Source organism: Thalassobacterium sedimentorum, from assembly GCF_031127905.1.
In the GTDB taxonomy this organism is placed as follows: Bacteria; Verrucomicrobiota; Verrucomicrobiia; order Opitutales; family Coraliomargaritaceae; genus Thalassobacterium; species Thalassobacterium sedimentorum.
In genome coordinates this window covers 1-57671 of record NZ_JARXIC010000019.1, presented here as the reverse complement: position 1 = coordinate 57671, position 57671 = coordinate 1, and the positions used below count along the sequence as shown (strand labels likewise).

The 57671-nt window shown below is 52.5% G+C and carries 5 protein-coding genes (1 of these 5 running past the window's edge); all 5 read left to right on the top strand.

Annotation, left to right across the window (positions count from 1 at the left end; translation table 11 throughout):
• Nucleotides 1-21794, top strand: partial view of a LamG-like jellyroll fold domain-containing protein gene (locus QEH59_RS12045; protein ID WP_308985626.1) — the 3' end only. 22642 nt of this gene lie to the left of the window's left edge; 21794 of the gene's 44436 nt are visible here — the last part of the coding sequence; its start codon lies off the left edge, out of view; its stop codon occupies nt 21792-21794.
• Nucleotides 21795-21936: 142 nt separating this feature from the next.
• Nucleotides 21937-41325 carry a beta strand repeat-containing protein gene (locus tag QEH59_RS12040; protein ID WP_308985625.1) on the top strand — a complete coding sequence of 6463 codons (19389 nt, stop codon included), beginning with the start codon at nt 21937-21939 and terminating at the stop codon, nt 41323-41325.
• A 5-nt stretch (nt 41326-41330) separates the two neighbouring features.
• Nucleotides 41331-42725, top strand: coding sequence for a chitobiase/beta-hexosaminidase C-terminal domain-containing protein (locus tag QEH59_RS12035; RefSeq protein WP_308985624.1), 1395 nt, complete (start codon nt 41331-41333; stop codon nt 42723-42725).
• 17 nt (nt 42726-42742) lie between these two features.
• Nucleotides 42743-56344, top strand: a complete 13602-nt coding sequence (locus QEH59_RS12030; protein ID WP_308985623.1) for an LEPR-XLL domain-containing protein — start codon at nt 42743-42745, stop codon at nt 56342-56344.
• 7 nt (nt 56345-56351) lie between these two features.
• Entirely contained in the window at nt 56352-57545 is a 1194-nt protein-coding gene (locus tag QEH59_RS12025; RefSeq protein WP_308985622.1) for a WD40/YVTN/BNR-like repeat-containing protein, read from the top strand.
• Nucleotides 57546-57671 lie beyond the last annotated feature (126 nt).

Genomic DNA, 57671 nt, shown 5'->3' with positions numbered 1-57671 from the left:
CACTCGAAGCCGTGCGTGAAGGTAACCGCATTGTGCTACAAACCCGTGGCACATTGATCGAACTGAATTCAGGTATCGGTGACGCCACCAGCCTCGAGCTCAACTTTGCGCCAAACATGATTGGCCGCGGTGAATTGTCTGCACTGACAGCCGGCCCCAGCGATGGCCAGTTAGATGAGGACGTCAACTTTACGATCCGCCTCAATGGTGGTCGTGCCTACGCGATCACTCTGGCTGCAGCCGACACGGTGGACAATACCAGCCTTGCAGATCTGGTCGGACAGCTGAATGCGCTGTTGGCCACTGTGCGAGACTCGGATGATAGCTTGGTGCGCCTAGAGCAATACGTCAGCTTCGGCCAAAGTGCGAGTGGTCAAATCACCATCACTTCACAGATCAATTCAATTCAGTTTATCTCACAATTCGGTGTCTATGTTGATCCAGAAACTGGTGAACTACATGATAACGATGGCGGCGGCATCTATGAACTCGAAGATACTGGCCTGAATCGTGTCTTGGGCGGCGATAACGACGACCATCTCTACGGTGGCACTGGACTCGACTTCCTCTACGGTGGCACGGGCGATAACACGCTCTGGCGCGCGGATGGCACAACTTTGGAATCTGCTGACGGAGGTCTTTCTGACGATGCATGGAAGGAATATGCCAAGGAAAGTGACAAGGTCTGGTATTACCGCGGAACCAATGCAGACGATGTCATCTCTGTCGATTACGTGACTGAACCTGGTCTGCTTGGTGGTACGCATTTGATCACTCGCCTGACGAATAATAATGGCAACTATACTTTCGATGCACAGGTGAAGCTGAACTTCAGCGCAACTGATTCATCGGGTGAGGCACTTTATAACGATCTACCACTCGGCACCTTGCCACCTGAGGATGATTACCTCGCGATCATTATCGATGCTCTGGATGGCAATGATACGATTAATATCGGGCCCACAGTCCAAGTTTCGATATGGACAGATGCAGGCGCAGGTGACGACGTTGTGAACACCATGTCTGGTAATGCCATCTTGCCTGATCGCACTGAGCAAGGTGGACGTAATGATACTCCAGAGACTGCGTACTCATTAGGTCGCGCTTGGTTGCTGGCTGAGACGGCGCCGGACGTGCTGAATTACCGTCTGACGGATGCGGCTGATGGCAGCGCGCCTCAGTTTGAGTTGCGTGTGAACGGAGAAGATGCAGTTCGCCTTACAATCAGCGGAACCGCTGATAATGTGAGCGTCGAAGATTTGCTAGATGATTTGAATCGCGCTATCAGTGAGCAAGGGCTCTCCAGTCGTTTGGTTGCAGTGATGCTAGGTGGACGCCTTGCGATTGGACCAACTCCTGGCAGTGATGTGGTCTCACTTGAAATCGCAGCTGTCGCTGGTAGTGAGCAGGCCTTGGCAGAACTTGGTTTCCGTGATGGAGCTTTCATTGGTCTTGCTGCGCTGACGGGTCAAGATACTGCGGCCGTTGTTCAGGGCGATGAAACCTTAAATACCGCACAACCTGTCGGCAGCACCATCGGACTGATTCTCAATGGCGCAAACTATACGCTGACTCTAGGCGATGTGTCGGACAACCTGACTCGTAGTGATCTGATTGATGATTTGAATGCGTCGCTTGCGGCTGTATCAGATGGCACTGCAAGCGGGACTTTGGCAGATGCGCTGACTTTCAGTCTGAACGGAGATTTCGTCCGCCTAGCACCGCTGGCGGGGGCTGATGTGCAAACGCTCACTCTAGTCAGCGGTGCAGGCACGCTCGCATCAGCACTTGGATTTACCAGCACCACTTCGGCGTCCTTTATCGAAGGCCTCGCTCCAGTCGATGGTCGCTTGACTTCGGACGCTAGCTTTGACCTGAGTATTAATGGCGGTTCGATCCGCACCATTACAATCAGCGTAGCCGACACTGAGGATAATAACACTGCGCTGGACCTGATTGCCGATATCCAAGCTGCGCTTGAGGACGCTGATGTGGGGAACCAAGTCCGGGCAACACTCTTCGAAGGGCGCGTCCGTCTAGTCACTGTATTCGGTGGTGCGCGCGCCTCGCTAGTTGTGCAGGTAGAAGACGAAAATAGCGCACGCACTGAGCTTCACTTACAAAATAACCAGATCGCACTATCCAGCCTGCTGATTTCATCCAACATCGAGCTCACTGGTTTGACTATTGATAATGCGGATGACTACGACTGGTATAGCTTTACACTCTCAGAAACTCCTGGGCCCGGCTCGATTCTTAAGTTGATCAGTGCCTCGCCATTAGATGGCCTAGGGCTGGCGCTCTTCCCCGCGGGTGGTGATTCTCCGTTTGACTCAGACCAAACTCCGGAAGGCATCAATCCCGATTCAGCGGAAGAAGATGGCGGTAATAACGCAGTCGACGATGCATTCTACCTGACTCAGATCGATAGCTACTCGCGTGTCTTTGGGCTGACCCTTCACAATGGCAGTGATGTTGACTGGTTCAGCTTTACGCTCGATGAAGACGGCACGACTTCCGATCGTCTCAGCGTACTCGCGATTGATGGTGCCAATGTCACACTGGAGCTCTTTGATAGCGATGGGAATGCGATTTTAGATGCCGACGGAGCGCCGATCACATTTATCGGAGCGACAGATACACAGACATTTGTGACCTTCGCGCTCGAGGGCCTTGCTGCAGGTGATTATACCTTCAAGGTCAGTTCCTCTAATGATACACCGGCTCAATACGATATCATCACTGCGATTGGTGAAACGGGATATGTTCAACGCGACCTTTCCGGGCAGTCAGAAAGCAGCATTAGCCTGGATGGACTCGAAGCAGGTGTCGCTTATCTCTTGCGTGTCAGTTCACCAAACTTAGTGCCTACGATCTATTCGCTCGAGTTTGTCTTAGAAGATGGTGCGGATACGATTGTGACTGATATGGCCACGCGTCCGAATCAGGTCCGTAAGGATGTGATTATTGGTGGTGCGGGAGATGACCGTCTACAAGGTGGTAATGGTGAGGACTGGATCTTTGGTATCGCTGGTAATAATGTCATCACTGGTGGCTATGATCAGGGAGCACCCGACCTTCTTTTCGGTGGCACTGGCAATGATACTTTCCAAATCATTCCAGATGCACTGCCAACTCTGGGTGGTTCCGATCAAACTTATGTGCCGACCTTTAATGATATCATCATCGGCGGTGGCGGCGAAAATCGCATCCTCTTCCTCGGCGGTGATTTGGATGATCTAGGCCGGGAAGTTCCAGACTTTGCCTCGGTGCGCTATAATGGCATCTTACAGCGCTGGGAATTCACCACACGTGTCTGGGATACTGCCAACCAAGAGTTCATGACAGAAACCCTCGCAGGTGCTGTGGTCACTGCAGGCGGTGGTAGTGTGACGGCAGGTCGTTTGGATGCAAATCTCACCTTTGCGGTCATCATTGATGGTGTCGAATATCAGATCGAGGTCGCTGCTTCTGAAACAGATGGTCGTCTCATCGCAGATGAAATTCCTACTTTTGCTGATTTAGTCGGAGACTTGAGCTTTACAATCAACTTCGGCGCCGCGGACTCGGCTGAGGTCAACGTGAGCTTCGCATCAACCCCAGATATCGAAACGGTGGTGAATGTGCTGAATGAAGGTATTCGCTCTACACTCATGAGTGGTCGCGTTCAATTCGTTAACGTTGACGGCATATTAGAACTGCAACCCATCGGTATTTTAACTACCAATACCATCACACTTGAAACATCCGTCGCGGGTGGTCTGTCGGCACTTGGCTTCTCCGCCGACTCGGTTGCCGCAGAGGTCAATAATGGTCCTCGCGACCTTGCTGCCGACATTCAGGATGCATTCCGCAATGCAATCAATGTTGCTACAGGTGCGACGGTCGATATCTATGATCGTGTGACAGTCGGCGTGCAAGAAGCTCGCTTTGTCTTCCTCACCACTGATCTCACCGCAGATTCCACCTTGGCCATCAAGGACGGTGAAATGCTAGGTTTCTCTGCTGGAACACAGGATTCGGACCCCGCCCGTGAAATTTACCTGCAGCATTACTACTTCTTCCAAGCCTTCGGTGTTCAAGATTTTGTGATCGATCTGCAACGTGGTGATGACACATTCCGCGGCGACGCAGGCTACAGTTTCCAAAACCAGAGTGCAGAGTGGGGCGTTAAGCCCGGTTCGATGGAGCAAGGTGGTGGCTCACTTGCGATTCTTCAGATTTTTGGTGGCGACGGAAATGATGCGCTTTATGGCGGTGCCAATGGTGATTCCATCTATGGCGGCGCAGGCAATGACTTCCTCGCGGGTGGTCCCGGAGATGATACGCTCGAAGGTGGCGCCGGAAATGACTTGATTGCAGGCAACAGCACGACGCCGTTTGATGGTTATGAGCTCGTTGATAACGGTTCAGTGACTGGACCGAATAATACTGCTGAATTCGCGGCATTATTGCCAGACCTGATCGCTGGTGTGCCCACCGTCATTGACAATCTCTCGCTGCATGAGGGGGATCGCGCGGATTACTACATCATTAAGACGCCAGAAGCCCTATTGCAGTTCTCCGGTTCGGTTGCTTCCTACCTGATGAAGGATTGGATCGAGGTCGTCTTTGATGATCCTTCGAGCGATGCACGCTTCCAGCTCTTTGGTGAAGAATTTGGAAGTAACCTCGCACTCTTTGCAGCCCGTGATTTAGACCCTAGTAGTGTGATGGAAGTCGTGCCGGTTGAACAGTTCGCAGGCGTGCCAGAATATTACATTCTAAAGATTGTCAATGTGGCCGCCTTTACTGTTGCCGCTGAAGAAGGCGTCGTCGACCTCGGTCGCTTGACTGCCGATGCGACGCTGCAAATTTCGATCGAAGGCGCGACTCCAATCGCTGTGACTGTTTCCAAGTCTGAAACCGATGCGAATATGGGGATTGAATACCTCGCTGCTGATCTAGCCGTAGCGATTAAGGCAGCGGGTCTCGATGATCGCTTCATCGTTGAAATTCTGCAAACTGCGGTCGGTCCACGTCTGGCACTCACGGCGTCCTACGACTTCAACTACACCATCAGTTTCTCAGATGCTGAAAACGGTGAAGAGCTCGGATTCCGTAGCGGTCAGAACAATTTAATCCGTGCACCGGAAATGGGCGTGTATCAGTTGAAGTTTAGCAGTGATCTCGGGGCCACAACGATGGTGGGCGGCGATTATTCCGATGCGGTGCTTCTCATTGTAGGCAATGATGACGATGCGACTCTGGCATCCTTCCGTCCAATTTCGATTGGACTCGGCGATATCACTGGCAACGGCATTGATTCTTATATCGCGGGTGTCAGTGACGACCTCGGCAATGGCAATTCAATCTTATTGTTGATGCCAGGCGTAGAAAGCCTCGACGATCTTTCCAATGCCGCCGACAGTGGCCGCAGCTTCCTTCGTTTGCCAGCTCCGCTGCTAGCTCCAGATGCTGAGGGGCGTCAGTCTACAATCCTACAGTCGGGTGATTTCAATGGTGACGGTATCATGGATATCGCAGTCTTGGTGAGCGGTCCGGATTCCGCAGTCTATATTATCGCTGGCGGTGACAATGTCTTTACCGAAGTGACGGATCTGGCGGCTGCGGCTGATGTGATCATCGCAGGCACTGATTCAGATCCTTTCGTCGGGGCCGACGTGATGCTGAATCCGAATTCCAGCGTTAATTCTGGCGACGGTATCGTCATCTGGTCAGGCTCGCAGGTATTTGGATTTACTGGTAGTGATTTGTATTCAGAAGGTTTCGAGAATCCTGCAAAACTGATCGACTTCGAAAACCTTTCAGGGACTGATTTTGCTTCGGTAGACTTAGACATCACTTTCTCTAATCCTAACCTGACAGGCGTCAGCACAGACAATAATCTCTGGAACTTCGTGGATGTGAGTAACCGCCCAGGTCGCGGAGATGGTACAGTTCTTTACTTCGGTGCAGTGGCTACAGATGGCACTGGATGGAATTATAATACTGGCGAGCACGTCGGAGGAGATGTCGTTCTAGATCATTTACTCGTTGGCAGTGAAGGCGCAGTCTTCAGCTTCGACTCTTTCCTTGTCTCCGAAGGACTCCCCAGTGATTTCGATCAGGCATCGGTTTGGATCATGCGCGTTGATGCCAATGGTGATGAGATTGGCACATGGACGCAGGTTGCCACAAATGATTCGAGCGCGAACTTAGTGACATTGACTGATCCAACCACCACGGGTGTGCAGCGTGTTGCAATTGAAATCGCTGGCAGCACAGGCGCCGAAGCCGGTGTTAAGCTTCGTTTCCGTTTCGATTCCATTGATGAACAAGAAAACGGCTTTGAAGGCTGGATGGTCGATAATCTTCGCTTTGAAAGTGTGCTCACTGCCGCGAATGCTACATTCACCCTACAAGCGCCTAATCATGCAGCTGGAGAAGTGATTGCCGCCGCTGCGGGCGTAGGTATCGTGCGTAATACAGATACAAATGGCACTTTGATCGTGACGACAGATGTGCGGACTTACGCGATCGGATTAGCTGGCAGTAGCACCACATTGACTGCCGCCGATCAGTTAGATGTCATCACCGGCGATCGAATTGTCGCACTCGGCGATGTCACAGGAAATGGTTATGCGGATTTCGGTATCAATGGTTCGAATACCAGCTATCTAGTTGGAAATACAGGCTTGCTTGAGGAGTTTGGCCTGAACCTTGGAGGCGGTCGTTTCATCGCTCTGGGCGATGTGAATGGCGATGGAGTGAATGAATTTGCGCGCGTCTTGAGCATCCATAGCGATACACTCATCAATGGTGCCGTCTGGTTGCGTGATGAAGCTACTGGAGATTTGATACTGGATGATGAGGGCAACCCACAAGTCATCTCAGATGCCATTTATCATGATGTGGTGGATGTGTATGTCTCAGAAGATGGCTCGATGGATCTTTCACATCCAACACTACAGTTTGAATTAGATAACCCAGGCTATCGGAGTGATTCCAGCGTTGCGACCACATCGCAATTCTTACTATCTGCCAACCATACCAGTGATCCTGACAGTATCTTCTTCATTATGGCGGAATCGCTTGGAGACCGTCTACACTTCTTCGATGCGACTTCATTCGCGATACCTACAGAGGGCGATGATACTGATTATCTGCGTGAGTTGCCACGTGCCTTCGAATTCCCACTCGCATTCCCTAATTATGAAAATAACGATTCGACAGCTTATACAGGCATCGACATCGGAGATACCGTAACAGGCGTGGACCTTAGCGATGCGATTGCTTTCGAAGGTGATTTGGCGGACATGAACCTGTCACGTGCCCAGCAGTTGGGAGACTTTGATGGCGATGGTTTCGTGGATACCTTAGTCTCGGGCCCTGAATACGCCTTCCTCTTCAACGGCCCCGTTAGTGCGGTTGGATTACAGCAAGCAAGTATCTATGCGGACCATCAGTTCGATCTCGCTTCACTGGGTAGTCCGGTTGATTTGATGGGAGACCTGAACGCTGATGGGCTGACAGATCTTATCTTCCAACTCTTTGACGAAGATAGTAATGAGACGATTATTACAGTCATCTTTGGTGGTCAGGTGCAGCCACGGCTCATCACTGCAGATTCCTTGAACGCAGAATACTCACGTCGCATCATTCTGACTGAGGATGAGTTACGTGCTCGTGATGGTAGCGGAGAGCTACTGGATGTTCAGGTCATGGCGGCGCGTTGGAGTGGTCATTACAGTGCTCAATCTGGTTACTATTACGATGACCTGGTGGTTGTGACTCCACTGCCCAATGTATTGAATAGCTACGGTTATATCTTTGCAGGTGATGTCATTGAGGATGCCGGAGCGGACTTCCCAGTTACAGGGGCCGACGCACTGGTCAATTTGGACTTGTTTTCTGTATCAGTGGAATCGGGTCCGATCGACCGTGCGTTCCCCGTTCGCACCGCCTATGTGAGAACTGAGCTACAGCAACAAATACCTGTTTCTTTTGGAAATGACTCCGGGACGGCTCGGGATGCGACCATTACGCAAACCTCGACTACGGTTGATGTTGGTGGCTTCAATGCACTACCGACTGGTATCAGTCTGACTAGCCAGACGGGGCTCTGGCAAGTCGTGGATACACCATGGGATGACGGCTCGGCCTTGTATTTCGGTCAGACCAGCACATGGGATTTTGCTACAGGCGCGACTGTGAGTGGTGAAGCGATCCTCGGCACCTTTGATCTCGGTGAGGCCAGCCCAGTTCCTTCTACATTGACCTTCAAGTCACACTTGGGCACTGAAACGGGCGGTTGGTTTGACCGTGCTAGCGTGCAGGTGCGTCAGGTCGGTTCCACGAATTGGGTGACTGTCGCATCGAATGGTAGCGAAGGTGTGGCGATTGCAGATTCTCAAGCAGGTTCAACCAGCTCGGTCAGCGTAGACTTGGATGGCTTTAGTGGTGAAATCGAAGTTCGCTTCCACTTTGATTCTCGTGACAGCCTTTATAATGCGTTTGCAGGCTGGGCCATTTGGGATTTCGAAGTGGATGTTAACACTTATACAGTGAACTCTGAGTCCACTGATATCGTGATCGCCACGGGGGCTCCGATCCTTTCGACTGAAACTCTTCTGAGTGCTCAGATTGTCTTTAATGAAATTATTACAGGGAACCTCTCGGGACTTAAGGTTGAACTGCTTTCTCCAGAAGGAACCTCAGTCCTGCTCTTTGAAGGTATTGGTGGTAATCGACAGTCTCTAGAGAACATGACTTTGGATCTGTTCTCAGGCACCAGTCTTTCCACTTCAGAATATGCGAGCCTGGATCATCAACGCTTCAATGCAATGGGTGACCTTGAGACTCTTAAGGGAGATCTGGCGAGTGGTAATTGGAAATTGCGTGTCACTGATTCCACATACGATGGAGTGGATACTACTATCGACGCGACACTGGTGCTGCGCACTGAGACGCCGATTACTTCGACGATTCGCGTGCCCGATGTGGATGCGGGTGTGACGGTTTCTGATGTCGTCCTGAATGTGCAATTACAGCACTTTGATGGCACGGACCTCAAGCTCGAGCTGACTAGTGCAGATGGCACGACTATTGAATTACCAGAACTGAGTGATTGGTCGAACCAGACACTGGATGATGAGGGTAATGGCACCGTTAGCATCCCGTTGAGTGCAGTGATGGATGCGTTCCGTGGAGAGGATCCAGGTGGTCTGTGGACACTGACAATTACAGACGAGGTCGGAGAATATTCTATGACACTACTCAGCTGGTCACTGGACATTGCAGTGACTCCAAATGAGTTCGACATTGTTGTTACAGATCTTCCCGCAGGTGCTGTCGACGTCAGCGTGACCGTCAACCTAAAACCAGATGAAGACAATCCACGTCCATTGAGCCTCGTCGGTGTTGGCTTGGCGCTACGTGGTCCCGATGGAACCATTGTAAATCTCTTTAGCCCAGGTGATTTGACCGGTGAGTATCTTGGCTCAGAACTACTTTCGACGACCTTTAGTAGCACAGCCTTACTCAATTACTCTGCGGGCACCTCTCCCTATAGTGGCAGCTTCCGTCCCAGTGGTAATCTTGGAGTCTTTGGTGCCGCAGGTGCGGCTAAGGATCCAAATGGCACTTGGACCTTGATTATCACTGATTCCAAAGGCGACATTTCAGGGCTGGTTGATTCGTGGTCACTTGACTTTGCTTTTGCACCGGCTTCGGGCGAGTCGTTACGTGCCTCTGTTGTGGGCGATGTGAATGCTGACGGACTCGATGATCTTGGCTTTGTAGTGGATTCATTTGAAGGTGAAGCGGGCAATGCGGCTGCGATTGGCAGAGCTTTCATTCTGGCAGGGCGTGATTTGCCTAATAATAGCGGCAGTGGTGCGGTGATCACTCCAGGTGTCGAGATTCCTGATGATAGCGTTATTTTCGATACCGTAACCTCAGGTGGCTCTGTTGATACGCGCGCGTCTGCGGCTCTCGAAATCAGCGGGGCGAATAACAATCTTCTAGTTCGTGCGCTTCTCAGCTCCGCCGACCAGAATGATTATCGAATCGTTGTTAAGTATGACAGCACTCAAATCGAAGGGGTTGAGGTCGATTCAGAATCTACAGCAGATACATTGTTCATCACGTTACGTGATGCACAGGTCACCGCGACTGCGGTGATTGAACGACTGGCGACTTCAGTCAATGCGACGACTTTCCGCACACTCTTCACCGTGAGCTTGTTCGCGGAAGACCAAGCGCGCCTGTTTACTGATTCGATCTGGCAAACCTACGGCACTGGTATTGGTAGCGAAATCTTCGCTCTCGGTGATATTGATAATGATGGTGCTGACGACTTCGCACTGACTCGTGATCGTGAAGATGCAGGTAATGCTTCGGGCGGTATCTTGATCTTTAAGGGCTCGGCCGACTGGCGTCAGGCGATGGAAGATCCATTTAGTGCGAACGATGGTGCGGATATTCGCATCAACCAAGCTGCGTTGGGTGAGTTTGGCTCCACTTCGATCTTCAGCGATCTTTACGTCACTGCGGGTGACTTGAATGGAGATGGTAATTTCGATCTCATTATTGGTCGCTCTGAGTTCGTTCGCGCTGCGGGCCAAACTGACGATATGAGCCAGGTTTTGACTAGCAGCACTCGTGGCGCGATCTACATCTTCTTCTCGATCTCCAATTACGATTCACCTGCACCGCTTGAGTTGCGCGACGCCAACATCATTATTGAAGGCACGGGTGAAACCGATCGCTTCGGTGTGCTTCCACGCACGGCTGCGATGGATATTAACGACGACGGCATCCATGATCTCTTCATTGGTGCGCCGACTGCGAATAGCTCGCTGGGGGGGGTGCGTGTCAATGCAGGTATCCTTTATCTGATCAATGGAGCCCGCACGATTGAGCAGATGCCAGAAACAGGCTTCGATATTCTCACCAACCGCAGCTTCGCGGGAGCTGGTAGCTTCCTCGTAGATGTCGGTATTGGACGTCCTTCTGCATTCTACGATGTTGATCTGACTGGTGACGGATTCCCTGATAGCAGCCGCTACACCATACTACCGGGTGAGTCGGCTAAGTGGTATCGCTTCACCACTTTGGGTGACGGCAGCTTGGGAGATATGATACGCTTGAGCCCAGTCGCTGGTACGGAGACGGAGACTGTCGTGTCTGGCTTCTCTGGAATCATTCAAACTGATGGCTCAGATAGAACTGTGAACCTCAGCGGTCTCGGTCTGACCTTTACAGACGAGACGGACATTGGAGTGCTTGAGTTTGACCTGACTCCATATCTGGGTGCGCTCGACGACCCTGAGATGTTGAAGCGTGTGACTTTGCGCTTAGCGGGTCTTAGTGGGGCCGATGTCAGCTTGCCTGACAATATCGTTATCGTTGAAGGCGTGAGTGCGACCACACTTTACTTCACTGTCGCTGATGGAAATGGTGGCTTCGAGCTGTGGCTAAGTGATGGCACTCCGTTTGGCACAGAGTTGATTGATACGCTCACGGGCACACCGCTGGAGATTATGGCAGTGGGCTCACGTATCTTTATCACTCAGTTCGATATGGTCACGGCTCGTTACCAGCTATGGGAAATGAATGAGCAACGCTCAGGCTTGCGTCTCATCAAGGATGGAATGACAGACTCCATTGCATCAATGGCCTCGGATGGAACTTCGGTCTATTTTGTCAATCAAGGCAGCGTTTATGTGGTGGCTACAGGTGCCTCTGCTGCCGAATCGATTAGTGCTCTGAGTAATGTGAGCGAAGTCTTGTTCTCAGGGAATACGCTCTATGCAATCGGTAGCAGCGATCTATGGAGTATCGTAGACGGCAACACAGGCAGCACTTGGTCAATTTCCAATGTATCAGTAGTCTCATTACAACGTTCTGGTCCAATCTCGGATGCTAGCCAGCTGACAGTCAGCGGAGATTATGCCTTCTTCATCGCATTTGATGGAGGCCTGAGTAAAGTGTGGTCGGTTCGTTTGGCACCTTCCGCTTCGGCGAGTGCGTCTGCGACACCACTGGTTAATAGTGCGTCATCGACGCTTTACCTGCAATCCATTCAAGAAGCTGTCGAAGTGGACGGAACTATTTACCTCATCGGCCTCGCGTCCAATGGCACCACAGGTCTCTGGAAATTAGCTGCAAATGGCAGTTCATTCTCGGCAGTCACTTTGACTGGTAAGACGAGCCCCAGCATGTTGACTGTGACGCCAGAGAGCAGCAATGCACGCTTGGCATTGGTCGTAGTCAATTCAAGTAATGATCAGCAAATCGCACTGATCGATCCATCTGACTCAGATTCGGTGACTTATATCAGCGTTGGAAGTGGTACTCAGAATATTCGTGCCTTGACCCCATTGATGGACGTCTTCGGTAAGACTGGCCTGAGCTTCGCTTTTGCTGCGGATCAATCCGGCGGTAGCGAAGCTTGGAAGGCAGTTTACACCAGTGGTTCTTGGAGCAGCACTCGCATCGCTAACATCGCGACTGGCGCGGCAAATTCCGATCCAACTAGCTTTACCGCCTTTAATGGTCGTGTCTATTTTGCAGCCACCAGCACAGATACCGGACGTGAGCTCTGGTCAACTAACATTGCAGGCACGAGTGCGTCACTTGTTTCTGATTTCCGCGCGGGCCCTGGTAGTAGCGATCCGAGTGATCTGATCGTATCAGATGGTAAACTGTATTTGGTCGCACATACAGGAAATGGTCGCGAAATCGTTGTGATTGATCCAGCCACGAGTATCGAAATTGCAGTGCCTGGTTCGGAGGACGTTCTCGTTTTCACTCCTCCAAGCTTGGATGGTAATCCCACTGTCATCATCGATTATTCCACGACTGGTTCTATTACGCATGATATCGTCGGTGACATTCTCTACCTTAAAGTCGTTGGCGGCAGTAGCACTGCACAGGACTTGGTGGATTATTTCGATGAGCCGATTGCATTGGCATCGGATTGGACTGTGGATCTTAAATCGAGCACGAGCGGCAACGGCATATTGATTGCAGCTATGGCGACATTTGCCGGAGGTCAGTTGCGTGTGCCTGCTTCTCAGAGTCTGACTTTTGCGGGTGTGACCGGCTCGATTACTTTGTTCGATAGTAGTGAAGGCCTTGCTTTCACTGAAGTGGGTGTGCTGAACTTAAATGGCATGGAGCTAGTGATCAACACCGTGAGTGTTGCTGCCTCTGCTACGTGGACAGATGCCAGTTCGACACTTACCATTAATTATCAACCAGGCGTTTCGACTCTAGGCGATATCGCGACGGCGATTTCTAATGCGACAGGGAATCCGATCTCTGCAGTCGTCGTGGGCAATGCGTCGGAGGTCGTCAATGTGGTTGCCTTTAGTGATGGCACCAATGAGGTGAAGTCGACAGTCACTTGGACATTGGGAAGTGCTAGCATCGTGTTAACCTCCGCATTGACTGGCACCGCAGGTAATGCACTTCAAGTGAGCTTAGTTGGAGCCTTTGAGGATTCCGAAGGTAACCTGCTGAATTCGACCACTCCAGTTCGCATCGTAAAGACGGGCACGAGTTATGTGGCCTACGCCTTACCTGGCACGGCGACACATGCAGACTTGGCGACGGCTCTGGGGGACTATACGGGCGATTTCAGTTCAGTTACGGTCAGTGGCACGAGTGCGACGCTTGATCTTCCGCTGGTGACCTTGGCGAATGGTAGCGTCGTCGTGACACATCAAGGCACACTTACATTAAGCCGCACGGGCGCCAGTGGTTATTCGTATGATTTCGACATCGATTCCGCGACTCACGAAATCACGAGTGCGAGCATCGCTTATGATTTGGATTCAGCGGATGCGATTCATGCCAGTGCCAGCCTCTCCGGAGGTGTCTTGGCTGTGCGTGTTAATTCAGATGATTCCACCACGGTCACTCAAGTGCTCGCAGCATTGCAAGCAGCGCTGGCAGGCGCGACAGTCACAACGAGCGCTACAGGTACTGATATTGTTAACAGCGGCGGTAATGCCGGTGGCTCATACGCGGTCGATCAAGCTCTGGTACCTGCTGTTGCTGCAACAGCTGATTTGAATCTCGCCACTGTGGGCGGTCCCGCGGGCACGCTGACTTTCACTGCGGATGCGACTGGAACTAGCTCAAATGGTATTCGAGTCCTATTGGTCGGAGACGGTGAGACACCTGCAGCGGACTGGGATGCCACTGAGAGAGTTCTGACCGTGAATTTCATCCCAGGTACGACGACATTGGCCGCTATTTTGACGCTCATCAACGATTCGTCCGCTGGACTCACTGCTACGTTCTCTGCAGCCGATACGGTGGCGATGACCAATGCGAGTGCTCAACTTGCCAATGGTGTGAACCCGGTGGCCGCTACAGTGGACGTGCCGTTGACAGGTGCTTCGGGACGCACGCTGACACTTACTTCTACAAATCCTGCTACGCATGCTAGCTTCACTGGTAAGAAGGTTACGATTCAACTTGGTGATGCGTTCGGCATTTCGACGACGGTAGCATTTGATTACATCATTACTTTAGTTGAAGGCACGACTACGTTGAGCGATCTCACTACTGCTCTGGCTACACACGACTTAGTTGCAACGGTGAGTGCAGACAGTGAAGAGGCCCTCTATGTGGCTCGCGGCGCGATCGACTTAGGCACCGCGCCAGTGATGTCCACTGCGACTTTACGTGCTCCCGGGGATGAGAATGATTTCACCATCAGCCTGGATCCGATATATGACGGCTATGCTGTGCGTTTCGCTGATAGCAGTGCTCTAGGCACGTTGAGCGTCTCCATTAGTAGCGTCGATAGTTTGATCACGATCTTCATGCCTTACGGTTCGACTACGGCTGCGCAAATTGTGAACTTCTTGAACGGTCACCTCACACTGTCTGGTGGAGGCGCGAATGCGGCTACAGCCACATACGAAGTCTATGGTAACTCGTTAGAAGTCCGTTATACATCAAGCGACTCCGATACGACTGTAGCTGCGAGTGAGAATGCCGCTGCCAATGGCATCCAAATTCGCCTAGTGGACACAGCTGTTGATAGCACTGTGACTGTTGATTGGGATGCGAGCAGCCGCGTGATGACTGTGGGCTATCGCCTCGGTCTCTCGACTTTGGCAGATATCGTCGCGGCAATCAATGCGGATACCAGTGTCGCCGGTTTGACGGCAGCTGTTGTGCGCGGTAGCTCAACGGCCATTTTAGCTCCATTGGCTGGGGCTCTGGTTGCTGAGGTAGGTGCGAGCGTTGTCCACGACGGTAGTGGCGTGATCCACCCACAACCAGGAAGCCTGGGCGAATTACCCGTCATTACTAACGAGTCTACCTCGATCATCGCACCACACAGTCTCTTCGAAATGGACGGCAATCTTTACTTCATTGCCGGTAGCACGGATGTCCGCCTGTGGCAGGTGACTGCAGATGGATACGCCGCGAATCCGTTGAGCGTTCAACTGCCAAGTAATTCCAGAGTTCAGATCGGTGGTGATCGTTTCTACTTCCTGGATCGCACTAACAGTAATCTGCTTAGCTTCTACGATGGCAGCTCCATCACTGCCTTAGTCAGTGCTCAGAATCCACTCTCTTATGGTGTGCTATCCGATGGGAACATTGCCGCATTAACTGTTAGCAATACGGTCGAGCGCTTTGGTAGCACCACCTTGGCTGCCAGCCGCTTCCAAGCATGGGGCACGATCACTCAGGCAGTGGTTCATGGAGATAAGTTAATGTTGGTAGAGTCGCATAACGGCATTGAGCGCTTGTATGAAATGGACGCAGGCAATGCGACTTTACGAGTCTCTTTGGCGGCCAATGAGACCTTTGCGACGCTATATTCAGCAGACTTCTCTGACGGCGCTGTTTTTTACTATGTAGTCAATGATAGCCAAGATCGTCCGAAATTGTATCAATTGGATGAGAGTCCTGTCTTAGTCGAACTGACTACAGATGGCACGACGGCGATTGATACCGACACCGTCGATGCGATGTTCCACTCATTTACGATGGTCAATGAGCAATTGGTCTTCGTCTACTCTGCGACAGGTGAAAATCGTATCGCTGTAATCCAATCCACAGATCCAGCTGCTGCGCTGCAAGTGCGGAATATGGGCAGTGGTACTCTGAGCTTGGTCACCAGCGTGGCGACTGCTACGAATCAAATTTTCTTCCGCTTTGGTAATGCACGTGGTTCCGCACTTTGGTCCAGTGATCTCACACTTGCGGGCACCACACGAGTTGATCTTCTCAATAGTAGCCCAAGCCTTGCGATCAGTGATCCATCCAATCTGGTCATGCTGGGAGATCGCCTTATTTTCACCGCTGCCAATGATACAGGAGCCAACGTGCTTTGGACAGTGGTCGATACGGCGCAAGGTTTCCGGGGGCTACAGCTCGTCGATAGTGTCGATAGTGTGGTGCCGCCAATGATTGTATATATCGTGAATGATTCCGGCGATGGGCTGGTGGATGCAGCTGATGCGGATCGTTTAACGAATGCGATCGAAGTGCTGCGCACATCTGAAAATTCCAATGAAACAACTGTCGATGTCACTGAGTTGATCCGCCAGCTGCTACTGGATGGTCATACACGGGTGACCTTCCTGCTCAAGCATGACGGCCCGGTCTCCAATGCATCTGGTGTGACGATCGCGCATGCGACGGCTGAGGGCGGCACCCAGCTTGAAGTCGTGACTGGTTCGGCCGAGGCTGTCACAGGTTCACTCTATACAGAAGAAGGACGCTTGCTGCAGTCGGATCAAGCAGTCATCGATCTGAGCCAATTGGATGCTGGCACATACTTCCTGCGTGTGGATGGTCCAACTGATGGTATCTCACTGGTTGAGAGTGGTGCCGCAGTCGTCGTCGATGACGGCACTTCAATCGCAACTGCGAAAGACTACACTTACTTCTTCCGTACCGCAACGAATGGCACTGATCTGGTGCTATGGCGCACGAACGGGATCAATGGCCTCACGGCAGCCGTGCGTTATGCAAATGGTAATCTTGTGAGTGCAGAGAGCCTTCGCTTGGTCGGTGGCGTCGAGGATACACTTTACTTTACCATCAATAACGGTGAGGACACAGAACTGTGGAGCGTCACTGGTCAGTTTGCTGAAAAAGTGGGTGATCTGGATGGCGCAGTGGACGACTTTGTTGGTCTCGCGGGCACCTTGATCTTCCGTGTCGGCGATGCGCTCTTCACGGATGCTGCGGTGGCCAATGCCTTCTACACCAACTCAGGCGCTGAGTTTGGCGACCTGACCGTCGCGGGAGATCGTGTGGTCTTCCTGCTGGATGGCAGCTGGATGGCTACGGATGCGACCGCTTCGGGCACCCATGCGCTGGATGCAGTCAGCGTCGGTGGGCATGAGAGCGGTGATATCATCGCGGTCGAGGATCACTTATTCTACTTAGTGAATACGGGAGGAAGCCTGACACTCTGGCGTGCGACTACGGGTGAAGGTCAAGCCTATGGAGCCGAGCCGCTCAAGGTCGATGCATTAGCTGCGCTCGATGCGATCAGCTACAAACTTCTAGGCGCTTTTGAGGGCCGCGTGCTCTTCACCGTGGAAACTGCATCAGGCAATCAACTTTGGGTCAGTAATGGTCTTGGAGATCCGCTGCTGGGTGGGCAGCAAGCCGGCACGGTCGTGTTGGATGCTGATTTGGGGGGCGAAACCGCTTTTGTTGCGATTGAAGGCGGACGCTTGTATTTCACGGTGACTGATGAAGACACCGGGATCGCCAGCCTTCACTCCACTCGTGGACTTGTGGATAGTAATCGCGTCGATGTGGATGTGCTGCCCGGCGAGGTAGATGAACATGTGCTTTGGAATGGGGAGACTTACTTCATCGCAGGACAGATCAAGGGGGCCTTTGATACACGCATGCTCTGGAAGATGACTGATGCGGGCGTGGAATTGGTTGCCTTCTTGCCACGTGCTGCGGGTAACTTAATTGCTGCTGGAGATCAGCTGGCCTTCACAGGCTTTATTGTAAATGAGGATGCCTCTGCTGGATTTGCACTCTTTGTCAGTGATGGTACCACCGAGGGCACTCGTATGGTGGTGGACCTTTCACCGGTCGTTCCAGGCACTATTTCTGACATGGCCTACACCGCCAACGGTATTGTCTTTATCGTCCGTAACGACGCTGCGCTGGTCGAAGGCTTCGTCGATTACAGTCTCTGGATCTCAAATGGCTACCGTGATGGCACGTATCCGCTGGTCAGTAGTAACGGTGGCACCTTACCATTCGGTACTTCGACAAATAGTCCTTCGCTACTTGGTGTGGTGGGTTCTATTGCGTTCTATGAGTTTGATGGTCAAATTATCAGCACAGATGGTTCGGTCGAAGGCACCCGCACACTGGCAACAGATATCAATGCAGTTGCCACGCTCGTGGGAGATGGCGAATTCATCATCCTATCTGAAAGCAACAGCGGCACGGGGACACTTTACATTACTGATGGCAACTTAGTTGGTCTTCCATTCAAGATCGAGGTCAAGGCACCGAAGCAAGGTTTGACTCATGGCCTTTCCGACCGTGATACCATCATTGGTGGTGAAGGTGATGATACATTGATTGGTAACGGAGACCATGACCGTATCTTCGGTGGCGGCGGCACAAATTTCTTCGTCGCCGAACGTAAGGAGATCCGTGACTTACAGTCCTACGAGAATTATGTCTTACCCTCGACTTCTGAGTTCAGCGTGCAACAGCCACGTCAACCAGACACTGAAGTCTATATTCCTGATCTCGCACTGCGCGCTGCCATCGCCAGGGCGCTTGGTATCGCAGTGACTGAAGGCTTTGACGGTAATCCAGTGATCCATGGTAAGATCATGGCCAGCCAGATGGCGACGTTGATAGAGTTACAAGCTCCGAATGCTGGGATCCAAAGTGTGGTCGGTCTGCACTTCGCTCGTAACCTGACAGTATTGAACCTCAATGGTAATCGTATTAGTGATCTGTCGATTCTCGTTCCGGCAACAGATCCAGTCTCAGGTGCTACCACCGGCCTGTCTAATCTGCGCGTCTTCAGCTTGGATTATAACGGAATGGGCATCCTCACCTTTAATGGGGATGACGGCGATGGCGTTGGCGAATACGTTGACTTTGATGCTGATATCAACGAAATCGAGTCCACCGTTACTTTCTGGTTCCGCACGGATAACCTCGGCCAAGCGATGGGACTGTTCTCGATGGACTCAGGTGTCCGTGGTGCTGCAGGTCTGGATCGTTCCATCTATATTGATGAGCTCGGTAATATCGGTGTCTTCATCTACGACGGCGCTGATAATGGCTACGAAGTGATCCGCAGTGAGAATACGAATTTTGCCGACGACGCATGGCACCATGTCGCCTACGTCTTCAGTGCCGATAGTGCAGGTGTGGCGCAGACGCTATATGTGGACGGTGTGGCTGTCGCGCAGGGCACGGCGACTTCTTCCAGCCTATCGATTCAGAACGGTTTCAACCTAGGCTTTGCGCATGCAATCGCGGCTTCTGCGGGAACGGGCACCGAATTCAACATTGCGGGTGGCATTGGCGACACTCCTGGTTCAGTTGCATACTTCCAAGGTGATATGGACGAACTTCGCATCTGGGATGCCGCCTTTAGCGATGTTCAGGTGAATTCCGACATGGTGCAGCCGTATCCTGCTGAACGCTTTGACCTCGTCGGTTACTGGAGCTTTGATGGCCCAAGCACGGCATACGCCCTGGATCATTCACTCTATGGCCGTAATGGCCTATTAGGCGGTGGTAATGTCGATCGTGCACCCGCTTTCAATCGCATGCAGCCTACAGAGGTCGATCGCTCGGCGCCGGATCAGGACATCCTAGAACTTCCAGCTGAAGCAACTTTCTTCACTACCTATATCCGTGACCTTCAGCGCTTAAATGTTCCAGGGCCGCTGGAGAAACTGAGCCTGGCATACACTCGTATTGAGTTGTTGGATGCATTGAGCGCATTACCAGACTTAGACTACATCAATCTGACAGGCGTCTTGAATGGCGAAGATTGGACTCTCGGTAATCTGGTGGATCACACAGATCCTGATTCTGTCGGCCAGTTGATTGAAGGCAAGGAAGGCACTCGCTTCGCGGTTGAAAATAGTCATTCGTTCATCTTCAGCTCAGGCACATGGGCTTGGCAGCGTTTGACCATCGGAGGCGGTGTGGATGCGGACGAGTCATTCACTGTGGAGCTGATCGTTGAGGATGATGTTCATACCTTGAAAGTGTCTGCCTTTGGTAAAAATCAGGGCTTTGTCATCACTGACCTTTATGACGAACTGACTGGTGATTATGATCTTCAGCTGGTCTTCGAAGGTGGTTACGGCGATGACGCATTCATCATTAAGAGCGACATGCCTATCGATGTCTACGTGATCGGTGGTGCGGGGAATGATTACCTAATGGGAGGCAGTAAGAAGTCCTACCTCTTTGGTGGCAGCGGCAATGATCAGCTTGAAGTCGTTGGCGGTTCCACGGTGCTTAGCGGTGGCTTAGGCGATGATACCTATATCCTGGGTAATGACTGGGGCAGCGCACTGGTGAATGAAAATACCAGCGCTGGTATCGACACCATCGATTTCAGTGGAGTCTCTGATGATTTGGAAATCAACGTGCGCGGCATCTCGCAGACTGTTGGCGGACTCAACACGATTTCTCACTTAGCAAATACTATCGAAGGCTTCATTGGTGGCCAGGGCGACGACATCATGAACTTCCATCGTGATAACGGTGGCGTGCTTGAACTCGGTAATGCTTCCATGGTCTGGGATAATGTTTCCATCACCCACAGTGGTGTCGAGGGCATCGACGTTCGCTTCGTCAACAGCCAGGACGGCCTGCGCACTGGTGTCGTTCGTGTGCTCGCCGAACAGGACTACACTGGACTTGAGCTGCGCCTCGAAGCACGCTCCATCGACATTCGCGCATCCATCAAGGCGGGCGGCTTATCGCTTCGTTCAGATTCCATTATTGGTATCACCCAAGACTTCTCCGCTGAATCAGGTCTTGGTCGTATCATCCTGCTTGAGGCGGATCGCATGCGCATCGAAGCTGCAGGTGGCGTGGGCGATGTGGCTCAAGCAATCTACATCCGCGCCGGTGTAATCGAAGCTGTCACTGCAGGCGCTGCTGGCATCTACTTGGCGCAGCTCAGTGACGCGACTATCGGCGATGTTGAGTTCGCTGTGATCGGTGAGGAGAACATTGGCTCGGATACAGAAGGCCTGAGCACGGGTGCCGGGGGGAATATCCACTTCTTCAACCTTGCGGGCACGCTGACGGTTGATGCCAGTATTGAAGCCTCAGGCGGACGGATTGTGCTCGCTACAGAAGATATTGATATTAATGCGACGCTTAGCAGCCGCCGTGTGGTGGGGGATCAGCTCTATCGGGGCTCACTCATCCTTCAGCCATTGGCAATCGCGACACGTATCGATCTGGCGACTGTGGATACCGGGGCGGCACGCACCTTCCATCTCTCAGCGGAAGAAATCGATTACTTCATGAGTGGCTTTAACGAGTCTGAACCTTCTTCTTATCTAGTGAACGGCGAATTGGTCACTGTGGATAGCAATAATGGCATCACGATTGGTCGTGCTGATGGACGTCACGTCTTCACGTTAGATGCTTTCGTATACACCGAATCCTTTACCTTCCGATCTCCTGTGCCATTTGGTCGTTTTGATGTTATCGGTCAATTGGAACTTCTCACTTCACCGATCGATGGTGATCAGCCTGCCTTAACCTTCCTAGGCTGGGAATTCGCCCTCTAACCACTAATTTTACATAAGAGAAATTCATTAGCGAAATCTTTTTGTCTTCTAATTATAACGTGAATGCTTTTACAATCTGTTTACGTCTGTTTCATTCTAGCTGTAGACTACTTAAGCTTACCAATTTCGTCTCCTTCTTCAGATGAGTTCTTCCAATAAATCTACACCCAATTTTCACCTGGAAGGTCTCGAGTCACGGATCTTACTCTCGGCGGTGCCCGTCTATGGTGATGCGCAGAACATAGATGAACCCATCTTTGCTGATTCTGTGCTGATATTGGACCCAAATTCCAACGTCGATGGGAGCGGGGACAAGAGTGGTACGACCAGTGCGACTCGCGCAAATACTGAAGAATCGGCAGCGGCCGCTGAGACGGGAGATTTATTCTCAGAAACCGCTCCATTAATACCTGTAAATGAGGTATTTTTAAGTGGTCACCTTGAAGCCGGATCCGTCATTCACGCAGATATCATACATATTTCAGATGGCACGCTACTTGAAAATGTTGAGCTCTCGGCGAAGAGTATTTTCATTGGCGCAGCCGAGTGGGTGGGGGATAATACGGTATTGGCGGATGAACTGAGCGTGTTAGCGACGCAATCTGCCAGAGCGGAGGCAAGTCTAGTGCTGGCACCACGTTTGATTGAGGCCACGATGGCGCTTGGCTTTGAAGATGCAGGTTTTTCGCTGAACAGCGGTGAAATGGATTACCTGGCGGCGGCTGGTTTGGAATCTTTAGTCATTGGTTTAGCAAATGGGGCGCACGATGTCACAGTGGATGGCTTGGCCTATCAGGGGAATCTATTGCTACGTTCACCAGAAGATGGTGGAGAGTTTTACATCCTTAGTCAGATCGATCACAGCGGGGGCATCTTGAGTTATGAAGGCTCAGGGCAGACTCAAAACTCCAGCGCGGATACCATTACTTCTGGTAACGAAATCCTGGTGAACGATTCCTTGAATCTCGTTTATGTTGAAAACAGTGGGAACGAATTTGGCGATAACACCATTTATTTTGATACTACCAACGGTGGGGCGAATCCTGAGGGAGGCGATATTCTCATTAGTGGGGATATCTTGGGAACAGAAGTCGGCAATGGCGGCACACTCTACCTGAATGCTGGTAGCACGGGAGATATCTTGATTCAGGGCGGCGTGGGCACCTTGGAGACCTTAGGTCGAATCGTCATTGTGAATGCGCATGACGTGACCTTTGAAGGAAACATCATCCTGGAATCTTTTGAGCAGCTAGAGGGCACTGGCAGCTCATCGTTTGGAGCGACTTCCTCGAATTTGTTACTGACCACAGGCGGTGATTTTATCGTGAACACCACGAACAATGTGTCCTTCGGTGGCGATGTTGAGTCGGCCTTTCAAAACTTCGAAATCACCGTTGATCCATTTGCGACCTCTGGTAAGGTTTGGTTTAAAGGCGACGTGAATCTGGCCAATGGTGACCTGATTATACATTCAGCCAATGATTTTGAGATTACAGGTAGTGCTGAGATTATCGGTGCCTTGCAGCAAACTGTGGGAGCGAGTGAAACGATTTTCCGAGCCTCGCTGCAGGCGAATACCGTCGACCTCGTCACCCAGCAAAGAATTCGCTTTCTAGACACGGTCACCTTGTTGCAGGGGGACATGAATTTGGTGGCCGACGACGTGGATTTTGAAGGTGGCACCAGCAGTATTATTGGTGCTTTAGATACAAATGGAAATGGTATTTCGCAGCTGTTCTTACGTCCTACCGCAGCCTCTGTCTCGATGGATATCGGTAATCCGATCGGTGGCACGGGCACATTTCAACTGACAAGCACTGACATTGCCGCCATCGCGGATGACTTCGCACTGATTACAATTGGCTATCATCAGACCGGCACGACCTCGACCAATGCAGTTCGGATTGGGAATGCTTCATTCTTAGATGCCTTAGCAGTTCACGGTGGTTCTTTCTTGGTCAATGGTAGTTTCAATGCCCAGACTAGTCTGTTGGTCGAAGCTGACAGTGGATTGATCAGTGTCACGGGTACGCAAATACGTGTCAGCAATGAGCAGGTGAACAATGTCTGGCAGTCCAGTTTGTTGACTCTGCTAGCTCATACCGGAGATATTCAGTTTTCTAATGGAGCTTCCTTGTTAATTGATAATGAGGATCCTGCCGATACGAATGAAGGTTCAACGATTCAACTGACGGCGACCGCTGGTTCGATTATTAACCAAGCAAATTCCTACGGCTTTATTGAAGCTCGCGATCTGAACATGGTGGCTGGGCAGTCGATTACCGTTTTGACGGATGTAGAGACTGTGACCGCTCATTCCACCGTCGAGGGGGATATTCAGATTGATGAGCTCGACCAGTTACACGTCATTCGTGGGGTTACCGCGAACGGATTGATCCGTCTCAGTTCGGGTGGAGACACTGTGATCGATCTACTTGAGTCCGAGACCGATGCGACTGATAATACCGTCGCAGTTGAAGTCTTCGGCGGCGATTTAGAGGTCGATCGAATTTTGGCTGGCACTCTAGGTTCGGTACAACTCGATGTGGAAGGTGCGATTACTGGCTTTAGCCAGACGGATCGCGATTCACTATTGGATTTGCCCCGTGTCGTATTGAGTGGCGGTTATGATGGCACTCAAGCATCGGCTGAATGGATTTTGCAGGGGGTGACGATCACACTCAACTCGAGTGCACCGACTGATACTTTCAATGGATCGATCTTCCGAGTGGTTGCTTCTGAAGAGCCCTCAGGCACTCCTGTGCGTAGTGTGTATGCCGATGGTGTTTACACGCTGTATGCTTTGCCAGGCGAGGCCACTCATGCAGACTTAGTTGCAGTCATTGATAGCTTGGCGGATTTTGATGCCTCCATTACAGCGGGCACATCCACTCTTTTAGAACTGCCTGCGATTACTTTGGCGGCGGGTTCGGCATCACCTTTGACAGCGGCGACTGGCTCTTACGATTTCGGGAGCACGCGCTTAGATGTGAGTGCGTTGACTCCTGGAGTGGATGCGAACGCTACACGCATTCTTTTTGCTGCGGATGGTGTTGGTGTGGCTTCCGCTGATTGGGATGCGGCTGCGAACTTACTGACGCTTCATTACGTAGCGGGTGTCACTTCAGTTGGAGCCTTACGTAATTTAATTAACAGTACGACCGATGCAGATCTATCGGCGACGCTTGGCACCGGCACCGGCACGCAAATTCTTGGTCTTGAAAGCGCTAGCATTACCGGTGGTTCGACCCCCGCAAGTGCGGTCGGCGAGTTTGCTTTCGCGGATGGCGTGTTGGAGGTCATTGGAGATTCTGCGAGTAGTGCGCTGAATGATGTGACTGTTTATTTTGTCGGTGATTCGGAGCTAGGAACCAGTGCCGATTGGAATGCGACCGATGGCATTTTGACGATTCGTTACGTTGCCGGTGAGACCACGCTGGCTGATCTGACGACGTCGATCGCAACAGCAGGCGCGGGCATTTCGGCCAACGTGATTCGCGGCAATGCTGCGGCGGTACTAGAGATTGCGACGACTGAGCTGAATGGTGGGCGTGAGGGCGTGCCTGCCGCTGGCTATTTAGACGTGGACGGTGTAAGCCTGCGCGTGAGTGATCACACGGGCACAGTTGCGGATTCGGGACCGACATTCCGTCTGATTGGGGCTCTTGCCGATGGGGATGATGTCGCACTGACGTCGCAGCAACCAGTTCGTATTCTTTCGGATGGCGACGATTATACCATTTATGCCTTGGCGGGAACAGCTACGCACTCAGATGTATTAGCGGCGCTCAATGCCTTGCCTGACTTTACGGCGGCAGTGGTCGATGCACATGTGGTTGGGAATGTCTTGACGCTCAACACACAGTCGGGAATCGGTGAAGCGCTCAATCCTTTCCAACTTAGCGTCAATCAGGTGGATGCGATAAATACCGGCAGCGGTATCGTGCACCTACAGCAAGATGACCAGGTCTCTGAAGTGGGAGTGGCCATCGACAATCAGTCTGATTTTGCTGGGGACTATGTTGCCTTCACCGTATTGGGTGGCGATACCACCATCACTTCAAACGGTATTCAATCCGCTTCCAATGCGGGGGTATTGCTGGATGTTGCAGGTTCGCTTACCGTTGATGGGGCGATGCATAGCGAGGGCGGGCCATTAACTTTTCTTGCAGTGGACACCATTCAGGTGACTGATGGGGTTGAACTTGAGTCAAACGGGGGCGATGTATCTTTTGCATCGCTTGCTGACTTGACGATGGCAGTTGATGCTGCAGTTCTCACCGAAGGTGGCGCAGTCTCGGTGGATGTTGCGGGCGATCTCACGCTTGGTATTTTGAATGCCAGTGTGACGGGCGCATCGGATCGAGATGCCTGGGGCGATGTGGCTCTGCAAGCAGCAGGATTTATTCAAGATCATAGCGATCGCGTATCGGTTAACATAGTGGGCCGTAGCCTACAAATGAATGCAGGCACAACCATTGGGCAATTGCCTGACGCGGGTGCCGAGCGTGCGATTGAGATCAATGTCGTCTCACTTGCAGCGGAATCCGATGCTGGAGTGATCGTGATTGAGAGCGTTGCAGATGTGACAGTGACTGAGGTGGCTGCCTTGACAGCGGATGTGTTGACGGCGGATGGTTCGATTGTCGATGGACCCGTTATCGCAACGCTGACAGGGATTCTGAATAACGGCGGTGGGGATGTGCTATTGACCTCTACGGATAATCTAACAGCAGAGGACTCTATTGTGACCAGTGGTGCGGGGCGCATTGTTTTGATCGCAGATACGTTAACGATCAAAGAGGCCATTACTACTTCGGGGGGCGCGCTTTCTTTGGCCGCCACGAATGATTTCGTATTGGGGGACGCTGCCCATGTGAGCACCAATGGTAACGGCGAGATCTTAGCAATTTCCGATAATACTTCCATTTTGGCCGCTGCGGGGAGCCAGGTGACTGCTGTGAATGGTTCAATTCTTTTTGATGCAGCGCAGGATATTACTCTCGGGGCGGTTGCGACGCAAGCTGCGCTTGGCCTACGGGCAAGCAACGGGTCAATTTTAGCCGCTGCGGGCGGTGTGAATACACGCTTGATCCTAAGTGCGGATACACTGGCGCTCGTCGCTGGTGATTCGGTGGCGGGGGCGAATGGCAGCACGGATGCGCTCTTGATAGATGTCAATGCCATCAGCTTGTCGGCGGGGACAGGCGCGGTATATAACTTGTCCAATGACGGCACGCTACTGGTTGATACCACATCGACTTCTGTGACTCGCTTCAATTCGTTGTTTATAGAAACAGACGTGAGTATTGCCCCGCAAAGTGACCTATCGATTCTGGGCGAAGGCAGTTTGACGCTGACCGTCACCAACGGGGGCGATCTGGATGTTGCAGCGGAGCGTGTCATCACCACGACTGGAGCCGGCGAAATATTGCTAGAGGTCGCGGGTGCGCTGACGATGGGCAGCGCTTCACATATTCATAATGTGAATGGATCCATCACCTTAGACGCAGGGAACAGTATTTCAGTGGCGCACGTTAGCTCGGTTCTGGGCGCGATTACGGCGACCTCTGCGACTGGCTCGATCATTGATGTCGATCCCAGCGAAAGTGAGGTCGATTTTGAGACCGCAGGGCAATTGACTTTAAACGCATCCACTGGCGTCGGCATTGAATCCGGTGAGCGTCAGACACTATCCGTTCTGCTCGGCACTTTAGCGGCGACCACAGATACTGGCGGTATCTATGTTAGTTCAGCTGAGTCCTTTGCGACCAACGGTTTGATTTCGAGTACTGCGGGCACCATTTCTATTCTCTCCGACGACGCGATTACAGTGGGGCCTAACACAGGCGGGGTTGCGATCGACTCCGCAGCGGAACTTGTGCTACGCGCAGGCGCAGCCTTGACTCAATTGACCGATGGCAGCATTGAAGCGGCCGAGGATATTTCACTCTTTGCAGGCACTGAGATTACTCTTTTCTCAGTGACGACTCCAGGCAATGTCGCCCTGGAATCGACTGGTGCGGTGATGGGCTATGCAGAGCCTATGGTCGCTGCGATTACAGCGCATGGCTTGCTGCTTGACGGTATCGGTTCCATGGGGACTCCAGCGCAACGCTTGAGCTTAGATGTTGCGGTGCTGGCAGGCACAGTGGAGCAGGGGACGCTTGCTTTTGATAACGCACAGTCTCTCTTGCTAGACTCCGTGACGGTGAATACCACAGCAGTGGGCCCGCTGGGGGCATTACCTGCAGTGCTGCATGAGCAGAGCGGGGATACCTTGGTTCTCAATAGCATCCTCGACCTTGGTGTTTTGCTTGGAGAAGGACTTTTCGCAACTATCGACGGTGATCTCCATGTCAGCTCGGCGGGCGCATCCGCTGCCGTGGCAGTGACTGAACCACTGCCAGTGCTCTGGCAAGCATCGGCTGGCCAGACTTGGGACGGCATCTTGAATCTTGCTGGCGGCGATGCCACCCTGCGAGCGGACGGTGCAGTTGAATTTACCAGCGTAGCTGACTTTATATCAAATGGCGGTGACCTTTCAGTGTCCGCGGGGGATGATTTCACTCTCAACGCTGGTGCTGCCCTGGATTTGCTCTCGGGCTCACTCTTGGTGGACTCTGACAGTTCTGTGACGATCGCAGGTGAAATCGTCACGACTGCTGCAGTCGCCCTGGTTGCTAAAGATTCGATTCTCGCTGGTATCGCAGGCGGTCCACTGCGTGTGAATGCATCAGATCTCATACTTACAGCAGGCCATGCGGTTGGCACGGAAGCCTCTGTAATGACGACCGCAGTTGCTCAGGTATCTGCCTCTGCGGGGGCCGCAGGGATTTACCTGAACAATACCGGAGACGTGCGTGTCACGAATCTAGGGTTTGCGGTGACTTCTTACGATGCTGATAGCACGCCGAATGTCGCGTTCTCTGGATTTCAGGGCGGGCTACAAACCCAGTTTAGTGGGGCGATTCAGTTTGATAATGATGGCGCGGTCACAGTGGACCCTGTCAAATCAGTGATTCAAGTCTATCCAGGCTCTGAGTTTGAATTTGCACTTTTGATGGATGCGGCGGGCCCTGACGGAAATGATGTCAGCGTCCTATTCGAGATCATTCGTGACAGCGGTGATACTATCGATGCGTCTGAGGACATCAACACACCAGACCTGCGTGACGGCAATCCACCTTCCACTGCCTACAACGCAACCAGTGGTGTGTTACGTGTGTTTGTTCAAAATGAAGTCTCCACTGTTGCCCAAATTATAGATGCAATTAATGCCGATGTCGACTTTGCCGGCACAGCTGTTTCAGTGACAGGACCCAGCGATGGGTCTGCTGTCTTTGCTGTTGGCACTTCCGCTGAGAATGCTTTCTACGCCGGCCACGGCGCGGATGAGGGCATTGTTTCATACAATGCTGGCACGACTGCGATTGGAGCGGATCCGATTGCTGCCTACGCTGAGATCCAGCCTGCCGACGCATTGTATGCGATCCGCGTGACCTCCACGGATCCAGGTGCCGCGGCCAACGATTTCGTGTTCCGACTTTTGGATGATGGCCCCGGTGGACATTTAACCGAAGCGACTGACTCAGCATTTGTTGCGTGGGATGAGTCGACTGGGGCGTTGGATGTGTATATAAATTTTGGATACACGACTGCGGGTGAAATTATTGATGCGATCAACCTCGCTGAAGCTGGTGGCACTCCATTCGTTGCAGAGTTTAGTGGTTCTTTGAACCCGTCGGATGCGGATGACGTGATCGGAGATGCCTCCGTATTGATGGTGTCGAACTTATCCGCGCAGGCGACGATCCGTGCGGTGGGCACGCATAATGATATCACGGTTGTATCAAATGTCGCGGGACCTCTTTATAACGGAATCAACTTCCGCTTTATCGATGACGGTTCAGTTAGTGTCGATGGGGTGAATGCTAGCTTCGACGATGTTACAAATATCATGTCGATCTATATCGACAGTGCGGTGACATCTGCTGCTGAAGTGGTGGCTGCGCTGAATGCTGAAGGCACCTTCACCGCCTCCTTGACTCCCGAATTGACGACCGCAAATAATGGCACAGGCACGATTCAAGCCAGCCATTTCGCTTTGCGAGGTGGTTCTGTGGCAGTGAATGCTTCCGTTACGGTTGCGATGGTCGGCACGAATAATGACTTTATCGTTACAGCCGATGAGCCAGGCGATAATCAGAATGGTATCGAAGTTGTGCTGATCAGTGACGCTGCGATTGTGCCAGGCTCCGCGAGTGCCAGTTACAATGATACGGATGCTATTCTCGAAATCCGTATTAACCCGGACTTTGCGACCGCAGGTGGTATTTTAACGGCAATTAACCTCGGTCCGAATGCTGCTAGCATTCCGTTTACAGCTTCATTGCCAGCCGATACCACAGGATTTGGCGGCATTCAATTAGTCACTTATTCTACGACTACGGGCGGCACGGGGAGTGTGGCACGTGCTGTAGTCGATGCCTATGGAGATGATAATGACTTTGAATTAGTCGCGGACTCCGATTCGACCTTACTCCAGAACATCCGTGTTTATATTGTCGACGATGGTTCGATCGACGATGGTTCGGCCGTTGCTAGTTACATAAGTGCATCGCGTTCGCTCATTTTAAATGTGCAGTCAGGCGTGACCACAGCCAATACCTTGGTCGCCGCAATTAATAGCGCTTCGGTTCCAGTCAGTGCAACGCTTGCGAATGCATCCGATGGTTCCGGCACTTTTGCGAATCAGTTACAGCCCTTTGTGAATGGTGCGGATCCAATTGTCGCGACTTTGTCCACGGTATTACCCAACGGCATCGAAGTGCAACTGGCTTCAACACTTGGCGGTGTGATTAACAACGACATTCAAGTCTCTTACGCTCTCGATGCATCGCTGGATGCGGGGACCGCTGCGGTCAAGCTCTTTGAAGCCGATGGATTACGCTTACTACAGGTGCGCTTTGCGGATGCCACGACCACATTCAGAGCGTTACAGGACTTCCTCGATGCACATTCCGAATTGCCGTTTGAGATTGTCAACATCGCCGCCATTGAATCGGAGACTGCAGGTGATTTGAGCGCAGTTTCAGCCACCGGTAACGAAGGCTCTATCAGTATCACGGCTACCGGCGATATGAGCTTGCTCGCGCGGGTGACCTCTCAAACGGGTGCAGTGACTGTCACAACCACTGACGGTGGTGACCTTCGCTTTGATGCTGCCACATCATACATTCATGCAATTGATGGGATCGACCTCGATCTTGCAGGTGCCTTTATTAATAATGCCTCGCTCGAATCGCCTCTACTTAAGGTGTATGATGCGTCGCTGCTACGAGTGAACACAGGCATGCTTGAAGCTTCTGCCGAGTCGATTCGCTTTGAAACCAATGGTGCTGTCGAGATCGACGGTGCTGGGCTGAGCCTTACAGAAGCTGATTTCGCAGTTGATGCTGCAGATACGGTTTGGGTCAATGGTGCCATCACTGCATCGGGAGCGACGACTGTTTCAATTGATTCCGGGGATACGATTACGCAAACTGCGCTGGCTAGTTTTGCCGCGGAAACGATTCGCCTATTTGCTGGAAATGAAGCTGTTCTTGCGGGGGCTTCGAATGCGAACGTGTTTACACTGACTGCAGATCAGGAAATACGCCAATCGGGCACGGTCGCGACGGTGGATACACTCTCTGTTAGCAGTCTTACAGGTGCGATTCTGATGAGTGGCACGGCGACTACCACCAGCGATACCGGAGACATTACATACACTGCGGCTGCCGCAATTGAAGTCACATCGGTTGTCTCTACGGACGGTGGCGATATTGCTCTAATCAGCGGTGCTGCGATCACTAATGTGCGTAGCATAGCAGGCACCAATGTTGCCACCAGCGGACACGTTACACTGAATGCAGAAACTGGTATCGGCGAGATCGCAGATGCCATTCGTATTCAGTCTGGCACTTTGAGTCTAAACAACGCCGGTGCAACCGGTGACGTCGTGGTCACTGAGACGGAACCGGGCGCGGATCTGGTGATTAACTCATTGACTCAATCAGCCACTGCGGGGCGCTCAGTCTTGATCAGTGAAAATGGAGATGTTCACTTTACAGGAGCGGCTCTACAGACAGGCACGGGCAGCTTCTTAGTGGACTCGGATGCCCGTATTTTGACGGATGCACTGGCAACAATCACTATAGGCGGTGGTGCTTTAACACTGAATGCTGTGTCTGGTGTCACCTTGCAGGCAGACCTTACCAGTGATGGTGGGGATGTATTGATCGATTCGGGCGCCACTCTAGCCATGGCTTCCGAGATCACCTTATCTGCAGGCGGTGGCGATGTTGCACTCCTGGCTTCGGATGACGTCGAAGTGGCGCAAGTGTTGAGCTTGATGGCTGGAGTCTATATCGCCTCTGCAAATGGATCGGTCCTTCGCTCTGCGAATGATGGGCGCACCAATGTGCGCGCTGGGAATTTACAATTCTCTGCGGGGAGTGCGATTGGTGCTTTGAGCACTGTGGAGGACGCCTTGATTATCGAGGTTGATCGTATGACGGCGCATGCACAGGATGGCGTGCTAGCGATTGATTCGCTGAATGATCTGTCGGTGGGTGAAACCACGGTTGCTGTCGATTATGCAAAAGCTGATGGCAGCATCGACTTTGACACGTGGATGAGCGCACAATTCCGCACGGATGCCGGCAATGCAGTCTTGCGCGGGCGTGGTGCACTGACTTTTGAGCCACTCGCGGGGGATCTTACCGTTCAAATTGCTGGCAACGCGCTGATCTCAGCTGTAGGCACCATGCTCTTAGATGGCGATACTCAGGTGAGCACTGGATCGGCTCATTTTACCTCGCTTGATTCGCTCACACTCAATGGTGATTTTACCCTCAGCGATGCCGGCACGGTGCTGATCGAAACGAGTGGGGACTTCAGCCAAGCTTCGACTTCGACTTTGTCGACGAGTAATCAAGATGCGATTCTGAATGCCAGCGGTGCGATCATTCTGCATTCGATCAATGCAGGCTCGGGTGATTTGGCACTAACCGCCGGCGGCGCAATTAGTCGCTTGAGCACAGCGTCTGCGACCCAAGTTGTGGCGGATGCGCTGCGTCTCTCTTCTGGTGCTGCCATTGCTTCGGTAGCCGATCCACTCGGCGTGGATGTGGTCACGCTGACTGCTGCAGCTGTTGATGGGATTCGCTTGAATTCGGTTGGAGCCGTTGAAGTAGATCGCATTTCCGTGACTGTGGATACAGTTTCTAGTATCGGTGAGACGGCTGTGGAAACAGTTCGTACGGTCGCGAATCAGTCGGACATCAGCTCCTCGGCGGGGGGCGATTTACTCTTACAATTCGGTGGTCATCTCATCTTGCAAGATGGGGATGACGACGCACGTGCGATCGGCACCAATGGAACTGGGCGCATCTTCCTAGGAGCGAGCTCCTTAGAGGCCTATGCGGCCATTCGTAGTCTCGATGGTGATATCACTTTGGAAATTGATGGAGGGGCGCACTGGATTTCTGTCGCTGAATCGGCGCCAGAGGCAGATGATGCCACTATTTCAAGTGTGCGCGCTCAGACGGGCGATATTTTTATCCGCACCGGTGCGGATCTGCTGATGGATGAGGGCAGCTTCATTCGTGCGAATTCTGGTAACATCGGTATCGATGTTACAGGCTCGTTGACGCTGGCTTCTATTGATGCCGCTTTGGGCTACGTGCACTTAAAGACCACAGGTGCGATTCTCGATGGTGGCAATGCCGCGGTTGATTTGATTGCCGATCGTCTGCAGCTGGAAGCAGGGACGGGGGCTGGTTTGTTAGGTGCGGCGACTTACAATCCGCTGGAGATTTCCGCGAATCGCCTGTCAGCTCAAATCACAAGCGGGCCGCTTGCATTGTCGGAAGCCAATGCAGTGGAACTCGGCTTGACGACTGGCTGGGTGAACCAATTGGACCTGGATGGCCAAGCCTCGGTGGCCTTGGACGAAACAGACGCGCTCTTCGGTATCAACTCACTTGGAGGTGGCAGTGTGACACTGCTTGCGGCGGGCAGTATTACCGCGATGGCCGCTCTGGAGGAATCTCCTGATCGTGCGACCATTCGTATCAGTGATACTGGCGATCTCTTACTGGAAGCGAATGCTTCAGGTGCTACCGTGACAATCAATGGCGATATTGAAGCCGCGGGTGGTTCACTTACTATACAAGGAACTGCAGGTGTATCGCTGGCATCGGATACAACGGTCGCCACAGAGCTAGCCGGCACATTGACAGTGCTGTCTACGGCGGGCGGTTTGAGCATGGCAACGGGCTCGACTTTGCAAGCGGCGCTTGGAGACATCGTAGTCAATACCACGGGATTGATTGCAGTCGCCGGCATTGAAACTGCGGGGCAGGTCGCTCTGACATCCACGGCTAATTCAATTACAGATAACGAAGCGACTCGCACAAATGTCACTGCGGCGACATTACGTCTGAATGCCTATGGCAATGTGGGTGCTTCCACCAATGCCTTGGATACAGATGTGGCGACGCTTGCGGCGCAAACGACAAACGGTTCGCTCTACTTACTTGAAGTCGATGGTTTGGAGATCGGTGCCACTGAAGCGACGACTGCGTTGGTGAGTGCAGATGGGGAGCTAACTTCTACACCGCTGGCGGAACTCTCCGGCATCGCAACGGGCGGCAGCAATGGCGCGGTAATTATTACTTTAGCCGCTGGCGACCTTTCGGTGCTTAGTGGACATGCTGTTCGTGCTGCGGGCACCGGGCGTATTCTTCTGGATACGCCAGATGAGCTCATTGTTTCTGACGAGGTCTTGAGTGCTGAGGGCGCGATTACTTTGCTGTCTGGTAACGATTTTTCATTGGCCGCCGGCATTGAAATTTCCACCGGCGGCGTCGGGCAAATTCACCTCTCAACTGAGGGAGATTTATTGGCAGCAGCGGATTCTCGCTTTGTCGCTTCGACGGGGAATGTCGTGCTCAATGCGAGCGGAAACCTTCTTCTTGGCGGTGTGATGACTGAAGGGCGTGCCGCACTTGTGAGCGCCACGGGACACATTCGAGGCGCGGGTTCGACTGCATTCGATCAAGAGGTGATCGCTAGCTACTTGCTGTTGCAGGCGGATCACTCTTCGAACGGCGGTGTCGGTACTTTAGTTCCAACGACAGCTGAAAGTTTCCGCACTCAAGTTGGCCGCATCGCCGCCATCGCTGGCGCGGAAGGCATTCATCTCGTGAACTCTGTGGGAGTCACAGTGGGCTCGGTGCTTGTGAGCACAGCTCGAGTCACTGCCACTGGCAGCTTAGTCAGTGAGTCGGATCTCACACTGAGTGATCTGACGACTCTTTCTGATTCGGCCTCGATTGTTCTGCGCACCACATCTGGCTCGCTCACTTTGAATGAAGGCGGCGATCTCAATGGTGCTTCAGTAATCGCGCACGGCGCTGGCAATGTGCTGCTCTCGGCTGCAAATAATTTGACGGCCAACGCAAGCGTCTTGTCCACTTCGGGACACTTGACCCTGCGTGCGGTCAACGCCATCAGCTTGGCTGCGGGATCGACCGTCGGCACTGGCAGCTCGGGCACGGCCTTCGTTCAATCCACCGCTGGTGCTATTACGATGGGAAGCGCCGCAGTGGTGCGTGCGACGGGATCTTCGGCTTTACTCGAGGCGCAGGGCAGTGTCACTGTGGGGCTGCTTGAAGCAAGCTCTGTTGCCATCGAATCCGTGACGGGCTCGATTCTACGGGCCGCAGGTTCGGGGACGAATGTCACTGCAACCAACCTTCGCCTTGTCGCCGATACGGGCATCGCCAGCGCAACGGCGGCTTTGCAAACTGACGTGGCCACGCTGGCTGCCAGCACGCGGGCGGACGGTATCTTCCTGCTTGAAAGTAATGACGCGATCGTCAGCGCTGATGTCACCGTCTTGGTCTCCGAAGTCAATGCCGACAGCAGCACTTCGTTACTTGCGGGCACATCGTTAGCGGGACTGACCACTGCCGTGGACGGGTCGATCGTCTTAGTCTCGACAGCGGGTGCATTGGAAATCGCGACGGGCGCGCCTGTCGTGGCTGCAAGTGCTGGCCGCATTCGTATTGAAGCTGCCAACGCCTTGACGGTGGATGCGAATGTGCAATCGGGCACGGGGCATGTTACACTACTCGCTGGTGACGGTCTAAGCATCGACTCCGGCGTTTCCATACTTACCGGAGCTAGCGCGGATATTTATCTCGATGCCGGTGCAGGGGGTTTAACTCAAACCGCTACGACTATAACTAGTGCGGGTGCAAATGTTCGTCTGGCAGCTACAGGCGATATCACACTGGGGCGTGTGACTGGAGTTGCTATTTCCGTTCTTTCAGATGCCAATATCTTGGCCGCGTCTGGCAGTTCTGACAATCTTGCCGCAAGTCGTTTACGCCTGAATGCAGGCGCTGGCATTGGTGCTGGTAATCGCCACTTGGCAATTGCTGTGAGAGAACTTTCTGCGAATGCTCTGAACGGTAGTGTCTTTATTTCAGAGGCGGACGACTTAACGGTGACTTCGGTCTCAGTTGCGACCAATCGAGTCTCCTCGACTGCCACGACAGCCACTCAAACGGATGCGGCACAGTCCGATCTGCGTTCGGGAGGCAATGGTGATATCGTTTTGCTGTCGGAAACAGGCAGCATCATTTTAAATGATGGCAACAGTGACAGTGCAGTGGTCGTCGCTGATGGAAGTGGTTCCATCCTGATCGGTGTTGCGAGCGACTTAGAGGTCAACTCTGCGGTCCGATCGGGCACGGGTGATATATCACTCATCGCAGGCAATGACCTGACACTTGCGAGTGTGAATGTGGCAACCAATGGCGGCGACATTTCACTCGGTGCATTTACAGGTCAAGTGACCATGCCAGCCACGGCTACCATCGCTGCGGGCACTGGGAATCTGCGTGTGAGTGCGCAAGGCAACGCGACCATCGGACAACTTTCCGCCGAGGCAGTCTCTTTGATTTCTGAGGCGGGCGATTTGGTGAGTGCGCAGTTTAGCAGCATTAACGTCACCGCGGATTCCTTACGAATACTTGCTCAGAATGCGATCGGTGCGGCAGATCGTCATCTACTGACTGATGTGGCTCAGCTTAGCGCAGCGGCCACGGATGCGGGCATCTTCATTACCGAAAGCTCAGCTATCACTGTAACATCTGTCCGTGTGGCAACGGCTGGCCTTGATACCAGTGGCAATACTCAAACGGTTATGGACGCTGCGCAGTCAGATGTGACTGCGGGGGGCGCGATTGTAATCGTGGTTGAATCCGGTGATTTGACTTTGGACGATGGCAGTGCACTGGTTGATCAGACCGCTGCTGACGGACGTGACGCTGATACCATTGCCGTGCAAGCGGGTGGTTCGGATGGTCTCTTACTACAGGCATTAGATGGCCAGTTGATCGCCAATGCGTCGATCCTTGCGACCACCGGTCACTTAACGCTGCGTGCTGCGGAATCCTTAGATATCAATGACAACGTTGCTATCGCGACGACTGGAGCAGGCCATGTGTCCATCGAATCGGAGCAGGGCGCATTGACCTTTGCTGCGACTGCTTCAGTTGCGGGTGCCGGTTCGGTTCGGCTGGTGGCTGAAACTGATTTGACCGTCGGCCAGGTTTCAGGAGCTTCGGTTGCGCTGCAATCGACCTCGGGCGCGATATTAAATGACAGTGCAACCAGCACCGAAGTCTTCGCGAGTGAAGGCTTGCGTTTGACTGCCGCTGAATCGATTGGTTCTGCCAGCAACCATTTACGCACAAATACTGGCGTGCTCTCGGCGCTTTCGAGCGTGGGCGGTCTCTTCCTAACGGACGCCTCCAGCACGACTGTTGCTTCGGTCCGTGTCGTTACGACTGAATTCACTGCGACTGCGGGCACGCAGACGGTTGTGGATGCGGCACAGTCCGATCTCGTTACTCTGGAAGATGGTGACATCATTCTGGTCCTGAATGCGGGGGATCTCACACTCAATGACGGCAGCACTTCGGTCAGCCAAGTCGGTGGTGACAATCTTTCTGCGAACAATACTGCGGTGGTGGCCGATGGTTCCGGACGTATTTATTTACAAGCGGCTGGTTCTTTAATCGCCAATGCGGATGTTCTTTCGAACACTGGCTTGATTACAGTGCTCGCTGAAGATCAACTGACCTTGGATGCTGACGTGAATATTCAGAGTGCGGCGGATGTCAGTCTGCAGTCGACGAGCGATGCGATTTTGATGGAGGGCACGGCTACGATCAGTGCCACTGATTCGACTTTACGTCTCGATGCTGCTGCGGGTGTGACGCTTGGTAACGTGATTGCCGATACAGTTTCACTCGTCGCGGGCGCTTCTATCGTCAATGCCGCAGGTTCTAGCTTGAATGTGAGCGCAGATACACTGCGGGTTTCCTCACTCGGTGGGCTTGGTGTGGTGTCTCGTTACTTGACCTTGGATGTGGTGACCTTAGCTGCCCATTCGCAGAATGATGGAATCTTTCTGACCGCTCAAAACGCTGTCACAGTTGCTTCAGTGACAACATCAGTGAATGAGTTTGGAGCCAATGCGGGCAATACGATTGTCACGGATGCTGCGCTCAACCATTTGACCGCATTGAATGATGGTTCCATCGTTTTGGAAACATTAGCAGGCAGCATCTCAGCGCCCAATGTGATTGCAGATGGAAGCGGTTCGGTCTTACTACGTTCGGCGGACGCGTTGCAGTTAACGGGGCTCTTAAATAGCGGCAGCGGTCTGATCACGCTACAGGCTGAAAATGCGATTAACCTAGGACTCGCGAGTGCCTTGGTCAGTGATACAAATGACTCGATTCTGCTTGAATCAGCCAACGGTGCTTTCACCATGTCGGGCAATGCGACGATTACAGCTGCCAATGCTAACATTGGTATTCATGCCGCCGATAACATAACCTTGGGTGTGACCACAGGCGCTGTCGTTTCTTTAGTTTCCGACAGTGGAGGTATTCGCCGTGCGGCCACAGTGGTTACAGCGGTGCTTGCCAACAGCCTGCGCATTGAAACCGCTACCAATGTCGGCACTTTAGAACGCGACTTTATTGCAGAAGTAGACCTACTTGCGATCGCGGCTTCTTCGGTGCACTTGAGATTGATCGATGATACCACAGTCGGAAGCGTTGAGGTGACATTGCATCGTTTACTTACGGATCTAAGCACGGAAGTGGTTGAAGACGTGGCACTCGCTGGCATCGTGACGACTGAGGGTGGGTTGATTGACATTCGGACGCTTACCGGTGACTTGAATTTAAGCGCGACCGAGGGGGCGATCACTTCGGGGGGCACTGGTAATGTCTTATTGACGATTGACGGTGATTTGGATGCTGCTGCAGATATCACTTCAGGCAGTGGTTCGATCACACTGGATATCGAGGGCGCTGGCGCGCTGGCGGCAGCGATCGCGACCAGTGGCGATGTTTCAATTTCAACAACAGCTGCCTGGGATATGACCGGCACATCTACTGTGTCGGGTACGCTTGTCGCAATTGATTCAGGAGCAGACCTTATTTTGGGGAATGTATCTGGTAGCAATGTAGAGATTCATTCGGGGGCTCAGCTGTTGAGTGCGGCGGGCAGTACACGTAATGTTCTAGCCACTACAACTGCGATGATCATCGCTGATGACGGCATTGGTGCGAGTGGTTCAAGCTATAATATAACAGTGGAAACTCCAGTTTTGACAGTTGAGAATGTCACCGCTGGTTCCGCCTACCTGATGCTATTTGGCACGACTCGTGTGGATCAGTTAGATCTGAACAATTCAGGCAGTTTGCAACTTAACCTCTCCGCGGGGGACCTTAACTTGACGGGCGGACTCACGCTTGGCACAGGATCCGCAGTGATTCGGGTGAATGGTGCCTTGTTGCTCGGCGATTACATTACCGCGAATGGGGATGTGCAGTTGACCGCTCAATCCTTAGAGGTGGATGCCGGATACTCATCGCAGACGCCTCTGATTGAATCATTACAGCGTTCGATTGAGTTGCGTGTTTCGGGCGCTGTGACCTTGCCCGCAGGTGTGGTGCTTCGTGCGGCTCAGGGCGATATTGAGATGACGGTTGGCGGTGAATTAACCTTGCCCGTGATGCTTGCAGATGGACTGATTTCAATCCGCGGCAATGCCAATGTGATGGCGGCTGGCGTTGGAACGGATCAGCACTTATTGACTGCCGATACGGTTCAATTACTAGCAGGTGGAAACCTGGGTGCGACGGGACGCTCCATCGTGACAGATGCGACCACCCTAGATGCTCAAGCCTCAGGCACCGCCAATTTGGTGGAACTGAATGATCTTGAAATTGGTCGCTATGGCTTGCGTCTGAAAGATGCAGTTGATGGCGATTCCTTTGTCTTGTTGCTCGATCAAGGCACGGCTTCATCGCTGTCTTCAGTCAATGGCGAAGTCAATGTCGATGGTAACTTCATCCTTCGTTCGAACGGAACGGTCACTTTAGGAACACGTTTGATCAACACGGACGGGGATCTCTTTCTCGCATTGGGAGGCCTCCAGTTTGCGCTAACTGGAGTTGAGCCAGTCTTTGTCGCTGGCAATGGACTGTTGGATCTAGATGTGGGGGCCGCCGGACTTGGTGCAGGGCTCAGTTTGAGCGCAGCACAATTGACTGCTTTAGTTGAATCAGGCGACTTTAATGCGATCATTCGTGGCGCCTCTGAAGTTACCGCCGATGGCATTGTCCTGACTGACTCGACTGGTGAAGTCACTTTGACAGTCGACAATGGCAGTCTGACATTGGGCGGAGCCATCATAGGCGAAGGAGGCATTGAACTTGAAATTCTCGACGGGGGCCTAACCACCACTGCGAGCATTGCAGATATCCCGCTGCTTGTTGCTGGAGATCAGGGAATACAGCTTGAACTGGCCACCGGCGCTGAGGGCGCGGCTGGAGGTGCGATTGTCACCGCTTCGCTTGAATTCTCTGCTGTTACGGACGCTGGCAATCTGAATTTCGAGTTTCGTCCTTCAGGGAGCAATGTGGTCACGAATCTTGTGAATCATGGCTTAACCATTCGTTCAGGTGGAGTGGGCAACATTTCCCTGCTTGTTACTGGGCATAATTTGGACCTCCAAAGTGACGTCGAGCAGGCGGGCTTCGGTTCAGTGAGTTTGAATGTGGCGAGCGGTGGACTACAGATGTATGCTGGTTCCTCTATTCTGGTGAATAGCGGTACGCTGAACTTAGCGGCACGCGATCTCTTAGTCGTGAACTACATTGAGAATCTGACAGGTACGACGAACATCAATAGTGCCCAAGGCCTCATTGTCCGCAATACGGCCACTGGCACGAGCACCATTAACTTCCGTGGAGCACTTGGACCAGTGATCACGTTGAACAATTCAATCAATCTGTTGCTGGATGTAGATTCCGCTACCATTAATGGCGTTCTAGTCGAACGCTTGGCTGGCGATGACTACCTCTTTGTTAGTGGCACCTTTCAGTAGAAACCGTGAAATCATTAAATAAACTGCTCTCATTCGTCCGCGACGGCCTCAGTTCCGTGTTTTGGCTCGTGCTTGTTTCTCTCGGCCTAGGCACGAGCCTGTTCGGAGTGAACCTGCAAGGGCTCGACGACAGTTTTAAAGCGCTCACGTTTGTCGATGGGGATATCGTTGGAGTGACTACTGGGGATTCCGTGGTTCGTTCAACTAATGGTGGCGAGCTCTTTAGCCAGCTGCGTACAGCCGATGGTGGGCTGCAAGCGATCGCCGCGGAGGCCGAACTTGTCATTGTGGGTGGGGAATTGGGACGATTGTTGCGTGCTGATTTTAATGTGGATGCGACTGTATGGTCAGAAGTTGCATCGGCGGACACCTTTGGCTCGGTCACGGGCATTGCTTCCAATGGTGCCAATACATGGCTGGCTGTGACGGATTTGTCGGGCGATGTTCTGCGTTCGACGGATAATGGCAGCACATGGTCTTTAATCGCCAATGCACCGAGCACTGCTTTGAACGCGGTTGCATATGATGCGGTCTCAGGACACTGGATTGCGGTCGGAGGCGATTTTTTCGATGCGGCCGCCTTTTACTCGGTGGATGGCCTTAGCTGGCAAGCGGCCACGGGATTGTCGGGGGGCGTTCTCAACAGCTTGGCTGTGGATGCGAGCGGCACCCTGGTCGCGGTTGGCGAGAGCGTGATACTTCAATCTCTGGACGGTGGTGAAACTTTCACTGCTGTCAGTGGTGCGCCCACTGAAGGGCTGAACAGCGTGGTTCATTTAGGAGAGGGGCGATTTGCAGCCGCTGGCTTTGAAGGATTAGTGGTCGAAGTCACCGGTAACACAGCCACGATTTTACGTCACTCAGATGCGGAGGCGTCGACGATTGATGCTGTCATTGCAGTCGATGGAGCGGCATTGCTCTCAGGAGTGGACAGTGTGAGTGCACCGTCAATTGATCCGAATGGTGGTAGTTTTTCCGCAGCAGTTTCGGTGAGCTTGACAGTCCCTTCAGGCACTCAGGTTTATTATACTACCAATGGAACCGTGCCGACAGCTGAGTCGACTCTATATACGGGAGCGTTTATTTTAGGAAGTAGCACCACTGTACGTGCGATCGCTGTAGATGGTGATGTTTCCAGTCCTGTGGTGTCCGCTGATTTTACAGTGGCGACTGTCACCAGCGAGGTGCCTGTCTTGCAGATCAGTATGATCGATGCGTCTAATTTTTTGATTGAATTACCGCTGTCACAGCCAGCACTCAACTATCAATTGCAAAGCTCTATCAACCTAATCAGTTGGGATCCACTACAGTCAGTACGCCCCGGTAATGCGACCGCGCTCACATGGACTGTTCCAGTCGATGGCACGCGACGTTTCTATCGAGTATTGATCTCTAACTAATCACCTAATTGCTTTTTATGTCTTCTGATCGTCCACGTTTCTTTAAAGTCGAGCCACTGGAACAGCGCTTATTGCTTTCTGCGACACCGATGGCTGCGATGCCTGAGACTGCCGCACCTGAGGTCGTCGATGAGGTGATTGTGACGGAGGATATGTGGTCTGCGCCCATTGTTGCGGCGTCGACACCTGTGGAGGCACAAGCTTTCGCGATTACAACTTCAAGTGCATCCCTAACTCCCGATGAGACGACGGAGAATTATGGGATTTTGGTGAGCGCGCCAGTAACGATCGATTCGGGAGAGACCTGGCTCTATCGTTCGACGGGCAGTAGTCTTTACTTTTCTGAGAGCGCTTTGGTGAATGGGAGTGACATTCACACTCAGGAAAACCTGATGCTTGATTCGGCTCAGGATGTTTTAATCAGTGCACACATTGGTATCATTAACCCGCTACATCACTTGGTGGTTTCAGCGGGACAGAATATTGTTTTTGAAAAGAGCATCGTCCTGACGGGGGATTTGATCATCGAAACCGGTGCCAGCGTGGTTTTCCAAGGAGCGGTTCGAGTCGGTGGGAATGTGCAGATCGGAGACTCGAGTGATTTGTCTGCGGTCGGCTCGGTTCAGTTTCAAACGAATGCATTGTTGGATGTGGGCGGCGTTGTCGAAATCTATACTACTGGCAATGTCTCCTTTAACGGTAATGTGGGAGGCAGTGAGCAACCGCTGGCGATCACAGTGGAGTCAAATAGCTCGGTTTCATTTAATTCGGAAATTAATTCGGACGTCATCGCAGTCAACGCATCCAATATTTCAGTTAGCTCGAGCATTCAAGTTGACGGCAATGGAGTCACTGCGAATCCGCTGCAATTTGTCGCAAGCAATAGTCTTGTGTTCGGGGACCTGTCTTCCTTGACAATTGCTGATGGCGGCATGCTGCTGGCGGCCAATCTGATGGATTTTAACGGTGGCCCCGGCTCGATCACTTCGACAGGTGGCTCTTCAGATTTGGTGATCAAACCATATGACGCCTCGCGTATTATCGGGGTGGCTGAAGCATCGGGTAATCAGCTGACACGCTTGGATTTATCGAGTGCTGATTTAGCGGCGATTGATGGGTCTTTTAATACTGTGGTGATTGGAGACTCTGCCCATGGCACCGGACAAGTTCGTATCGGTGCGATTGGTCTCACGCAGACGGGCAGTTCCGCGCAAATTTTGAATCCAACCACCTTTGTGGGTGGTTCTGTATTAGTGGAAGGGGCGATTGATGTCGCTGCGAGCGCTGAAGTATTGCGTTTGGTCGCATTGCAGAGCGATGTCGTGGTGAATGGAGAGATCAACCAGACTGTGGGAGAACAAAGTGCGTGGGTTCGCTTAGAGGCTGAAGGTGATGTTTTTGTCAATCGCACGATCTATGCCACTGATCGTATTTCTGTAACTGCTGGTTATACCGGTGGCAACGGAAGTGTGTTTGTCGATGCCACCGATGGTCATTCGGGAGCGTTTGTCACGACGACTGAAGCGGGGAGTGATCAGCGTATTGAGCTCTCCTCGGGAGATGTTTCGGGGGATATTCATTTGAATGGCGTCGATCTGACGCCGTTGATTTCCGCCTTTGGTCGTGCGGGAGAAATCGTGCTGCGTGCACGTGGTGGTGCGGTCATTCAAGACGGCGGCCTGGTTGAAGCGGTATTGCTCGCAGTTGTTGCAGATTCCGATGTGACTTTGCGCACTGCAATCGAACGCGTGGGTAGTGTCAACTTTGGAGGCTTGGCACTGGCATCTGGGTTTGATGAAGCAATTAATGGTATTCAAATATTGGGTACTTCAGGGGCGTTAACTTTAGTCGAAAGTGATGACTTGATTGTCGATCGTGTTGTCACCTCAGGGGGTGATGTGGCGATCTCGACGGTTGCCAATGGTGCGGGGAATCTGAGCCTAGGCGTGCTGAATGCCGCTTCTGGTGATTTCACCCTGCAAGCCGATGGCGCGATGATCGATCATCTGGCAGGCACGAATAGCGTAAACCTAATGACCACAGGTGCGGCGACTTTAACTGCGCGACTTGGCATCGGTGCCAGTGCAGATGAAGATATCGATACAAATGTAGGCACTTTGAACGCTAGCAACGCAGTGAGTGGCGGGATTTATATTGATGAGCGCGGTGATCTTACACTTGCGGGCAGTGGTCTCGCGACTTTGCAGGGGGATGGGCATATTGCGCTGACGGTTGCGGGTGCACTGACTGTAGCCGATGGTGCTGATGTGCAGGCTGATGGCGCAGGACATGTTCTGTTTAATGTCAATCGCACACTTGTTGTGGGCGATGCGACGGTGCGTTCGACTACGGGCGTGCTTACGTTGCAAGTCAATGACGCGATTACATTGAATGCGGGCAGCACCTTGGCCACGGAGAATTCCATCCTGATTCGTTCTCTAAGCGCAGGCTTAACGATGGATGCCGACGCCTTTGTGTCGGCTGCGAGTGCGGCTGTTCGAATTGAAACCAGCTCAACTTCATTGCTGGGGCAAATCGTAGCGGACCACCTGGCTGTCGTGTCGGGTGCCTCTGTTTGGGCGACTGCGGGTTTGGCAACGAATGTTGTTGCCAATACCTTGCGCTTGGAGGCGGTGGGCGCCGTGGGTTTGGTTGACCAGCGCTTGCGCACGGAAGTGGGCACCTTGGCTGTGCAAGCAGAGGGCACGCTGGAAAATGGAATTTATATCTCTCAAAGCGGAGACTTACTGGTCGCCACGGTGGCGCCCGTGCTGGTTGATACTTTTGCGGCAGATGATTCGATCGCACCAGTGACGGATCTCAGTCCGCTCAGTGATTTGACTGCGGGCAATGATGGTCATGTTATTGTAGTGGTGTCCGATGGGGCGCTGACCCTGGAAGATGGTCATGATGCGGACGGCATCGCAGTGCATGCGCTTGGCACGGGTTCTGTATATTTGGAAACCACGCAAGTGGGAGGGGATGTGACAGCACGTGCCACTGTCCTGGCGGATAGTGGTGCTTTGACGGTTCGCTCGGGCGGGGCACTTGCGCTTGAGGCAAACGTCCATTTCGAGTCGACTGGCGGTGCCACAATTGTGGTCGAAGCACTTGCCGGGGATATCAGTATGGAGGGGCGCTCGGCTGAGATCAATGGCGAGGGCACGGTGATTGTTTCAGCCGCCGCAGATGCGACTCTGGCTTATATCTCGGGTGTGGACGTCCGCGTCGAAGCACTCGCTGGCTCCTTAATCCGAGCTGTCGATGCGAATCTAAATATTGAGGCCACGACACTCAGTTTATTTGTCGAGGCTGCCATTGGCACGCAACTGCTTCCGCTTCGCACAGATGTCGCTACCTTGAGTGCTCGTGCGGAGGGCGTTGGCATAGATGGAATTTATATTGAGGAACAGACACAGCTGAGGATCGACAGTGTCACCATTGCCGGCACAGAGTTTACTTCGGATGCGTCTTGGGGGGCTTTTTCTGAGACTTTTGGCGATGTGCTTGCTACAGTGGGCAGTATTCAATTGCAAGCTGAGGATGGCCTGACGCTGTCTGAAACGTCTTTGGTTGAAACACTGTCTGAGGAGGCATCGATTGCGCTCACTGTGCCATTGCCTCTTGGAGATGTTGTCATGGAAAATGGCTCCATCATTCGAAGTAATGCGGGGCTCATTGATCTTTCGGCTCAGCGTCATATTGCGCTTTCTGTGATTGATGCGCAAGGTGGTGATATTTCCTTACTCGCTCAAACAGGTGCGATCAGTGACAATCTCGTGGCAGAGACTGCCAATCTCATTACCTCTGGTTCGGTGAGCTTAGATGCCTCGATGGGGCTGGGAGCTGTGGGTACCGCCGACTTGAACACAGACGTCGGTGAACTTTCTGCGGTGAACCGAGACGCTGGCTTGATTGTGGTTACTGAAGCGAATGCTTTGACCACGACTTCACTGCTCAATCATGCGGCCGATGGATCAATTCTACTGCAAACACTTGCCGGGGCTCTTACTCTAGAGGGGGCGACGCAGGCAGCTGCAGGTGGAAAGATTCTGCTGCGTGCTGCGGGGGCTGGCAGTGATCTGACAGTGAATGCGAGTATCACTGCGGTTGCGGGGGCGATTAGTTTGGATGCGGCGCAGCATTTGAATGTGAATACAGTCGTCGTTTCACAAGCTTTGGGGAGTCTTGACCTCATGGCGCACAGCGGAGATGTAGTCTTTTCCGCCCAGGGCCGTGCGTTAACGCTCAATGAAAATATTCGAATTCTGGCTGCGGGGAATGTTGTGCTGACTGGTGTGGATGCCGGAACTGCGGATGTTTCGGTCGTGGGCGTGGCGATCGCTGATGCGGGCGATGAGCTGCGTGATATCACTGCCGCAGGGGTGCGCTTTGAGGCCAGCGCGAGTGTCGGTGCTTTAAATGCACTGGATCTGGATGTGGATCATGTTGCCGTGCGAGCGACTACTGGTGTCGTTGATTTAAGCAATCTGAATGATTTGCGTATCGGAATTGTGGATGCAGTTCCTGTGGCTCGTGTGTTGCTGGAGGATTCTACGATAGTGATTACCGATGCATCTAAAATTACGGATGTATCCGCGCAGGGCGACATTACCATTGTCAGTGAAAATGGATCTGTAGAAGTGCGCGAACTTTCGCCGGACGAGGTGGCCTTTGGGGGTGATAGTGTGACTTCGGATCAGTCTTCAAATGCGAGTCCAGTTGACTATGCGGCGACTCCAAGCTCGGCCGATACGATTCGCCAAATTGGTGGATTTGGCATTTCGCTGGAACCAGGCTCGGGCTATTCGGGGCCAGCGTTTTCGGGCGGTAGCCAAGTCGTTTATCTGGGCACTGGAGATTTTGGGCTGGTCGATGCCGAGCTACGTAATGGACCCGCTGGGGATTATATTCGCTTGGAAGCGACCAAGCCAGAGTCTTTCCCTACAGACTATGCCGCTCACTTGAATGCGTTTGTTGCTTTTGATACGCCTCGCATGATTTATAGCGATATTGGTAGCCTGTCGACTGTGACGGCGGGAGGCATGTCGGAGGATACCGAAATGCGTTTCCTACTCGAGACGGCAGATGGGCGTTTTTACCTATCGCAGCAGACCATGAACGGGAATGCAGTTTCGCAAACACTCAGCATGCCCAGTATCGATGATGCGTTGTGGGCGGAATTTACACCCGACCAGGAGGGGGACTGGCGTGGCAATTATGAGACCCTGACTTTCGATCAGACTTTGGATTCCTTTGAGGTGATTACGAGTCTTGGAGTCTTCTCAAGTCGTGCGGTAGCCGCGACGGACATTGATGTGAGCAGTGTGCTGACTGTGCTATCTTTTGATGTCGGGGTGCGCGAGTCGCTGCGGCAAGATGTCGCTATTGATTCGACTGATGGAGTGATTAATCTTACCGCGGCGGAGAGTATCTTTCAGAACGCATCGATTCACACTGCAACAGGCGGACAGGTTCAGCTGATTGCTCAAGCTGGCTTGATTCGTATGGATGATGGCGTGCTTTCCTCCGGATCGCTTGCAGACATTGCTTACGATGCGGCAGGCACTATTGAACTGTCTACTCTACAGTCTGGCAGTGGCCAAATCTCGGTCTCCGCGGGAGACCGCATTACCGATAACCGCCTGACGGATGAGGCGAATTTGGTGACACCCAATTTAGTCACACTCTCAGCAGTGAATGGTATTGGTGCTTTGGGCGGGGGCGATCTTTTGACGGATGTCGGATCACTCACCGCGACAAATACTGAATCGGGCGACATCGTTATTCGTGAACGCGATACACTCGTCATTGCGCCCGCGGGTGTGAGCGCATCGCTCGGTGATTCTTCGATTATTATGACAGTCGAGGAGGGCAACTTTACAGTTGATGGTGATGTGTCCGCTTCGGGGACAGGACGTTTACTCTTGCAGGCATTGGGGACTTCAACGGCAGCAAACTTGACGATTAATGCAAACGTGCAAGCGGCCTCTGGGAGTGTCTCTCTGCAGGCGCAGGATGATTTGTTACTCAGCAATTCAGGCTCGGCTACGGTGCTAGCGGGTGTGGGCACACTTGATTTACAGGCGATCGATGGCCTGTTGAGTATGGGAGCCGCGGCGCTTGTTCAGACTGATGGTGCAAATATTCGCCTGCTTGCACAGACTTCGTTAACACTCGGTATTGTCGATGCTCGCACCAATGTCGCTCGAGTCGACAACAGTTTAGATGATCAAGCGTCATGGGGAGATCTGACTGTGCACTCGGTGGCAGGCTCCATTCGTGATGCGCGTGATCGAATGGATGTGAGTTCCGCTGTTTATGCGAATGCTGCACGTTTTGTCGCGAGTAATGGGATCGGAGAAACTGGCGTCGGTATTGATAATTCAATCGATATGGAAGCGGCTTTGTTTGCGGCCTCCAGCACTCAGGGGGGCATTCATATACTAGAGGCGACAGCACTTGTCGTGGGCACGGTAGATCCTGTGCTGGTGGATCGTGTGGATACCGATGCGAATGTGTCAAATGTTGGCGATGTGGATGCGCTCTCTGGAGTGACTGTATCGGCTTTGACTGATGGGGCCATTGTGCTGCGCACCACAGATGGCACATTGGTTGTTGATGATTTAGTTAGTGCTGCGGGCAATGCTTCTGTGCTCTTACAAGCCTTGGGGACAGATGCCGATGTCGCACTCCATGCAAATATCATGGCTACGAGCGGTCCGGTTTCGATACAAGCGCAGGATACCATTCTATTAGCTGCTTCTGTCCAAGTGCAAACTGCAGCAGCTGGCACGATTGATCTCTACGCTGTGAATGGTTTCGTCGAGATGGCTGACACTTCGCGCGTATTGGCGGCTAATGGTTCCATTCGAATTGAAGCGGGCGAAGATATTTTACTTTCGAATGTCGAGTCTTTGGTCAATGTGGCCCTGATCGCCGGCGGTTCAGTGCTGGATAACGGCGATACACATCGTGAGGTCGTGGCGTCTGGTCTATTACTCCAAGCAGGTGTGGGTGCGGGTGAGCTTGGCATCGCTGCAAATCCACTTGAGATCTCTGTAAGCACTCTGACCGCACGTGCGGGTGCAGGAGGGGTCCACCTTAACGAGTCGAATGCTTTAAGCATCGGTCAGTTGCAAGTGGACGTCAATCGCGTTACTGAAGATGCGTCGATCAGTGTCAAGAGCACAGGGGAACAAGCGGGGGTGGCAACGACTTCAGGTAATGGCTCCGTCGTTATCCGCTTGTCGGAAGGCAACCTCTCGCTTGCGATTACATCTTTGATGAGCGATCAGGTTGCACTGGCGACACATGGTACAGGTAACGTTTTACTGGAAACACTTGGCAGCTTTACCGATATCACATTGGGCGGTGGTATCGAGACTGGTGGAGGGCATGTGAGTCTAGTGACCACCAGTGCCGTCAGTATGGGAGCGGCAACCGAGATTGCTGTGAATGGCGGGGGTGACGTTTCCATCTTTACTAACTTCGGCGGTATTGCGATGAATGGTAGCAGTCGTATTAGCTCCTCAACGGGACAGATACGATTGTCGTCGTCGGGGGACATATTGGTCGGTGGTATTGAAACCCAGGGCACTGTTTCACTCATCAGTTTGGGGGCTTCTGTTTTAAATAATAGTAGCACACAGATTAATGTGACGGCCGATGCGCTACGCCTGCAAGCGGCCGTTGGTATCGGAACGCTCGTGCCCTTTGGAAACAGACTTGTGGTGCCGCTTAAGACTGATGTGAATCAATTGTCCGCTCGCTCTGAGTTTGGTAATATTACTTTAGAAGAACTGGACGGGCTGGTGATTGGTGATGTGGGAATCGCTGTCAACCGTGTTGAGCTGAATGGGTCGACTCGTATTGTTGCCGATGCGGTGCAGTCGGATGTGCGCACGCAGATTAATAATCGCCATGTGGTGTTGCGTGCGCTGGCTGGCGATATCGTTTTAAACGAAGGAAGCACTGGCAGCCTCGCAGCTGAGGTTTCGGATAATACTAGTGTTGCCGTTGTGGGGAATGGACGGATTCTAATCGAGGCAGTGACTGGCGATGTGGTGGCGAATGCCAATGTGACCAGTGAAGCTGGGGACTTAAGTGTGATTGCGGGCGAGTCGATTCGATTTGCCGGCAATGCAAATTTAATTACTGGCGATAATGCTTTCAGCACTGGCACGCTCTATGTTAAAGCAATTAATGGCAACGTAGAGCAAGCAGACGGTAGTCAATTGCTCGCGACGCTAGGTGATATACGCGTGGCGGCAGGTACTAGCATTTTATTGGCGAATGTCACGACCGAGGGGAATGTGTCAATGATCGCAGAGTCTGGCTCGCTGTTGGATAATGGCGATACGCATATCGATGTTTCGGCTGCGGAACTGCGAGTCGTGGCGGGAACAGGCATTGGCTTAGCTGGCAATCATCTGGAGACCGCGGTTGACGTTCTTGCTGTGAGTGCGGGAGCAGGCGGAGTATTCATACAAGATGAAGATGCGCTGACAGTGGGAAATACCTCCGCGACAGTGCTGCGCTATAATGCTGATAATTCAGTCTCCGAAGTTGTCGATGCGATGCTATCAGGATTGAGCACGATCGCTGAAAATGGTCCGATTGTGCTGAACACACTGCTGGGAGATTTGACTGTAAATGAAGTGGTTAACGCCACGGGAAACATTCGACTGGCAGCGTCGGGTGCCAATACGGATCTGTGGCTAAATGCAGACATCCTTTCCACCAGTGGGCATATCAGTCTATTGGGGGCAAATGATTTACGCTTTGCTGCGGATGCGGATGTCCTCTCAGCGGAAGCCGGTACGCTTAATTTTGAAGCGGCGTCTGGGGATGTCATCATGAATGATCGCACTCGCTTTAGTACTGGTTCAGGTGATGTACGCTTATTTGCTGCAGGCGACATTCGACTCGGTGGTATCGAAACGACGGGCAATGTTTCTTTGACCGCTGAAGCAGGTTCAGTGCTCGACACTGGAGATTTTTATACGGATGTGGTGGCTTCTGGTGTGCGCATCGTGGCTGCTGTGGGCATTGGCTCGCTGGATGCCACGGATGTGAATCCGATTGAGACCCGTGTGGCTACCTTGAGTGCTCGGGCCACCAGTGGTGGAATTAACATTCTGGAAGCAACCGCTCTGACGATCGATGGTGTGTCGGTCACGATTCAACGAGTTGGTTCCGATGCGATTGCTTCAGCAGTCGTTGAGGCGACGCAATCCGATGTTCGTACGACTGCAGGGAATGGATCCATCATTCTTCGCACACAGGCTGGATCGATTACTTTAAATGATGGTACGGCTGCGGCCGACAACAGCGTTGTGAGTGCTCATGGTAGTGGCAACGTCTTGCTAGAAGCCATTGGTACAGGCACAGGCATAGCGGTGAATGCAGATATTTTGACGGGAAATGGGCATGTCAGCCTGATCGCGGATGACGGTGTTACATTGAACACGAGTGCTGATGTGATTACTTCAGGTAATGGCACTATTTTACTCGAAGCGAAGAACGGAAATGTTGAACAGGCAGATGATAGCCGACTCATTACAAGTGATGGTGACGTGCGTATCTGGGCGCTGAATACGATTGTTCTCGGAGGCATTACGACGCAATCTAATGCTTCATTAATCGCTTTTAACGGATCTATCTTTGATGCGGGTGATGAACTCGGAGGTGAAGATGTCGTTGCAGCGGGTTTACGTATGCTTGCTGGAACTGGCATAGGCGCTTCGAGCGCCTTGATTGAAACCCGCGTGGACGTGCTCACGGCTCGTGCTACTTCGGGAGGTATCTTCATTCAGGAGACCGATGCTCTGCGCATTGATGGCGTTGCTGCAAATGTCTCACGAGTGCTGGCGAATGCAAATCTTGCAATCGAATCCGACGCAATTCAATCCGACGTTCGCACCACTGCGGGCAACGGCTCTGTTGTGGTTCAAACTTTGAATGGTGATTTAATCTTGAATGACGGTGGTGCTCCCGCCGATGGCGCAGCGGTTTCTGCACATGGCTCTGGAAGTATACGTCTTGAAGCAGCAGGCGTGGATGCCGATTTATTTGCCAATGCGGATATTCTATCCGATACGGGGCACATTACTTTAATTGCCAACCGCGACCTGAGCTTTGTTGCAGATGCAGATGTGACTACCGGGAATGCGGGAACGCTTAATTTTGTGGCAGAGCAGGGCGCTGTAGTGATGCACGACGATGTGCTCTTTAGCGCAAGTTCAGGGGATATTCGCATCGCAGCCGCAACTGATATTCGACTCGGTGGTGTGGCTACCTCGGGGAATGTGTCTCTAACTGCTGAGAATGGTTCAATTCTAGATAATGGGGACAGGTATACTGATGTCAGTGCCAATGGGCTTGCTATGAATGCTGGAGTTGCGGTGGGGACATTGGGTAGCGGCACCGCGAATCCGATCAATACCGAGGTGACGACACTTTCAGCACGTGCGAGCTCAGGCGGCGTGAACGTTTTAGAAGCGAATACGCTGATTGTAGATTCAGTGGAAACGACTGTTCAAAGTGTCGGCCTCGATGCTGCACTGACATCAATTGTTTCGGCTGAGCAAACGGGTGTATTTACCGAATCAGGTAATGGCTCAATTGTTTTACAAACACTGGCTGGCAATGTCGTCCTAAATGTCGGCTCTGGTCTGGGGGCTGGAACCGCTCTTGCGGTGAATGGTGCGGGGAACGTTTTGGTGGAGACCCTGGGCGCGAATACGGATATCACGCTTAATGCTCAGCTCGCTTCAGGGGCCGGGCACATCAACCTATTTGCGACTCGAGATGTCATACTCACTGATAATGGCGAATTGACTACTGGCGGCACTGGTTCGATCTTTATCCAAGCTGAGGTTGGCGATGTCACTTTGGACAATGATAGCGCTATTACTAGCGTGGCTGGCGATATTCGAGTGCTCGCTGCGAATAGCATTGATCTTGGTAGTATTTCAACGGATGCGGATGTGTCGTTGGTCGCCACAGATGGCTCCATCACGGGCAGCGCAGTGGAGGGTGCCGCTGATGTGATTGCTGACGGTCTACGTTTGATTGCTGGGCAGGGTGTCGGTGCAGCGGGCGAGACTGGGCATGCTTTACAGACTGAAGTGAGTTTGGTTTCTGCTTGGGCAGACGAAGGAGGTATCCGTATTTCAAATACAGGTGATCTATCAGTGGCGTCTGTTGCTGTCACCGTTCAGCGGGTGAATGACGCGGCGACTTCGAGCTCGGTCACTGATGCGGCACAAAACGATTTGAAGAGCTTGGACGGTGGACCGCTGTTGATAGATGTGCTGGACGGCGCGTTGACCGCTCATGGCGATGTCGTTTCGATGGATGCCGCTCCTGTGCGCTTGGCGGCAACGGATGGCATGACGCTTCACGCCAGGGTGCGTGCGGAAAGTGCCTCGGTTACGCTTTACAGTGATTCGGACATCTTAATTAGCACCGAGGGCCTCGTCGAGGTGACAGAGAATGGATCGATTTATATCGAGTCGTTGACAGGTGCCTTTACCATGGCGGACGAGGCGCAACTGACTGCTACGAATGGAAGTATTCGCGTGTCTGCCTCGGATGATCTGACAGTTGGCGGACTTTCGACTGCTGGCAAGGTGGCCTTATTTTCCACGAACGGTAATCTAGTTTCTGCGGGAGTCACACACACGGACGTGGTTGCGGGCGCCCTGCGTATCGAAGCCATTGAGGGCGGGACTGCTTCCAACGCCATACAAACTCGTATTGATGTGCTGGCCGCTGAGGTTGGGACTGGCGGTTTATACCTTGAGGACAGCGGAGCCTTGCTGATCGGTGCAGTCACTGTGAGCAGCGATCAAGTTCTGGACTATGGTGGCACACAAGTCGTCGTCGACTCGGCACTCTCTGGTGTGCTTGCTGAGGGGGGAGCCGTTGCGGTCGCATCACTCTTTGATTTGACTCTGCTAAATGTGACAAGCGATGTATCCGCGACGCTCACCTCGCACTATGGCGCGATTCTTAGAGCTGGCACGACGGGGGCCAATGCGCAAGTGGACGGCCTACTAACACTTAATAGTGAGAGTGGCATCGGTCGCTCAGGAGCAGGTGAACTCGTGCTTGATACCAGTTCACTGGCGCTGACGAATTACTCTGGCTCAGTTTACCTGGGCTTGATTGATTCAGTTGAACTCGCTGGCATGGAGCTGATTGCTGGGGGTAATTTGTATTTGAATCAAAGCTCTGGCAGCATGGGGATCACTACTGCGATTTCGATTGCAAATGGTCGCGCAGTGATCAACGCAGCAGGGGCACTGCAAATCGATGCGGATGTTAGCGTTGCTCGTGATTTGAGGCTGGTGGCCAATACGTTAACTGTTGCCGGGGCACAGCTGCTGACCAGCCAAGGAGACATCGTTATCCGAACGAATGGCGATGCTTCTTTTGATGCCACCTCAGTTGTGAACGCCACTGATGGCGCGATTGAGATTGTAAGTGCAGGCAGCTTAACAGTGAGCCAGTTTGCCGCGAGTCATCTGATCGATCTTCGCGCTAATGGTGACCTGCTTCAGGCAGGGGATGTGTTGAGCGCGCCTGCGATTCGACTGTTCTCCGAGAGCGGTACCATTGGTGCCAGTGAAGCGAGTCCAATCGTGACAAGCACGGATCGCATTGATCTATCTGGTAGCGGTGGTATTTATATCTCGGAGGCCGACGGTGTTCGGATCGGTCGATCAGGCATAACCAACGTGGGGGAAGGTGTGAGCGACGTGATCACTCTAAATCTAGGTGAGGGGACGCTTTCATCGAGCACGGATGCGGTTGAATTTAACGGTCAAGGCACCCTGGTCATTAATTCTAGTGGTGAGTTGGTGATTGGGACATTGATTCAGGCTAATGATGGAAACATCACTCTCAACGCCGAAGGTATCAGCGACGGCACAGTTACTGAAGGCTTGCTGGTGGAGGCTCGTAATGGACGTATCAGCATTGTGGCAGTTGATGGTATCGGCGGGGCAGGTGATGATGACATTGAAATCGCAGCAGAGGAAATCACTGCGACTACCGCAGCTGGTGACGTCGTACTCGAAGTCGCAGGTGATACGAGTGTGGTGGCCGATGGTATTTACATCCTTAGCGGAGATGGCAACCTTCAGGTGAATTCCACTTCAGGTTCCTTACAAGTCGATGCTCCCATTACACATGCAGGCAGCGGTGCTTTAAACCTAGACCTGCCAAATGGTAACCTTATCTTAAATTCCCAAGTGAGTCAGACGGGGGCCGGCGATCTACTGGTTGACGTTTCTGGCACGGTCAATATGTCGAGTGCCGCACGTGTCGAGACCAACAGTGGCTTGCTCGACCTACGTGCATGGGGAAGTATTACGCTCACTCGAATCATGACCACCAGCGGTCATGTCTACCTCCAAAGTACTACAGGATCGATCCGCAGTCTCACTGGTTTTACGGATAACAATATTGTTTCAGTAAACCGTCCGATTGTAAATCTCGCCAGTATTGCTGAGTTTTCAGTGGATTCGCGCACACTAGACCTTAACGGCAGGTTTATACACCGCGGACCTCAGCAAGGACCTATCATCATTTTCGAAAACTTTAGTTAATTCACCTATGCGCTCTTTTCGCTATCTTGCATATTTTCTTGCTTCTGCCTGCTGCTTAGTGGCCATTGAGGCGCCTTCGTCGCCTCTGCTTCCCATTGACGATAATTTTCGTGCTTTGACTCAGAATGACCATCGAGTGTTTGGCTTGGATTACGCTGGGACTGTTTGGAGTTCGGACGATGCTGGAGACACTTTCGATCAGGCTTATCAGATTGCAGGCGATTCCAATGATACTTATTACACACTCCTTGCTCTCGAGAATACCGTGATGACGGTAGGCACTGATGCGTTGATGGCGCGATCAGGGAACGATGGCAGTGAGTGGGATGCGACGGTGAATACGAACTATATTCAAGGAGACCTGAAGGCGCTTGCCGCTAGAGCGGGCACGACTACGGTTGAAAATCAATGGATCGCGGTGGGGCATGACGGCGATCAAGGCGTTGTCTTTCGCAGCCTGAACGACGGCATCAATTGGGAGCGTTATGATGCTGGCACTCTTTTTGCCGATATAGAGTTTTCGGGAGCGATCTGGACTGGGAGTGCGTGGTTGATCTGTGGATTAAAAAGTCAGATTGAGATTGGTGCGACGGATTATTCCGGTGTGATTTTTCGCTCTTTAGATGGGACTACGTGGAGTCTGGTCAGCGACGCCTACGCAGCTCCTGTGCGTGCGATTGCATCCAATGCGGCAGGGGAGGTTCTCGCTGTTGGCGAGCGTGGTCTCGTGCTGCGCTCCACAGACGACGGCCTGAGTTTTCAACGTATTGATGGTTCCTCTTTTTCAGAAGACCTGAGTTCAGTGACTGCCGATAGTCGTGGCCGGTTTATCATCGGAGGGGATGGGAAAAGCGTGCTGGAGTCAACTGCAGGGACGCTGTCCATCATCCGTCCGGCTGCGGGTGGTGCGCCTGGAGTCGAGGCCTTACTAGAAGCTGACGGGGCCATCTTATTATCCGGAGCGTTTTTATCAACCCCACGTACGCTACCATTTAATTTGAGAATAGAAATGCTCGGGAATTATTATCGATTGACAGTCGATGAAGCGCTAAGCGGTAAAGTGTATACACTCGAGACTTCTACTGTATTAGAAGGCTGGGAGGCCGTCCCAGGCAAAACTGATGCAGGCTATGACAGTTCGCTCTCGTGGGTGCTTCCTGCAGATGGTCTGACTCGTTTCTGGCGGGTGACTGAATTTTAGGGCAATAAGCTTATCTAGTACGTAATTATGTCTAATCAAGTTGGGTGGTGAGAAGACAAACTATATTTTCTAAGCAATCTATGCAGCAAAAAGAACGCCCCGTCACATTATAATGATGACGGGACG

What these genes read in the sequence shown, in the direction of transcription:
- QEH59_RS12025 (WP_308985622.1), top strand. Translation starts at nt 56,352, where the DNA reads ATGCGCTCTTTTCGCTATCTTGCATATTTTCTTGCTTCTGCCTGCTGC.
- QEH59_RS12040 (WP_308985625.1), top strand. Translation starts at nt 21,937, where the DNA reads ATGAGTTCTTCCAATAAATCTACACCCAATTTTCACCTGGAAGGTCTC.
- QEH59_RS12030 (WP_308985623.1), top strand. Translation starts at nt 42,743, where the DNA reads ATGTCTTCTGATCGTCCACGTTTCTTTAAAGTCGAGCCACTGGAACAG.